Origin of the sequence: Amycolatopsis sp. TNS106 (genome assembly GCF_019330265.1) — a bacterium.
In the GTDB taxonomy this organism is placed as follows: Bacteria; Actinomycetota; Actinomycetes; order Mycobacteriales; family Pseudonocardiaceae; genus Amycolatopsis; species Amycolatopsis lurida.
Genome location: NZ_CP024972.1, coordinates 1424571 through 1479968, shown reverse-complemented (window position 1 = coordinate 1479968; position 55398 = coordinate 1424571). Strand labels below are relative to the sequence as shown.

Genomic DNA, 55398 nt, shown 5'->3' with positions numbered 1-55398 from the left:
CTGGCGGCCCGGTGAGCACGTCGTGTGGTGCGGCGTCGAGAACGACGGGATCTGGGTCTCGGTCGAGCTGCGGCAGGCTTCGGGCGGCGGCACGGAACTCGCCGCCCAGCTGATGCTTCCGGCACCGCACGCCACTCTGGTGTCCGCCGCGTCCTTCAAACGCGCCGTCCGCGCGACGGCCCGCCGGATCGAGCTGCACCTTTCGGGCCGGGCGGCCTCACCCCAGGAGGAACCGGCGCACACCAAGGCCACCACCCTGCACACGGCGAGCACGCTGATCAAGGCCGGGGTGCTCGCGGCCGCGCGCCCGGACAAGATCGCCCGGCAGCTCACCTCGTTGTCGCAATGGGGCGCCACCGTCGCCGGCGGTTATTCGGCCAACGCCGCCCGCGTACCCGATGACGTCGCGGTGCACGACGAACGCAACGTCCGGACGTTCAAGGAGACGTCCGATCGCAGCAACCAGCTCGCGAACGCGCTCGCCGCCCGCGGAGTCCGCGCCCGCGACCGGATCGCCTTGCTGTGCCGCAACCACGCCGCGATGGTCGAGTCACTGATCGCGTGCAGCAAACTCGGGGTGGACGCGATCCTGCTCAACACCGGGCTTTCCGCCGGCGCGGTCGCGGACGTGATCGGGCTGCACAAACCGGTCGCGGTGCTCGCCGACGACGAGTTCTCGCGGATCATCGCCGGCATCCCCGGCGATTTCCTGCGGCTGTCCACCTGGCCGGAGACCGAGAACGGCTACCCGACCATCGATCAGCTGATCGCCGGGGTGCCCGCGACGAAACTCAAACCGGCGGACCGGATCGGGAGGCTCGTCGTCCTCACGTCGGGCACCACGGGAACCCCCAAAGGCGCGCGCCGTCCCACCCCGAAAGGATTGTCGACGTCGGCCGCCATGCTCGACCGCATCCCGCTTCACTCCGGAGACCGGTTCGTGGTGGCCGCGCCGCTGTTCCACAGCTGGGGGCTCGCCGGCATGCAGATCGGGATGGCCGTGCGCGCGTCCTTGTCGCTGATCCGCCGGTTCGACGCCGAAGAGATACTGCGGACCATCGCCGAACACCGCTGCGGTGTGCTGTTCGCCGTGCCCATCATGTTGCAGCGCATCCTCGATCTGCCGGAACGGATCCGCGCCCGCTACGACCTGTCGTCGCTGCGGATCGTCGCCAGCAGCGGATCCGCGCTGCCGGGCACGATCGTCACCGAGTTCATGGACACCTTCGGCGACGTGCTCTACAACTTCTACGGCTCCACCGAGGTTTCGTGGGCCAGCATCGCCACGCCCGAGGACCTGCGCGCCGCGCCGACCACCGCCGGCCGCTGCCCGCCCGGCACCAGCGTCGCCATCCTCGACGACGACCACAACCGTGTGCCGCCGGGCTGGGAGGGGCAGATCTTCGTCGGCAACGACATGCTTTTCGAGGGCTACACCGACGGCGCCAGCGTGCCCCGCGCGGAGAACATGATGGCGACCGGCGACGTCGGCTACCAGGACGCCGCCGGACGGCTCTTCGTCACCGGACGGGCGGACGAGATGATCGTGTCCGGTGGGGAGAACGTGTCCCCTCGCCCGGTCGAGGAAGCCATCGTCGCCCTGCCCGGCGTCCACGAAGCCGCGGTGATCGGCGTGCCGGATCGCGAGTTCGGGCAACGGTTCGCCGCGTACATCGTGCCGAAACGCGGGGCCCGCATGAGCGCGGACGACGTCCGCGCCTACATCCACCACCGGCTGGCCCGCTTCGCGGTCCCGCGGGACGTGTACTTCGTCGAGGAGCTGCCCCGGAACGCGACCGGCAAGGTGCTCAAGCGGTTGCTGCGGGACGAGACCTGGCCGATCGATCAGTAGCATGCCGTTCCCGCAGGAGGAACCGCTGGATCTTCCCGCTGGGAGTCTTGGGCAGTTCCGGCACGAAGTGCACCTCGCGCGGGTAGGCGTGCGCGGCGAACCGGGTCTTCACCAGCTGCTGCAACTCCGCCACCAGCTCGGTGTCGGCGGTGACGCCGTCCCGCGCCACCACATACGCCACGACCACCTCGCCGCGCAACGCGTCCGGAACACCGACGACGGCGCATTCGGCCACGGCGGAATGCCGCTGCAGAACGCTTTCCACGTCGAACGGGCCGATACGGTAGCCCGCCATCAGGATGACGTCGTCGTCCCTCGAAGCGAAGGTCAAGTAACCGTCGTCGTCCTTGGCGGCCACGTCGCCGGTGTAGTACCAGCGGCCGTCGGGGCTGAAGCGCGCGGCGGTGCGCTCGGGCGCGTCGCGGTAGCCCCGGAACCACACCAGCGGGCTCGCCGGAAGATCCACGGCGACGCGTCCGCGTTCTCCCGGCTCGGCCACCACGTCGGCGTCCTCGCGCAGGACCTCGACCGCGAAGCCCGGCAGGACCCGTCCCATCGAGCCGGGCTTGACCTCCGAGCGGAGGTCCGGATGCCACGCGTTGCCCACCACCATGCCGAGTTCCGTCTGTCCATAGTGGTCGTAAACGCCGACGCCGAGCTTCGACGACGCCCACTCCAGGACATCCGGGGTCAACGGTTCCCCCGCCGAAGAGCAGTGCCGCAGGCGGAGGCCGTCCGGCACCGGGGCCGCCGAGTTCCGGAGCGCGCGATACACCGTCGGAGCGGCGGCGAAGTTGGTGACGCCGAACTGCTCCAGTACCGCCCACGTCAGTTCGGCGGAGAAACCCGCGTGCAGCAACAGACTCCGCCTGCCGGTCGCCATCGGTGTCATGATCGCGTAGTACAGACCGTAGGCCCAGCCCGGATCGGCGGCGTTCCAGAAGACGTCGTCGGCACGGACGTCGAGCGCGAAGTCTTGGTACGCCTGGAAACCCGCGAGCGCGCGGAGAGGAATCGGGACGGCCTTGGGCGTTCCCGTGGTCCCGGAGGTGAACAGCTCCACCAGGACGCCGGACCCGCCGGTCACCGCGGCTCCCGGCAACGGCGCGGCGTCGGCCAGCATCTCCCGGAACGACAGATCGCCCGCCTCGCCGTCCCCGACGACCACGATCCGCCGCGCCGGGGCGTCCGGAAGATCGGCGGACGGCGTCAGCTTCGAACGCTGACCGGCGTCGGCGATGACGACCTTCGTGTCGTTGCCGGTGACGCGCAGCGCGATGGCGGGCGGCGCGAACGCCGTGAACAGCGGGACGTGCACCGCGCCCAGCCGCCAGATCGCCAGCAGCGCCACGACCAGCTCCGCCGACTTGCCCATCAGCGTCGCGACCCGGTCCCCCGGCCCGACGCCGAGGCCGAGCAGCGCCCCCGCGAAGCGTTCCGACTGCTCGCGCAGCTCGCCGTAGGTGAGATCGTGGCTGGTCAGGTCCGCTTCGACCACGGTGAACGCGACCGCCTCCGCCGGATGCCGGTCGCACAACAGCGTCGCCGCACAGGCCCCCTCGTCGTCGTAGACCTCGAGCAACCGCCGGACGTGAGCTTCGGTCATCGTTTCTCCCGGGACGTTGGCGAAGGCGTACAGTTCCGGGAATCGTGCGGGCGGGCCCGATCCGTCCACCACCCCCGATCGAGGGGGATCACCGAGGAGGGTGAGCCGATGCCGGTCGACGACGCCCAGCTCCTCGGCGCGGTCTCGGACCTGCGCCGGGACACCGGCCTGCCGGTCGGCTTCGCCGGGGTCGCCGGCGCCTCACCGCGGATGCGGCTGACCGCGTTCCTCGGCAACCGCGGCACGGCGCTGAACGGCCTGTCCGTCCGCGCGGGCCGCGGCCTCGGCGGCAAGGCGCTCGCGCTGACCCGGCCGGTGGTCGCCAACGACTATCACAGCGCCACCACGATCAGTCACGACTACGACGAGCCGGTCCGCGACGAGGGCATCCACTCGGTGGTCGCGATCCCCGTCGTCGTGCGCCGCCGTGTCCGCGCCGTCCTCTACGGCGGCCTCCGCGACGAGGCCACCCTCGCCGACCGGACGATCACCGCCGCCCTGCACGCCGCGCGCGATCTCGAACAGACGTTGGCCGTCGAGGACGAGATCGAGAAGCGGCTGGCGGAGAGCCGGCCCCTGGCGGAGCATCGCGAGGAGGCCGCACCGCGAGAACGGCTGCGAGAGGTCTACGGCGAGCTCCGGGCGCTCTCCGGCCAGATCACCGACAGCGTTCTCCGTGACCGCCTCGACGCGGTGTGCGACAGCCTCACCGGCACCGCTTCCCCGGTGGTGCGCCTGGCGCCCAGGGAACTGGACACCGTCGCGCTCGTCGCGCTCGGCCTGACGAACGCCGAGATCGCGCACCGGCTCGGGCTGACCGCGGAGACGGTCAAGAGTTACCTGCGGGACGCGATGCGCAGGCTCGACGCGACCTCCCGGTTGCAGGCGGTCACGCACGCGCGGCGGATCGGCCTGCTTCCCTGATTCAGCCCGCGGGCACGGGCGAGATCGACGAGATGCAGTACTTGTCGCCTGCCTCTCGCCGCACCTCCATCGTCCCGGTGAAGCTCTCGCTGGCGTCCAGAGTGCCGGTCATCGTCACCACGATCAGATCCGGACCCGCCGCGCGCGGTTCTTGTGCGGTGAGCGACGCGTTGCGGGCGCCGTATTCCTTCACCGCCTTGCGGACCTTGTCCTTGGCGTCCGCGCAGGCCGACTCGGCGGCCTTCTCGGGCTCGTCACCGAACACCGCGAGGATGAACTTGCCCGCCAGCACCGAGCCCCAATTGAGGTGCAGCGGAGCCTCCGACGCGCTCGCGGAGTTCGAGGACTTGCTGTCGCTCAGCAGGAATCCGGGCGCGACGAACGCGAGGATCACGAAGACGACCACCACGAGCGCGCCACCGCCGGCGATCAGCCCGACCAGCAGGCCGTTGCCCTTCTTCGGCGGCTGAGGCCCCGGGTACTGCGGCCCGCCGTAACCCGGCGGAGGGTAGCCCTGCTGCGAGTACTGCTGCTGGGGATACTGCTGCTGCGGGTATTGCTGCTGGGGCTGGCCCTGCTGCCACTGCGGTCCCTGTGGATACGACATCGACGCTTCCTTCCCCCGAGCAACCTGTGCGCGAGGAATCTACCGTCCCCTTCGGACAGTCGAAAACCGACTCCGCCGCAGGTCGGGCTCGTGAGTGGTTAGGACGGTTAGAACCGTCCTAACCACTCACGAGTCTCTAGACTCGGCCCATGAGACGGCTGGCCGTAGTGGTCTTCAACGGGGCATCGCTCGGTGCGATGTCCTTCGCGTTCGGCGTGTTCGAGATGGCTTCGGCCTTCGGGGAGCTGCCCGACCTCGATCTCAGGGTCGTCGGCGGCGAACCGGGGACCGCGCTGCGGGGCGGCGGGCTGACCGTGCCGGTCCCCGAAGACCTCGGCGCGGTCCGGGACGCGGATCTGGTGCTGGTCCCGAATTGGCGGTCGCCCATGGAGGATCCGCCGGAAACCGCGCTGGAGGCACTCCGCGCGGCCCACGACCGGGGAGCCCGGGTGGCCGGACTGTGCAGCGGCGCCTTCGTCCTGGCCGCGGCCGGGCTGCTCGACGGACGCCCCGCGACCACGCACTGGGCGATGGCGCCGCTGCTCGCGGCCCGGTTCCCGGCCGTACGTCTCGACGAATCGGTGCTCTACATCGACGACGGCGACATCCTGACCGCGGGTGGCGGTGCGGCGGGCATGGACCTCGGCCTGCATCTGATCCGCTCGTGGTGCGGCGCGGAGGTGGCGAACCGGCTGGCGAAGGGCATGGTCGTCCCGCCGCACCGGCCCGGCGGGCAGGCTCAGTACATCGAGTCGCCGATGCCGGAACTCGACGACGGCGATCCGGTGTCGGAGACGATGGCCTGGGCGCTGACCCGGCTGGACACGGCGCTCCCGGTCGACGAACTCGCCAGGAGGGCGCATATGAGCAGGCGCAACTACGATCGCCGGTTCCGCGAGATCACCGGTGCCGCGCCCGGCACCTGGCTGACCCACCAGCGCGTCATCCGCGCGCAGCAGCTGCTCGAATCCACCGATCTCCCGGTCGACGAGATCGCCAGATACTGCGGGTTTTCCTCGTCCGCCGCGCTCCGCCCGCATTTCCGGCGGCAGGTCGGGGTCACGCCGGTGTCCTACCGGGAGACGTTCGGGACCAGGCTGGGCGTGCCCGAACCCATCCTGTCCTGAAACGAACCTCGTTTGGCGAAAACACCGCTCACGGCCGGCACCTCGGTCCGGCCACGATCAGGACATGACCGAAGACAGCCGTTCCTTCCTCAACCGCCGGTCCATGCTCACCCTCGGCGCGGGGGCCGCGGCCGCGCTGGTGGCCTCGGGTGGCATCGCCGAGGCCGGCCAGTCCGGAGCTCCCGACGACGCGGCACTCGCCCGGTCCCTCTCCGGCGGTTTCCGCAGCGAATACGCCCACGTCAACGGGACCCGGCTGCACTACGTCGCCGGTGGCCGGGGCGAGCCGCTGATCCTGCTGCCGGGCTGGCCGGAGACGTGGTGGCAGTACCGCAAGGTCATGCCGGAGCTGGCGAAGCGGTACCGCGTCATCGCCGTCGACCTGCGGGGCATGGGCGGCTCGGGCAAACCGCAAGGCGGATACGACAAGAAGACGATGGCCCGGGACATCTTCGAACTCCTGCGCACGCTGGGCCACCGTCAGGCGCATATCGCCGGGCACGACATCGGCGCCATGGTCGCGTTCGCCTTCGCCGCCAACCACCCCGAAGCCACCAAGACCGTCACGCTCATGGACGTCTCGCATCCCGACGAAAGCCTGTACCAGCTCCCCATGCTGGCTCCGCCCGGGCAACCGGTGAACGTCTGGTGGTTCGCCTTCAACCAGGTCGCGGCCCTGCCCGAACAGCTGCTGACCGGCCGGTCGCGCTTTCTCGTCGACTGGATGTTCGACCATCTCGCGGCCGATCCGGCCTCGATCGGGGCCAGGGACAGGGCGATCTACGCCGCCGCGTACGACCGCCCGGACGCGATCCGCGCGGGGAACGGCTGGTACCAGGCGTTCGGCACGGACATCGAGGATCAGAAGGCCTACGCGAAGATCACCGCCCCGATGCTGGGGCTGGGTTCGGAGTTCAACTACGACTATCTCGCCGCGGTCCTGCCCTCGAAGGCGGTCGACGTCCGGGTGCGGAAGATCTCCGGCTCCGGGCACTTCGTCGCGGAAGAGCAGCCGCGGGCGGTCATCGACGAACTACGGACCTTCCTCGGGTGAGGCGTATACCCCGAACGGGTCAACGCCGCCCGCCGAACGGACCGATTCACTCGGTCAGGTGAAAGACGCGGCCGCGCGTCATTCTCGCGCCGGGGTCCCCTCTTCTCTGGTGTGTCGGTACCGGCCGGGCAGCCCCCCGAACGGCCGGTACCGACACGGAAGTTCAGCTCAACCGATCCACCAGCGGGCCTTGTAGATCCACGCGCCGTGCAGCGCCAGCTCGGCGCGTGGAAAGGCCAGCCGGACGGTGTCCGTGCACCACGTGCACAGGTGACCTTCCTGCACCGAGGCGGTCAGGATCTGCCCGGTCCGCGGGTTCGTCGACACACTCTTCACATGCGGCCGGTCGATCTCCCGCGCGCCCGCGTAGCGCCGGCTGAACCCGCCACTCGTCTTCGAGAACTGGTACACCCCCGCTTCCGTGGTCACCCACAGCAGATCCGGGCGGCCGGGGACCGGCTGAAGGTCGTGCCCGCCCTTGCTCGGTACCGCCACGGACCGCTGCTCGGTGAGCACCGGCGCGGCGGGCGAGCCGCCGACGTCCAACGCGACGAGCGCGTCGGTGCCCAGCGCCCACAACACGTTCCGCCCGGCGTCCCACACCACGCCGTGCGCCCCCACCAGCCGGTACTCCGTGTACGTCGTCGAACGCTGCCCTTGCGAAGCGGTGTAGACCCGCACCCAGCCACCGGTGCTGGCCGCCACCGCGACGTTCCCGTCCGGCAGCAGTTCGATGCTGTGCGGGTTGGCGGGCCCGCCCACGTTCGCGGCCCAGTACGCCCGGTCGCCCGCCGGATAGGGCACGACGGCGGCGAAACCGCCCGACGCCGACGTCAGCAGGTACTTCTCGCCACCTCGCTCGGCGAGCTTCGCGTCGCTCGGGTTGCTCCACGAACCCACCAGGTCCGCCAGCCCGTTGCCGGCGTTCGGCGCCCACGCCCAGCTCAGCTTCCGGTTCTGCCAGGAGGCCCGGTCGGCGGGCAGGACCAGGATCCGCTTGGACGCCTGCTCGGTGATGACGATCGACCCGCGATCGCGTGCGCCCGCGTCCGCCACCGCCGGCGCGGACGCCGCGACCGAAAGGCCCACGACGGCCAGCGCCGCCAAGGATTTCCGCATGATCTTCATGGGGAGAACCGAACCCGTCCAGGGTGACGGACAGGTGGCGGCGGCCCGAAACGTGGATGTCGACGAGATGATCCCAGGTCAGAGGCTGGCCTCTGACCGCCGGAGCAGCACTTCGCCGACCTGGCGGCGGGCCGTCATCGGCACCGGGCGGCCGTACCCGAAACGCACCACCGTGTGCGGCCTGCCGAGATCGGCGAAGATCCGGTCCATCGCGGCCCGGGTCTCCGGGGTTTCGAACGGCCTGCCGACGAACGACGTCGCGAGGCCGGCGGCCGTCGCCGTCAGCAGGACCCGCTGCAGCACCATGCCCGCCCGAAGATCCGCGGCGGGCCCGCCGTCCGCGGTCAGCACCGCGCCGAGCACCGGCTCACCGCCCTCAGACTTGGACTCGGCGGTGACGAAGGACTCCTGCGCGGGAATACGGTGCGCAGGCGGTGGCCCGGTCGGCGCCTGCACTCCGTCCGGCGCGTTCGCCGTCCGCCTGGTCCACAACGCGACCTCCGCCTGGAACGCGCCGTTGCGCGCCTGCGCGGCCTCGGCCCGGTGCAGCACGCGCGCGACCGCGTTCGCCCGGTCACCACGCCCGAACAGCTCCAGCAGCCCGCCCTCCACGAGCGCGGCCGCCCGCAACGTCGTCCGCGCCCACACGGGCACCGGCCGGTCCAGGAACGGACGGCGGTTCGTGTGCCGCCGGAAGACGACTTCGGCCAGCCTCCGCTCCTCCGGCGAGGAGAACCGGTCGCCATCGATCTCGAGTTCGGCGAGCAGATCGGGTTCGTCCGGCTTCGGCAGCACCCGCAGCGCAAGTGTCTTGCCGTTGGACCGCAACGAAATCATCAGGTTGAACATCGCCGCGCCGCACGACAGCCGCGCCTCGCGGGCGTCCGGGTCGGCGATCCGGAGCACCCTGCCGCGGTCGAGCCACACCTCGATCCGGTCCCGGTCGACGACGAACCGCCACGGCTGGGTGTTGAGCGGGGACGGCGCGCGGACGGCGGCCGCCACCGCCTGATCGACGTGAGTCGGCAACGGGATTCTCATCGTGGTCTCTCTCCGAAGACGAGGGTTGGTCCACCTTCGGCCGGGGTACCCGGCGACCGCAACGGCCGCCGGTCACGAATTCCGAGGACTTTCGCCCCCGATTCCGGGAGCGAGGACCAAGGACCCTGTACCACGAACGGCGGTGATGGGAGTCTCGATGACCGGAACGGAGCCGACGATGACGGACAAGTGGACGATCGACGTTTCCCTGCAGCACGAGCCGTACCGGGTGCGCGCTGAAGCGTTGCTCCGGCTCGAAGACGGCGGCGAGTTCGTCGGTGTCGGAATCGCGGAGGCCGGGCTGAGAAACGGATCGGCCTCCCAGATCGGCTCCTATCTCGCGGTGACCCGTGCGCTTTCCGACCTCACCGCCGAACTGCTGGAGACCGTCGCCTCCGACGTCGCCCGCTCGGTCGAGGTGGACGGGATCCTCACCGCCCAGTCGACGAACTGACCGCGGTCAGCGCAGGGGGGCGGACCACTCGGCCTTGGTTCCGCCCCCTTCCTTCGTCTCCGCCCGGAACGTCCCACCCGATCTTTCCGCGCGATCGCGCAGATTCCGCAACCCGCCGGGCCCCGGCTCACCGGAGATCCCGGTGCCGTCGTCGGTGACGACGATCCGCAGGACGTCGTCCTTCACCGCGACGCTCACCGAAACCGCGCTCGCCCGCGCGTGCCGGACCACGTTGCCGACCGTTTCCCGCACCACCGCTTCGGCGTGTTCGGCGAAGGCGAGCGGAATGGAGTCGAGCGGCCCGGACAGGCTGACCGTCGGATGGGTGGGGGTGTCGTCGGTGAGTTCGGCGATCGAGTCGTAGAGCCGATGCCGCAGCCGCACTCCCCGCTGGCCCGCCTCGCCGCCGTGGAGATCGAAGATCGCCGTGCGGATCTCGTGCACGATCTCGTGCATCTGGTCGATGCTTTCGCCGATCCGCCGCCGCAGTTCCGGCGAGTCCGCGCGGCGGTGGGTGCTCTGCATCGCGAGACCGACCGCGAACAACCGCTGGATCACGTGGTCGTGCAGATCCCTGGCGATCCGGTCGCGGTCGGCGAGTACGTCGAGTTCCCTGGCCGTGCGCTGCCGCGCCGCCAGTTGCAGCGCGAGCGCGGCCTGGTCGGCGAAGGAGGCCACCACCGGCAACTGGGCGAGCTCGAACGGGACGGCGCCCGGGTTCCGCACCGCCATCAGCACGCCGGACGTCCGCTCCCGCGCCCGGAGCGGTACGACGAGCGTCGGGCCGAGGCACAACTCCCCCTCGTCGCCGAGCACGAGTTCGGGCACACTGCGCGGGGTCCGGTCACGGTAGACCGCCCCCGGCAACGAAGTGGCGACGGTGATCCGCACGCCGGTCAGGTCGGCCGCCCGTGCGCCCGCGCAGACGGCGATGGTGAGTTCGTCGGCCTCGTCCTCCCCGTCCGGGCTGACGTCGAGCCGTCCGGGACCGGGCAACGCCAGCAGGGTGAGATCCGAACCGGTCAGTTCGAGTGCCCGGCCCGCGATCAGGTTGAGCGCGTCGACGGGATCGGTTCCGCCCAGCAGTTCCGTCGTGACCTCACTGGTCGCGGCCTGCCACCGCTGGCGGATCCGCGTCTGCTCGTAGAGGTGGGCGTTCTCGATCGCGATCCCGGCCGCGGCGGCGAGCGCCTGGACGACCACTTCGTCGTCGTCGGTGAAACTTTCCCCGCGTTTCTCGGTGAGGTAGAGATTTCCGAACACTTCGTCGCGCACCCGGATCGGCACCCCGAGGAACGACCGCATCGGCGGATGACAAGGCGGGAACCCGACCGACGCGGGATGCCGCGAAATGTCGGCCAGCCGCACCGGTTTCGCCTCGTCGATGACGAAACCCAGCAGCCCGTGCCCCTTCGGGAGATGCCCGATCTGCTCCTTCGTCTCGCCGTCGATGCCGAGATAGACGAATTCGGCGAGCGATCCGTCGTCCGCGATCACCCCGAGCGCGCCGTAAGTGGCTTCGCCGAGTTCGATCGCCGCCTGCACTATCCGGCGCAGCGTCGCGTCCAGTTCCAGCCCCGACGCGACCGCGAGGACCGCTTCGAGCAGGCCGTCCATCTTGTCGCGGGTGCCGATGAGCCGTTCGATGCGGTCCTGGAGGTCTCGCAGTACCTCACGAACCCGCAGTTGGGAAAGGGCACCGGTGATCCGGTCGTCGTTTCCGCTCAGCCGGTCATGAGCCGACATCCTGCTGCGCCTCCGAAGATCGGGACGAGTCGCGGCCGTGGTGACTTTCTCCTCTTTCGGCCCCGCACCGCGGGCGGGGACCGTCTCACGAGACAACCTTATTGCCCGTGGCGCGGCGGCGGGGGAAACCATGACCATACAAGTCACCAGGGTCGGACGCTTGAACTCCGAACAGGTGAATTCCGTGCTCCGGTCGGCGACGCTGGCCCCGTCGACGCACAACACCCAGCCCTGGCTCTTCCGATGTACCGGCACCGGGATCGAAGTTCACGCCGATCCGCGCCGGATCCTGCCCGCCACGGATCCGGACGGCCGGGAAATCGTTCTCTCGTGCGGTGCCGCCCTCTTCACGCTCCGGACGGCGATTCACGCACTGGGCTTCCATCCGGCGACGACCCTGATGCCGAGCCGCACCGATCCCGATCTGCTGGCGGTCGTCCGGCCGCTGGCCGAGCGCACCCCGGATCCGAAGGTCGTCGGGCTGGCCCGCGCGATCTCTCGCCGTCGTACCAATCGGCGGCCGTTCGTGTCCAACGTCGTCCCGAAGACCACCCTCACCGCGCTCCGTCACGCGACCGAACTCGAGCACGCGTGGATGTCGAGCCTCGACGCCGAACAGGGCCGGCTGCTGCGGGACCTCACCGCCCGTGCCCGCCGCGAGCAACTCGCCGATCCCGCGTTCATCGCCGAACTCGGCCGCTGGACCGGTCTGGACGCGAGCACTCGCGACGGGGTGCCGTCCTACGCGTTGGAGGGCTCCCCCGCCGACGAAAGCTGGCTCCTCGACGAATTCGGCGAAGCTCACGGCGGCACGCCGTCCCCGCTCGTGGTGGTGATCGGATCGCTGACCGACGAACGGCTCGACCGGCTGCAGGCCGGCCAGGCACTGCAACGGGTCCTGCTCACCGCGACCTGCGCGGGTCTGGACGCGTCGTTCATCTCGCCGCCGATCATGGTGCGCGAGGCTCGTGCCGAACTCCGGCGGCTCCTCGGCTGCGGGGTGTGGCCGCAGGTGCTGCTACGGGTCGGCTACGGGTCGCCGCTGCCGTGGACGCCCCGGCGCCCGCTGGAGGAGATGCTGCTCGACACGCTCATTTCCGCTTGAGCCGGGCCGGATCTTTCACTGCCGCCGCAGTTCCGTCGCCAGCACGGCCGCCTGCGTACGCCGCTGCATCCCGAGTTTCGTCAGCAGCCGGGACACGTAGTTCTTCACGGTCTTCTCCGCGAGGAACATCCGCTCGGCGATCTGCCGGTTGGTCAGTCCCTCGCCGATCAGTTCCAGCAGAGTGCGTTCCTGGTCGGAAAGCCCGGCGAGCGGCCCTTTCTTGGCGGCGTCGTCGCGGAACTTCGCCATCAGCGTCGCGGCGGCCCGCGTGTCCAGCAAGGACCGGCCGAGGCCGACGTCCTTGACCGCCGTCACCAGGTCCATCCCCCGGATGTCCTTGATGACGAATCCGCTGGCGCCCGCCATGATCGCGTCCAGCATCGCCTGCTCGTCGGTGTAGGACGTGAGCATCAGGCATTTCAGTTCGGGCATCTTGGAGCGCAGTTCCCTGGCGAGTTCGACGCCGTTGCCGTCCGGCAGCCGCACGTCGAGTACGGCGACATCCGGCCGCAGAGCCGGAATCCTCGCCAGCGCTTGGGAAAACGTGGCTGCCTGCCCGACGACGCACAGGTCGGCGTCCTCCTCGAGCATGTCCGCGACCCCTCGACGGACCACCTCGTGATCGTCGACCAGAAACACCCGGAGCATTCCGACCTCCACGGTTTCCCTCCTCGGATGTGAGCGTACGGCGCACGGCCGGTCACGGCGACGGGCCAAAGGGCCCTGTTCCGCGCCCGTTCGAGTGGCTGCCGCCGACCGGACCAGGTTCATTTGCATCATTCGAGTCAGGACGTTCTGTTCTTCCGGAGCAGCCCGGCCGCTGCGACGATCACCCCATGTCCGAGACCACGCTTTCGCCGGCCCCCTCGGCCGGATCTTCCGACCCGGCCGACGACCTCGTGGCCATGCGCGACCGCATCCGCTTCTACCGGGCCCGCGCCGAGCAACTCCAGTACGCGCTCGACCACCGGCTGCCCATCGAACAGGCGAAGGGTATTCTCGCCGAGCGTTACCAGATCGACATCGACGCGGCGTTCGACCTGCTGCGTTCGTTCTGCCGCAACAACAACATGAAGATCCACGACGTCGCCAGGACGCTCATCGAGCAGCCCAGCGAAGGCGACCGCCGGATCTCTTGCTGAGTCACGCCAAGTTCGGCGGGGGGCCCGCGACCACCACCGGAGCCGCAGACCGCGCGGGCTCGGACCGGGTGATGAACCGAACGCCGCCCCCCAGACTCCGGGTGCTCGTCGCGGACGACAACCCGGTCATCGGCGACGCCCTGCGCGCCCTCCTGGAATCCGAACCGGATATCGAGGTGGTCGCCGTCGCGCTCGACGCCGGTGAAGCGGTCGCGCTCGCGGAGCTGCTGGCCCCGGAGGTCGCCCTGCTGGACGTGCGGATCCCCGGCGGAGGCGGTGCGTGGATGGCCCGGGAGATCCGGCGCCGGGTGCCTCATACGCGGCTGATGGCGTTCTCCGCGCACAGCGACACGCGGTCCATCGCCCAGATGGCGTCCGCGGGCGTCACCGAATACCTCGTGAAGGGCAGTCCCAACACGGAGATCGTCGCGGCCATCCGCCGCGTCTGCGCGAACAGCGCCAACGGGACCGAGTAGCCCGCCGCTCAATCCGCGAGCCAGCGTTCCATGCACGCCAGCAGTTCCTCCGCGTTCACGGGTTTGGTGACGTAATCGCTGGCCCCGGCGGCGAGGCTCTTCTCCCGGTCCCCTTCCATCGCTTTCGCGGTCACCGTGATGATCGGCAGGCCGGCGAACTTCGGCATCTCGCGGATCGCGGCGGTCGTCGCGTGGCCGTCCATCTCCGGCATCATCACGTCCATCAGGATCAGGTCGATGCCGTCGTCGGCCAGCAGTTCCTCGATACCCTTGCGGCCGTTGGGCGCGTGCACGACCGACAGTCCGTGCAGTTCGAGCATCCCCGAGATCGCGTACACGTTGCGGGGGTCGTCGTCGACGAGCAAGACCTTGCGCCCTTGCAGGCGCGGCGGGCCGGCGGGCGGCCCGGACGGCTGGTCGTCCGGCGACGGCACCGTCTCCTCCGGCTGCTGCATCAGTGGCAGGATGCCTTCGAGTTCGCTGGCCGAGATGTGCAGCATGATGCGTTCCCGCAGCATGTCCAGCGACGGCAGCAGTTCGACCGGATGCACCTTCGCGTGCCCGTGCAGCAACCGGTCCTGCGCGGCGCTGAGCTTGCGCGTCGCGTACGCCAGCACCGGGACCTCGACGGGCTCCGGCCCTTCGGTGAGCCGCTTGAGGAAGCTCAACGCGCTGGTCCCGGGGATGCTGGTGTCGAGGACGACGCAGCGGTAGCTCTCCCGCTTCACCTCCTCGAACGCTTCCGCCGGATCGGCCACCGCACGGACCTGGACCGAGCCGTGGCTGTCCGCGACGTCGGCCGCGACACCGCGGGCGAGCAAGGTCAGCAGGCTGTTCCGCTCGCCCTCCACGACCAGGACCCGCCGCTCCGCGCCCGGCTTGTCCACAGTGGACTCGTCCAGGCTCGCGGGCCCGGCGAACCTGGCCACCGGCAGATAGAGCGTGAAGGTGCTGCCCGTCCCCAGCACACTGTCCGCCCGGATCTCACCGCCGAGCAGGTACGCGACCTCCCGGCTGATCGACAGGCCGAGGCCGGTGCCGCCGTACTTGCGGCTGGTGGTGCCGTCGGCCTGCTGGAAGGCCCCGAAGATCGATTCGAGATTCTCCTCGGCGATTCCGATCCCGGTGTCGATGACGCTGAAGGCCACCAGTGATTCGTGCGGGAGCGCCCCCGACGGCGAAACGACGGTGTCGACCAGTTTGACCCGCAGTTCGACACTGCCGTCTTCGGTGAACTTGACGGCGTTCGACAGCAGGTTCCGCAGCACCTGCCGGAGCCGCTGCTCGTCGGTGAAGAGCAGTTCCGGCACGTTCGGCTCGACGGTGACCTGGAAGTCGAGCCCCTTCTCCGCGGTCAGCGGACGGAAGGTCGTGCCGACGTAGTCGAGCAGCTGGCGCAGCGGGAACGGCTCGTGGTGGATGTCCATCTTGCCCGCCTCGACCTTCGACAGGTCGAGGATGTCGTTGATCAGTTGCAGCAGGTCGGTGCCCGCGGACTGGATCACCTTGGCGAACTCGACCTGTTTGGGCGTCAGGTTCTGGGTCGAGTTCTGCGACAGGACCCCGGCGAGGATCAGCAGGCTGGTCAACGGGGTACGGAGTTCGTGCGACATGTTCGCCAGGAACTCCGACTTGTACTTCGAAGCCAGCGCGAGCTGTTGCGCGCGTTCCTCGATCTCCTGGCGCGCCTGCTCGATTTCGAAGTTCTTCACCTCGATGTCCCGGTTCTGCCGCGCGAGGAGTTCGGCCTTCTCCTCCAGTTCCGCGTTCGACACCTGGAGTTTCGCCTGCTGCGCTTGGAGTTCCTCCGAGCGGGCCTGGAGCTCCTCGGCGAGCCGCTGGGACTCCTCCAGCAGCGAGTCGGTCCGCGCGTTGGCGATGATCGTGTTGACGTTGACCCCGATGGTCTCCATCAGCTGTTCGAGGAAATCCTTGCGGACGGCGGTGAATTCACCGAACGACGCCAGTTCGATGACCCCGAGCACCTGGTCCTCGAACACGATCGGCAACACGATCAGGGTGACCGGCGGGGCGGAGCCGAGGCTCGACGAGATCTTCACGAAACCCGGCGGCGTCCGGTCGACCACGATCGGTTTCTTGGTCTGCGCGGCCTGGCCGATCAGCGACTGCCCCATGGCGAAATCCGCGGGTGTGTCCGGGTCCTCGCTGTGCCCGTAGCTGGTGATCAGCCGCAGCCGGGTGCCCTGATCACCGGATTCGGTGAGGAACAGCGTCCCGTGCTGGGCGCCGACCAGCGGGGTCAGCTCGTTCATGATCAGCGTGGCCACCACCCGCAGGTCCCGGTGTCCCTGCATCAGGCCGGAGATCCGCGCCAGGTTGCTGTTGAGCCAGTCCTGTTCCTCGTTCGCCCGCGTGGTCTCGCGCAGCGACTGGACCATCGCGTTGATGTTGTCCTTCAGCTCCGCGACCTCGCCCTGTGCCTCGACGGAGATCGACCGGGTGAGGTCGCCGGTGGCCACCGCGCTGGTGACCTCGGCGATCGCCCGGACCTGGCGGGTGAGGTTCCCGGCCAGCTCGTTGACGTTCTCCGTCAACCGCTTCCAGGTGCCCGAAACGCCTTCGACCTCGGCCTGGCCGCCGAGCCGCCCCTCACTGCCGACCTCGCGCGCCACGCGCGTGACCTCCGCGGCGAACGCGGAAAGCTGGTCGACCATCGTGTTGATGGTGGTCTTGAGCTCCAGGATCTCGCCGCGGGCGTCGACGTCGATCTTGCGGGACAGGTCGCCCTGCGCGACCGCGGTGGTCACCTGGGCAATGTTGCGGACCTGGCCGGTGAGGTTGTTCGCCATCGAGTTGACGTTGTCGGTGAGGTCCTTCCAGGTCCCGGCGACGTTCGGCACCCTGGCCTGCCCACCGAGGATGCCCTCGGTACCGACCTCGCGCGCCACGCGGGTGACCTCGTCCGCGAACGCCGACAGCGTGTCGACCATCGTGTTGATCGTCTGCGCGAGCGCGGCGACCTCGCCCTTGGCCTCGACGGTGATCTTCTGCGACAGGTCACCCCTGGCGACCGCGGTCGCGACCTGGGCGATGGAACGCACCTGATCGGTCAGGTTGTCGGCCATGACATTGACCGACTCGGTCAGGCCCTTCCAGGTACCCGACACACCCTTGACGTCCGCCTGACCACCCAACCGCCCCTCGGTGCCGACCTCCCGCGCCACCCGCGTGACCTCATCGGCGAACGACGACAACTGGCCGACCATCGTGTTGATGGTGTCCTTGAGCTCCAGGATCTCGCCACGGGCGTCGACGCGGATCTTCTGTGACAGATCGCCTTTCGCCACCGCCGTGGTGACCTCGGCGATCGACCGCACCTGATCGGTCAGGTTGTCGGCCATGACATTGACCGACTCGGTCAGGCCCTTCCAGGTACCCGACACGCCCTTGACGTCCGCCTGACCACCCAACCGCCCCTCGGTGCCGACCTCCCGCGCCACCCGCGTCACCTCATCGGCGAACGACGACAACTGATCCACCATCGTGTTGATCGTGTTCTTCAGCTCCAGGATCTCGCCCCGCGCATCCACGGTGATCTTCTGCGACAGATCACCCTTCGCCACCGCCGTGGCCACCTGGGCGATGGAGCGGACCTGCGCGGTGAGGTTGCCCGCCATGAAGTTCACCGACGTCGTCAGATCCCGCCAGGTGCCGGCCACCCCGGGCACCTGAGCCTGCCCGCCGAGGGCTCCTTCGGTGCCGACCTCCCGCGCGACCCGCGTCACCTCGTCCGCGAACGACGACAACTGATCCACCATCGTGTTGATCGTGTTCTTCAACTCCAGGATCTCACCACGCGCGTCCACGGTGATCTTCTGGGAAAGGTCGCCCTTCGCCACCGCCGTGGTGACCTCGGCGATCGACCGCACCTGATCGGTCAGGTTGCCCGCCATGAAGTTCACCGACGTCGTCAGATCCCGCCACGTCCCCGCCACTCCGGGGACTTCCGCCTGCCCGCCCAACCGTCCTTCGCTGCCGACCTCGCGGGCCACCCGCGTCACCTCGTCCGCGAACGACGACAACTGATCCACCATCGTGTTGATCGTGTTCTTCAACTCGAGCATCTCGCCCTTGACGTCGACGGTGATCTTCTGGGAAAGATCGCCCTTCGCCACCGCCGTCGCGACCTCGGCGATGTCGCGGACCTGACCGGTGAGGTTGCCCGCCATCGCGTTCACCGAATCGGTGAGGTCCTTCCAGGTCCCCGAAACCGAGGGCACCGCCGCCTGGCCGCCGAGCTTCCCGTCGGTCCCCACCTCGCGCGCCACCCGGGTGACCTCGGAGGTGAACAACGCCAGCTGATCGACCATCCCGTTGAAGACGAGCGCCATCTCGTCCATCAGGACGTCGTCGACCTGGGGCAGCCGGGTGCTGAAATCCCCGTCGCGAACGGCTTTCAGGCCCTCCAGCAGCCGCTGCAGGCCTTGGTCGTCGATCGCCCCGCTCACCCGGACCGGCTCTCTCGATCCACGCTTGCTTCCCGGTTCCGGCATCGAGATGCCTCCTTGTCCTGACTACCCGTGGGGAGGGCCCAGCGGGATCCAGAAGGTCACCGACGTACCTTCACCGGGTCTGCTGGAGATCCGGAACCAGCCTTGCGCCGCTTCAGCACGTTCACGCATCGACGCCATGCCGATGTGCTCGCCCGACAACGCTTCGTGCGCGCTCTCGCCGTCCGCCTTCATCCCGTCGCCGTCGTCGGCGACCGTCACCAGCAGCCCGCCGTTCTGGCCGGTCAGCGAGACCTCGACAGAGGTGGCGTTCGCGTGTTTGCGCACGTTCACCAACGCCTCCTGCAGGATCCGGAAGGCGGTGACGACGAGGTCGGGCGGCGGCTTGACACCGAGATCGTGCCGCAGTGCGCAGTCGAGTCCCCAGCCCGCGACCACCTCGTCGAGGTAGTCGCGGACGGAAGCGATCAGGTCTTCGTCGTTCAGCGCGGGCGGCCGCAATTGGGCGACGAGGATCCGCAATCGCCGGATCGCCCCTTGGATCGCTTCGTCGAGTTGCAGCAAAGCGGGATCCCGCCGCTGCGCGGCGAGCATCTGCAACCGCATGCTCACCGCTATCATCGACTGAATGGAATCGTCGTGAACATCCCACGCGATACGGCGGCGTTCGGTTTCCTGTGCCCGAACCAAATGCGCGAAGGCCAGCCGGCGCTCGGTCCTTTCCTCCAGGGTTTTCCGGCGTTCGGTGAGATCACGGGTGACTTTGCCGAAACCGACGAGGTGGCCTTGTTCGTCCCGCAACGCGGTGATCACGGTGTTGGCCCAGAACCGTGCGCCGCCGCGCCGGACACGCCAGCCCTCGTCCTCGTGACTCCCCATCTCGGCGGCGACCAGCAGCTCCGAGGTGGGCTTGCCGTCGGCGACGTCTTTCTCGGTGTAGAAAACGGAGAAATGACGGCCGAGGATCTCGTCCTCGGAATAGCCCTTGATCCGCTCCGCCCCCGGATTCCAGCTGATCACGCGACCATCGACGTCCAGCAGGTAAATGGCGTAGTCGACGACGCTGTGCATGAACAACTCGAAGAGCACAGCGCTGCGGCGATCAGGCGACTGTTCCGATGGCAGCATGGCCATAGTGCAGCTTGGCACTCGGGTACGTCTCCCCGCTACGGCCGTTCGAGGAGGCCATTCTTGCGTGCGTGCGCCACGGCTTCGAGTTTCGAATGGGTGCCGGTCTTCACCAGGATCCGCTGCACGTGATTCCGCACGGTATTCCGCGCCAGCCGCAACTCTTCGGCGATCCGGTCGGTTCCCGCGCCTTCGGCGATCAGCCCGAGCACCTGTCGTTCTCTCAGGGTGAGCACCGGCCCGAGCCTGCCCGGGCTGCCGGCCAGCATGGCCAGCGCGCCGCTGAGCAGTTCGGGGTCGATCACCACATCGCCCGCCGCGATGGTCCGGATCGCCGTGACCAGTTCGTCGAGGAGACCGGATTTCAGCAGCAGCCCGGCCCCGCCGACCTCCAGGATCCTGGCGGCGATGGCACTGTTCGCGTCGCCGGTCAGCACCAGCACCCTGCTCGACGGCGAGATCGCGCGGAACCCGGCGATGGCTTCGATCCCGTCGCCGTCCGGCAGCCGCCGATCGAGCAGCACGATGTCGGGCAGGTGCTCTTCCGCCGCGATCAGCCCGTGCGCCAAGGACTCCACCGACGCCACCAGGTCGATCTCCGGGAATTCCTCGAAGGCCGCGCCCAGCGCTTCGGCCACCATCTTGTGGTCCTCGACGAGCAGCACCCGGATCGGGGCCGCGGCCGGGGGCACGGGCTGCGGGGAGGTCGGGTTCGGCATGCACCTTCTCCGTCGATCGTGGTCTCGCGTCGACCATTGTCCTGCAGATTCCCGCGAATCGATCCCGCCGACGACCGCATTCACCCTCGTGCGAATCCACGGGCCGGTACTCCCGGCGAACTCGCGTGCCTGGGGACGCAACACGCGTGCTTGAAGTCGTAACTCGCGTGCTTGAAGGCGCAACACGCCCGCGGCCGGATCGCACGCGAGTTACGACTTCAAGCACGCATGATCCGGCCTGACGCACGCGAGTTACGGCTTCGAGCACGCGTGATACGGCCGGAGGCCGGCGCATTCTCCCATCGTCCCCGCCCCGCCCGTCGTTTCGAGGCCAACCCGTGACCCGCCGTACGCATCCGGCGACCGAGTGGGGTCTTTGTGCCCTCGATGGCACAACCTTCGGCGGTGACCGGAACGGCCCCCGGTGGCTCATCGTCGTACGTGACGACTGCCGGACCGAGAACACGGGAAGGGTGACCGGGACGTGACCACGAGGATCTGCGAGACCCGCCGCCGTCCCGGCTCGCCTGCCGTCGCCCGCCGGGCACGGGCCGCGGCCGCACTCGAGCGGCTGCCGGAGCGCGTGGCGAAGCCCGAAACGCACGCTTCGCTGCTCGACGACGTCCTGACCGCGATCCGGCATCTCGACGGCGCGGCTTTGGCCACGCGGTCGAGGCACCGTTTCCCGGGATGGAACCCGCGGGACCGCCGCGTCCAGCGGCTGCGCGGCTGGCTCAGCGGCGCGCCCGGTTGACCGGGCGGGTGCCCGTCACACCGGGCGCCACCGGCCGATGTCGGACTCCATCGGCACGATCCGGGTCAGCGACGAGCGGATCTTCAGTTCCATCGCCCTGTCCCGGCCCCTGGTCCCGCGAGGCGCGTACGGGTAGAAGGTGCCGCGCTCCCGGCGATAGACCATGGTCAGCTTGGGATGGCGCATGTCGCGCAACTCGGCGAAGTCGACCGTCGTGTGCAGCAACCAGGACGCGAACCCGGCCTGGGCCAGCCTCTCGTTGACGTCGGCGAGGTCGTCGAGCAAGCAGCCGAGGTCGCCGTTCTCCCGCCAGCAGCGCACGATCGTCCGCCCGAGCCCATCGTGGTTGACCACGTTACGACGGGCGGAATCCCCGGCGAGCCCGGCGACGAACTCCGCCTCCGTCCCCTCGCCCGGACGCCCTTCCGCGACGAAGCAGACCGTCCCCGACCCGGTGGGCGCCAGCCCATACCCGGACCGCAGGGTCAATGCCGCGGACCTCAACTCCAGCAACGGAAGCAGGCTCGGCCGCACCGACCGGCTCCGCACCCGCAGACTTCCCAACAATGCCATGACTTCACCGCACCCTTCAGCTGCGTGAAGCCTGGCCGATTCCGCCCTCGCGTCCTAGGGCCGCACGGTCGCGCATCGTCCGGGAGAAGTCCCCTCTTCCGGTGACGAACGGCCCTACCCGTCCTTGTCCGCCTTTTCCGGCGGTCGTGACCGGTGCCGCTGCCGGAGTTCCCTGGCGTCCAGTGTGCCTTCGACGACGCCGCGCGCGACCTCCGACAGCTTCCTGTTGGTACTGCGGGCGAAGGAACGCAAGCGCTGGAAGGCGGCGCCGACATCGACACCGACGCGTTCGGCGAGCATGCCTTTCGCCTGTTCGATGATGATCCGGCTGTCGAGCGCGGTCTGCAGCTGCTCGGAAAGCCTCCGATAGTGGCGTAACTCCCGCTGCTGCAGGAGACACAACGTCGCGACGTCGGCGAGCGCCCGGCCAAGGCGGCGGTCTTCGGCACTCAAGACCACGGTTCCGGCACTGAGGAAGGCGATCGCACCGACGGTTTCGTCCATCGTGCGCAACGGGAGCGCGGAAACCGCGGCAAAACCCTTCTCCGCCATTTTGGCGACATAACCCGGCCAGCGCGAAACCTCCGCGGAAAGGTCGTGGACGGCGATGTCGTTCCCGGTTTCGTACGACTCGCGCGCGGGGCCTTCGTCGACCACCGCGGGATGGCGTTCGAGTTCGAGGCCCGGCAGGAAGACCTCGGTGGAATCGATCGGCAGCAGCCGTGCGCATTCTTTGGACAAGGTGTCCACGACCCGATCCGGCTCGAGATCTTCCGTGACACTCGCGGTCAAGCTCGCGAAGGCGGCACAGACCGCGGGCTCCCGGTCTGCTCGCCAGCTGTTCACCCGAGCGATTCTGGCCCCCACCGCGACCAGCGGCAACGACCAGATGGAGGATCCTGTATCGACGGCGTCACAGACGGCGACGACCGTTGATCTCGACCGGGTAACGGTCGCCGGGGTTCTCAGTGCCGCCGCAGGGAAAACGGTGGGACCGTGTTGGCCCGCAACGCGTCTTCGTCCATTGTGGACTCGCCGATGCCCGCCTTGCCGATCTTCTCCGCGACGAGCGCGCCGGGATCTTCGAGCGCGTCGGCCCTGCCGCTCAGGAACGCCCACTCGTGCTCGTCCGAACCGTAGTAGAGAACGGTCCCGAACGACTCGGTGAACCGGCGCCACGACGTGCTCAAGGTCTGATTGCGCCACAGCGTCGGGCAGCCGGCCTGACACCCGACCACTCCGCCGTCGGTGAGCAATTCCGCGCACCGGGCCAGGAAATCGGTACCGTACAACCGGTTGTGCTGCGCCTCCGGATCGTCGTTCTCGTCCGGCAGGTCGATCACGACCACGTCGTAGGACTCCCCGCGCTCCCTTGCTTCGGCGAGGAACTCCCAGCCGTCGCGGTAGTGGATCCGGATCTTCCCCTCTCCGCGCTCGGCACGGGCCAGATCGTCGAGCGTGTAGCCGTAGGGAAGATGCTCGGCGCAGGCCCGCACCGCCTCGGCGTCGATGTCGACATGATCGACCACCTCGGCACCCGCGGCGACCGCGAGCTCGGAGGCGACCCCTTCGCTGGAGCCGATGATCAGCACCCGTTCGACGCGCTCGGCGAGCAGCAGCGAAGGAACCATCAGCGCCTCGTGGTAGACGAGCTGACTCAGTTCGGTGCTCTGCCGTTCGTCGTCGCAGAACAGGGAGATCCCCTGCGCGGTCCGTCCGATGAGGACGTTCTGGAACGCGGTGCGGCCCTCGAACAGGACCTCCTCGACGTCCCAGTTCCGGGTGAGCCCCGCGCCCATCGGCTCGACGATCACTCGCTGCGCCATCAGTTCTCTCCTCGGTCCACGGTGGACATCCGGACGGTCCCGGCGCCCAGCATCTTCGCCAGCAGGGTGACCGCGCGTTCGGGATCCGCCCGGTCGCCGCAGGTGAACACGTCCACGAACACCGAGCCGATCTCCGGATAGGTGTGCACCGACGCGTGTGATTCCGCCAGCAGCGCGAGCACGGTGACCCCCTGCGGGGCGAACGAATGGGACACGACTTCGCAGACCGTCGCGCCTGCTTCGGTCACCGCCTCGGCGAGGGTCTTCTTGAGGAGCACGGCGTCGTCGAGCAACGACGGCTCGATCCCCTCGAACTCCGCGAGTACGTGGCGGCCGGCGAACCGGCCGACGAGTGGCATTTCACCCGGCATCGGCGAACCTCCCCACACAATGAGTACGCAACGGCTCGATTCCGTTGAAGGCGACGGACGAATAGCTGGCGGTGTACGCCCCGGTGCCCGGGATGTCCAGCCGGTCGCCCGCCTTCAACGACATCGGCAGCGCGCACGGCGTCCGCTGGTACAGCACGTCGTCACCATCGCAGGTCGGCCCGGCGAGGACCACCGGTCCTTGCGGTCCCTTGACGCCGACGGCCTCCAGCCGATACGCGACGGCCTCGTTCTCGCACTCCGCCATCCCGTTGTACCTGCCGACGTCGAGGTAGACCCAGCGGCGTTCGTCGGCCGCGGCGCGGGTCGTCACCAGGACGACCTCGGTCCTGATGAGCCCGGCGTCGCCGACGATCACGCGGCCGGGTTCCAGCAGCAGCTCCGGCTCAGGCAGATGTTCCCGGCGGGCGGCGTGGATCACCTCCGCGTAGTCCGTCAGCGACGGCACGGGTTCCCGGTGCTCGGTGGCGAAACCGCCGCCGATGTTGAGCCGCTCCGGTACGACGCCCGCGTCGGCGGCGACCTTGGCCGCGGTCGCGATCCCGATCTCCCAGGCGGCCGGATCCGGCTGCTGCGAGCCGACGTGGAACGCGATTCCCGGCCGCAGTCCCGCTTCCACGGCTTTGCGGAGCAGGGTTGCGGCCACCGCGGGCTCGCAGCCGAACTTGTGGCCGAACGGCGTGACCGAGTCCGGGCCGCCGGTCAGCAGGCGGACCGAGACGAGCGAACCGGGCGCGTGCTCGGCGAGGTTCGCCAGATCGCCGGCGGAATCCGTGGTGAATTCACGGACCCCGCGCTCGTGGGCGAAGGCGATGTCCGCCGGTTTCTTGATCGTGTTGCCGTAGGCCAGGTCCGCCGCCCGCGCGCCCCGGGACAGGCACAGCTCGATCTCGCCCGTACCCGCCACGTCGAATCCCGCGCCGGTCGACGCCACGGCGTCGAGTACCTCGGGAGCCGGATTGGCCTTGACCGCGTAACGGATCAGCGCGTCCGGGAAGGCCGCCGAGACCGCGGCCGCACGCTCCGCGACCAGGTCGGTGTCGACGACCAGGCACGGTGTCGGCGGCTCGCGGTCCGCCAGGAAGGCGCGGATCCGGTTCAGGCTTGCGGTCACCTGCCCCAGGGTGTCAAAGCCCGATCACCGGCCCGGGACCCGGGTCATGCCCGGACGTCGTCCGAAGACTGTTCCGGCAGTTCCACGCCGTGCTCGGCGGCCAGTCGCTCCAGGTTGGCCAGATCGGCGCCGACGGCCGAAGCCCTGTCCTCGTCCGAGGCCTGCTTGGCGATCTGGACGTCTTCCCTCGCCTGCCGTACCCGGTCCCGCAGATTCACCGCGAACTCGCTCATCTTGCACCCCCGATCTCCCGCACCTTGTCTGCTTTCACCCTAGGACCCTCCGAATCGGTCACCCACGTGATCTGCGTCATCACGGGTTCGTTCGTGTCGGAGTGAAGCAGTATGACGGCAGGTCCCGGGTTTCGCAGATCAGCGGAGCCCGGCCTTTTCGACGGGTTCCGGCACGGCCGTGCGGCGGCCGATCACCGCGAGCGGGACGAGCGCGCACAGTCCGCCCGCGACGGCGACCAGAACGTATCCGCCCAGGCCGAACAGCTGCCCGGCGAGCAGGCTGGCCGCGGCCGAGGTCCCCCAGACGAAGGCGTCGACGGTGCCCTGCGCCCTGGTCCGCTGTGCGGGCGGGAGATCGCGGCTGAGCATGCTGCTGCCGCCGACGAACACCAGGTTCCAGCCGTAGCCGAGCAGGAACATCGCGACCGGGATTCCCACGTGATGCGAATCCGGGGCGCCGATCGCGGTGACCGCCGCGACGGTGAGTGTGCCGATCCCGCCGAAGATGGCCGCGCGGCCGCCCCAGCGGTCGGCGATCCAGCCGGACAGCGGTGCCAGCGCGAACATGCCGACCAGATGGGCGCTCAGCACCCAGCCGACGACGTCCAGTCCCTGACCGTGCTGGTGCAACTGGACCGGCGTCATCGTCATCACCGCCACCATGGCCAGCTGCGCGCCGACCATCGCCACTAGCGGCCCGAGGATCACCGGGTTCCGCACGGACATCCGCTCCCGCCGCGGCACCCCCTCCGCCGGGGCGGTGAGGCCGCGCGGCAGGGTGGCGACGGCGATCACGGCGATGGCCACGACGAGCGCGCCCGCCGCGATCGGGCCGGACAGGGCGGGCAGGTCGGCGGCTTCCGCCCTCGCCGCGGCCGGTGCGATCAGGGCGGGCCCGGCGACCGCGCCGACGGTCCCCGCCCAGACCATTGTGGACAGTGCGAATCCCTTGCGGTGCTCGGGTGACAGGTCGGCGGCCGTGTACCTGGACAGCTGCGCGCCGCTGTTGCCGAAGCCGATCAACGGCATCCCCGCCACCAGCGCGAGCACGGATCCGCCGAGCACGCCGGCGAACGAGATCAGCGCGCCCGCCACCGCGGCGCCGTACATCAGCACCAGGACGAGCCGCCTGCCGTAGCGGGCGGCCAATGCCCCCGACCACAGCGAACCCGCCGCGGAACCGAGGACCAGCACGGCGTTCGGCAGTCCGCTCCACGCGGCGCCGGCGTGCTCGACCACGATCAGCGCCGCCGTGGTGGACAGGCCGACGACCGCGGTACTGAGACAGGCGACGCCCATGAAGAGCGCGAACATCGGTTTCATGATTCAAATCTAAGGATTCCGGGCGCCGCGGCGAATAGGCTGACGAAGGCCTCGCCGGGGTGCGAGGCGCATCATGGAAGGAATCCGGGCGCGATGACCTTACGATCGGAAAGGGCGCTGGACGACCTCGACTGGCGGCTCCTCGAAACGCTCCAGAACGACGGGCGCCTCTCGTTCAAGGAACTCGGCCGCCGCGTGAACCTCTCCGCCCCGGCAGTCGCCGACCGAGTCCGCCGGCTGGAGGAGGCGGGCGTCATCACCGGGTACCGCGCCCAGGTGGACGCCCGTCGGGCCGGGTACGGCCTGCAGGCGTTCGTCGAGATGCGCTGCTCGCTCGGCAGCTGCATGCTGCGCACCAGCAAGTCGGAGGACTACCCCGAGGTGGTGGAACTGCACCGGCTCAGCGGCGATCGCTGCACCATGCTGAAGGTGCGGGTCGTGTCCCTCGAACACCTCGAAGGCCTCTTCGAACGGCTGGGCAAACACGGCGAGATCCGGTCGTCGGTGGTGCTGTCGACCCAGTACGAGGGCAGGCCGGTCGGCCCGCCGGTCGAGGACTACCTGAAGGCGACGAAAAGCGAGGGCTGGAGCGTCTGAACTTCACCGGTCAGGAATCGAGAAGCGGGCGGCCCCCGCACTCACCTAGCGTGACCATCGACGAGGACGAACGGCTCGAACCTGGTTAGATCGAGCCCGGCGAGGCTGACGGACAGTGCACGCGGCCCCCCATGAGGATGGAGAGAAGATGCGCAAGACCACCAGGCCGCAGCCGCCCGAGCAGCACCCGGCCGACAGCCACGACCTGATCCGGGTGCTGGGTGCGAACGAGAACAACCTCAAGAACGTCGCCGTCGAGCTGCCGAAGCGACGGCTGACGGTGTTCACCGGGGTTTCCGGTTCGGGCAAGAGCTCCCTGGTCTTCGACACGATCGCCGCCGAGTCGCAGCGGCTGATCAACGAGACGTACAGCACCTTCGTGCAGGGCTTCATGCCGACGCTGGCCCGGCCCGAGGTCGACGTGCTCGACGGCCTGACCACGGCGATCATCGTCGACCAGCAGCGGATGGGCTCCGACCCGCGTTCCACGGTCGGCACCGCCACCGACGCCCACGCCATGCTGCGCATCCTCTTCAGCCGGCTCGGGAAGCCGCATATCGGCTCACCGCAGGCGTTCTCCTTCAACGTCGCGTCGATCTCCGGCGCGGGCGCGGTGACCGTCGAGAAGAGCGGGCGGACCACGAAGGAACGCCGGGAGTTCAGTATCACCGGCGGTATGTGCGCCCGCTGCGAAGGCCGCGGGCAGGTCAACGACATCGACCTCACCGCGCTGTACGACGACAGCAAGTCCCTCAACGAGGGCGCGCTGACGATCCCCGGCTTCTCCATGGACGGCTGGTACGGCCGCATCCTGCGCGGCTGCGGCTTCTTCGACCCCGACAAGCCGATCAAGAAGTACACCAAGCGGCAGATGAACGACCTGCTCTACAAGGAGCCGGTCAAGCTCAAGATCGAGGGCATCAACCTGACCTACTCGGGTCTGATCCCCACGATCCAGAAGTCGTTCCTGTCCAAGGACCGCGAGGCGATGCAGCCGCATATCCGCGCCTTCGTCGACCGCGCGGTCACCTTCGCCACCTGCCCCGAATGCGACGGCAGCAGGCTCAGTGAGCTCGCGCGATCGTCGAAGATCAAGCGGATCAACATCGCCGACGCCTGCAAGATGCAGATCAGCGACCTCGCCGACTGGGTCCGCGGGCTCAAGGAGCCGTCGGTCGCGCCGCTGCTGGAGAAGCTTCAGCACACTCTCGACTCCTTCGTCGACATCGGGCTCGGCTACCTCTCCCTCGACCGGCCGTCCGGCACGCTTTCGGGCGGCGAGGCGCAGCGCACGAAGATGATCCGCCACCTGGGCTCCTCGCTCACCGACGTCACGTACGTCTTCGACGAGCCCACCATCGGGCTGCACCCGCACGACATCCAGCGGATGAACAACCTGCTCCAGCAGTTGCGCGACAAGGGCAACACGGTGCTGGTCGTCGAGCACAAGCCGGAGACCATCGCCATCGCCGACCACGTCGTCGACCTCGGGCCCGGCGCGGGTACCGCGGGCGGGACGATTTGCTTCGAGGGCACCGTCGAAGGCCTGCGTGCCAGCGACACCATCACCGGCAGGCACCTCGACGACCGGGCGTCGCTCAAGGACAGCGTCCGCAAGCCGACCGGCAAGCTGGAGATCCGCGGCGCGGACCGCCACAACCTCCGGAACGTGGACGTCGACGTCCCGCTCGGCGTCCTCTGCGTGGTCACCGGCGTCGCGGGTTCCGGCAAGAGTTCGCTGATCCACGGCTCGATCCCCGCCGCCGAAGGCGTGGTTTCGGTCGACCAGACCCCCATCCGCGGCTCGCGCCGAAGCAACCCGGCCACCTACACCGGCCTGCTCGAACCGATCCGCAAGGCGTTCGCCAAGGCCAACGGCGTGAAGCCCGCGCTGTTCAGCGCCAACTCCGAGGGTGCCTGCCCGAACTGCAACGGCGCGGGCGTCATCTACACCGACCTCGGCATCATGGCGGGCACCGCGACCACGTGCGAGGAATGCGACGGCAAGCGGTTCCAGGCGTCGGTGCTGGAGTACACCTTCGGTGGCAAGAACATCAGCGAAGCGCTCGAAATGCCGGTGTCCGAGGCCGTGAAGTTCTTCGGTGAGGGCGACGGGCGCATCCCGGCCGCACACGCCATCCTCAGCAGGCTCGACGACGTCGGGCTCGGCTACCTCAGCCTCGGCCAGCCGCTCACCACGCTTTCCGGTGGTGAACGGCAGCGGCTGAAGCTCGCGACGCACATGGGCGACAAGGGCGGCGTCTACGTGCTCGACGAGCCGACCACCGGTCTGCACCTCGCGGACGTCGAGAATCTGCTCGGCCTGCTGGACCGGCTCGTCGACGCGGGCAAGTCCGTGATCGTGATCGAGCACCACCAGGCGGTCATGGCGCACGCCGACTGGATCATCGACCTGGGCCCGGGCGCCGGCCACGACGGCGGCAAGATCGTCTTCGAAGGCACCCCGTCCGACCTCGTCGCGAGCGCTTCGACGCTCACCGGCGAACACCTGGCCGCCTACGTCGGCAAGTGACTCCCGGCCCCTGCCGCAATCAGTCATCTAAATGCGGTAGGGGCGCGGGTTCGCACGCGCGTCGCGAAAGCCACTTTCGGGACACCAGATGTCTTGAAAGTGGCTTTCGCGACACCCGAGGGCGGCGCCGAGGTAAGGGTGCGGGCGTCGCGGGGAGGCGGCGGCAGGGCACGTTGCGAAAGCCACTTTCGCAACCCCTCCCCCGGCCCAGCCCGACCCGCATTTAGTCGGCTAAATGCGGGGAGGTCACTCGCCGTCGGCGTCGAGGCCTTCGCGGTCCGCCCACTCCAGCAGGGTGTCGAGCGAGTACGCCGTGTCGTCGATGCCCGCGTGCAGGTCGCCGAGTTCGGCGAAGCGCGCGGGCACGGTGGCGATGGTGAACTCACGCGGTTCGACGTCGTCGATCTCGTCCCACCGGATCGGGGTCGAGACGACGGCTTCGGGCACACCGCGAACCGAGTACGCGCTCGCGATGGTGTGGTCGCGCGCGTTCTGGTTGTAGTCCACGAACAGCTTCGAAGGGTCGCGGTCCTTGCGCCACCAGGTGGTGGTGACCTCGCCGGGCATCCGGCGCTCGACCTCGTGCGCGAAGGCGAGCGCGGCCCGGCGGACCTCCTGGAAACCCCAGCGCGGCTCGATCCGGACGTAGACGTGCAGGCCGTGCCCGCCGGAGGTCTTCGGCCAGCCGGTGATCCCGAGTTCGTCCAGGATCTCGCGGACCGTGTGGGCGACCTTCCGCACGGTGGAGAACGGGCAGTCGGGCATCGGGTCGAGGTCGATCCGCCATTCGTCGGGGCGTTCGGTGTCGGCGCGGCGGGAGTTCCACGGGTGGAACTCGACGGTCGACATCTGCACCGCCCAGATCACGTCCGCGGGATGGGTGACGCACAGTTCGTAGGCGTGCCTGCCGGACGGGAAGTCGACGCGGACGGTCTGCAACCAGTCGGGAGCGCCGTTCGGCACCCGTTTCTGATGGACCTTCTCCCCCGAAACCCCGGAGGGGAACCGGTGCAGCATGCACGGCCGTTCCCGCAGCGCCCGCACGATCCCGTCGCCGACGGCGAGGTAGTACCGGACCAGGTCGAGTTTGGTCTCGCCCCGTGCCGGGAAGTAGACGCGATCCGGGCTCGAGACGCGCACCGTCCGGTCGCCGACCTCGATCTCCACCGCCGAGCTTTTCGCCATACAGGGAAACTAACCCGAAAGCCGCCGGTCCGCGTCCGCTCGATGGTCATCCTCGCTCTGCCAGGATGACCGGCATGGCACCACGGGCACGCGCGGAGGCACTGTCGCGCGAGCGCATCGTCGAGGCCGCCGTCGAACTGCTCGACGCGGACGGCGAGCGCGGGCTGACCTTCAAGACGCTGACCGAACGCCTCGCCACCGGCCCCGGCGCGATCTACTGGCATGTGCCGAACAAGGGCGCGCTGCTCGACGCCGCGACCGCGTCCGTCATCGCGGCCGCGCTGAGCGTGGAGGCCGGCGGCTCACCGGAGGACGAGATTCAGGCCATCGGACTCGGTCTGTTCGAAGCGATCGAGCGGCATCCGTGGCTTTCCCCGCAGCTCGCTCTCCAGCTTTCCCGCAGCCCTCGGGGTTCGGTGACGCCGCGCATCTTCGAAGCCATCGGGCAGCGGGTCAGCGCGCTGGGGGTCCCCGAAACCACCTGGTTCACGGCGACCTCGGCGCTGGTGCACTACATCTTCGGCGCCGCGGGCCAGAACGCGGCGAACTCTCGGGTGCTCGGGCCCGGAGTGGACCGCGCCGAATTCCTCCACGCGGCGGCGAACGACTGGGAGGACCTCGATCCCGGCGAGTTCCCCTTCCTCCGGACCGTCGCCGCCGAAGCCCGCGATCACGACGACCGGGCGCAGTTCCTCACCGGGATCGAGCTGATCCTCGCCGGGACAGCCGGCGCCGGTGGATCGCGGCGACCGTGACCGCGAACACCGCGCCGAGGAAGGTCAAGTCCACGGCTGGGACCCAGCGCACCTCACCGCCTTTGAGGACGTACGCGCCGACGGGCCGCGCGGCGAGGATGAAACCGCCACCCTCGCCTTCCTTGTCCTGCTCGGCGCCGTGCCCGCCACCTCCGCCGCCGATCACGCTCGCCGCCGGGATGACCACGACGCCGTCCTTCTCGACGGGCTCGCCGTAGACGCGCCGGACGGTGAGGTTGTCCCGCATGACGGCGACGACCTTTTCGAGTCCCATCAGGCCCCCAGCCTGTCCAGTTCCAGCGCGATCGCGCCCCGCAGGAGCTCCCGCGCCCTCTCCAGCTCCATCGAACCAGAAAGCCACCGCTCGCTGAGTCCTTCGACGAGGCTGGTGAGCCGTTCCGCGGCGTTTTCGGCCACGACCCCGGCACCGTCGACGCGCCGGATGACCTCGGCGACCTCGCTCACCCAGATCCGCGTCGAGTCCGCCAGCGGTTCGCGTAACTCCGGGGTGAAGACCGCGCTGGCCCGTAGTTCGCCCCAGGCGGTGCTGTTCTCCCGCACGGCCTGGGTGTCCTGAAGTTCCCCGAACAGCAGGAGTTCCAGCTCCGCACGGGGATCCGCCGCCTCGGCCGCGGCTTCCTCGGTGTACGCCGCGGCGCGATTACTGACGAACTCCAGCGTCTTCCGGAGCAGTCCGGCGCGATTGGTGAAGTGGTAGTAGATCAGCGAAGTCGAGATCCCGGCCTCGGCCGCGATCTTCTCCACCCGCAGGCCACGCACGCCGCTGTGCGCGATCACCCGCACGGCCGCTTCCAAGATCTTCTGCTGACGTTCGAACACGGGTGGTCACCCTAGCGGTCTCATCCTGACTGAATTTTCAGTCAGGATGTTATCGTGTCTTCACCCGCCCGACCAAGGAGTGCACAGTGTTCGATTCCGCACCCGCCGCCGCAGCGGCTCGCAGGCTGGGCGCCGAATGGGAAAGTCACGCCCGCACCTACCTGTCCTGGCCCGCGTCGAAGTCGATCTGGGCGGAAGACCTTCCAGCCGTCCGCGAGGAGATCGCAGGTCTGGCCAAGGCGATCGCCGACTTCGAACCGGTGGTGCTCCTCGCCCGGCCCGAGCAAGCCGACGCCGCCCAGCAGGCTTGCGGGGACACCGTCGAGGTCGTCCCGATCCCGGTCGACGACCTCTGGGCGCGCGACACCGTTCCCATGTTCGTCGAAGAGGCGGGCAAGGTCGCGGGCGTCGACTTCAACTTCAGTGGCTGGGGCGGCAAACAGTATCCGCACGACAAGGACAACGCCGTCGCGAAGTCGGTACTGGGCAAGTACGGCCTGGCCCGCATCGAAACGTGGATCACCGCCGAGGGCGGCTCGTTCGAGACCGACGGTGCCGGCACCTTGATGGCCACCGAAAGCTCACTCGTCAACGACAACCGCAACAAGGGCAGGAGCCGCCAGGAGATCGAAGACGAATTGAAGAAGGTGCTCGGCGTCCGGAAGGTCATCTGGTTCGCGGGCGTCCGCGGGGAGGACATCACCGACGCCCACGTCGACTGCCTGGCCAGGTTCACCGCACCCGGCGTCGTACTCCTGGACAAGGCCACGCCCGGGACCCCGCCCGATTCCTGGTCTCGTGCGGCCGATCAGGCGAGGTCGGTGCTCGCGAGCTCCACCGGCGCCGACGGCAAACCCTTCGAGGTGATCGACCTCGTCCAGCCGGACCCGGACAAGGTCGAAGGCTACGGCGAGGACAGCGTGATCTCGTACGCCAACTTCTCCGTCGCGAACAAGTCGGTCTTCGTGCCGAAGTTCGGTGACGCCAGGGCGGACGAACGCGCCCAGCGGATCCTGAGAGAACAGTTCCCCGGCCGCGAGATCGTGCCGGTGAAGATCTCGGCCATCGCCGCGGGCGGCGGCGGGATCCACTGCTCCACGCGCGACCAGCCGGGTCAGCCTTCCTGAGGCAGCACCGACATCACCTCGGACACCGGGCGCAAATGATCCTCCAGCAACCGCGACGCCTCTTTCGCGTCGTGGTCGTTCAGGGCCGCGACCAGCGCCCGGTGTTCCGCGTTGATCACGGTCAGCCGTTCCGGGCGTGCCTCCAGCGCGCGGACCGTGACCCGCTGCTGCCGTGACCGGAGCGTGTCGTACAGCTCGGTCAGGACGGTGTTGCCCGCGGCGTTCACGATGGCGCGGTGGAACCGGCGGTCGAACCCCGAAACGGCGAACCAGTCGCGTTCGGCACCGGCACTCGCCATCGCTTCGATGAGTTCCGGCAGTTCGGCGGGAGCGCCCGCCCGGTTCGCGCAGAGCGCGGCGATGGCGTGCCCTTCGATCAGCCGCCTGCTCTGGTAGACCTCTTCCAGTTCCCGGGCGGTGACCGTGCGCACCTGGGCGCCCTTGCGGGGCAAGAGGCTGATGAACCGCTCGGCGGCCAGGCGGTGGAACGCCTCGCGCACCGGGGTCCTCGAGACGCCGACGACGCCGGAAACCCACATTTCGTCGAGGAAGCGGCCGCCTTCCAGCTCGCCCGAGATGATTCCGTCGCGCAGCCACGTGTAGACCCGCTCGCGCGCCGGGCCGCCCCCTTCGGCGGTCACAGTCATCTCGTTCCCCCTCTATTCCGTCACTTTCCGCGACAGAGCCTACACCTGGACCCGCCAAGTATCCATCATGTATACAAGAGTTCCACTGATTGGAAGGGGTCCCATGGTGCACGTCGCGGTGGCGCAGTTCGCGCCCGGCAACGACAAAGAGGCCAACCTCGCCCGAGTCGCCTCCCTCGTCGGCGAAGCGGCCGACCGCGGTGCGCGGGTGGTCGCCCTGCCCGAGTACTCGCTGTTCACCGTACCGACGATGAGCCGGGAATTCGTGACCTCGGCCGAAGAACTCGACGGGCCGTTCGTCACCGAACTGCGCGGCCTCGCGAAGGACCGTCAGATCACCGTCGTCGCGGGCATCAACGAAGCGCTCCCCGGCGGCGAGCGGATCTCGAACACGCTGGTCGCGGCCGGCCCCGACGGCGCGATCGCCGCGCTCTACCGCAAGCTGCACCTGTACGACGCCTTCGGTTTCCGCGAATCGGAACTGGTCCGGCCCGGCGACATCGAAGCCCCGGAGACGTTCGAGGTCGACGGGATCACCTTCGGTCTCCAGACCTGCTACGACCTGAGGTTCCCGGAGGTCACCCGCCGTCTGGTCGACGCGGGCGCGGACGCGGTGCTGCTGCCCGCGGAGTGGATGCCCGGTCCGCTCAAGGAGGACCACTGGACCACCCTGGTCCGGGCCAGGGCGATCGAGAACACGATCTACCTCGTCGCGGCCGGGCAGGCCGCTCCGGCGGGTTCGGGGCACAGCATGATCGTCGACCCGATGGGCGTCGTCGTCGCCTCGCTCGGCGAGCGCACCGGCACCGCGACCGGCGAGGTCTCCGCCGAGCGGATCTCCGAGGTGCGCGCCAAGAACCCGGCACTGGAACTGCGCCGGTTCGCCGTCACCCCGAAGTCCTGAGTATCTTCTGACCCGGAGGTCCGTTCGTGAAGACACGCCCTCGGGCGTGGTGACGCGGCTTCCGTTCGCCTGGGTGCCGGGTGGCCGTCCGGCACCCAGGCTCATTTCACGGCACCAGCAGTCCCCAATGGACGGCCCACGGGACGAACAGCACGGTCCCGGCCAGCAGCAGGCCGACCCGTACTCCCCCGCGTTCCTTCTTCCGCCACCACGAAACCGCGGTCACCGCCCCGGCGACGACGACCCCCACCGCGATCAGCTGCAACGCGAGCCACGGCAACGTCCGTCCGAAAAGGACCGGACCCGGCGCCATCGCCGCCCCCGTCGTCAGCACGACGTAGTAGACGAGGAATCCCACCGTGCCGAGCAGGCCTGCCGACGCCAGCCAGCGCGCGGGTCTGGCGAGCGGAACCTCCTTGCGACGGCGGAACAGCGCGGTCACCGGGTAGGCCGCGAACGCCAGCAACGCCAGCGCCCAGACCCCGATCTGCGCCCACGGCGCCTCGTACCAGGCGAGGGGTGCCAGTGCGGCACTTTGGCTCGCCTGGACCGGAGGCGGATCGGCGGACGGCCCGTCCTTCGCCCCGTTCACCCAGTTCGCGACGAGGTCGAGGTAGCCGGGAGCGAAACCGTCGAGCTTGTCGAAACCGTCGGTCGTCCGCCGGAGCCCGTGCTGGGCCTGCGGGAACACCTTCAGCGTGTACTGCCGGTTTCCGGCTCGGTCCAGCGTCTCCCGGAAGATCCGGACGGCCTCGCCGGGCGGGGTGAGCCGATCCAGTTCACCCCACAGCCCCAGCACCGGTTGCCGCACCTTCTCCAGCACCGGGACCGGGTCGTATCCGGCCTCGGGGAACACTCCCGCACCGGCGAGGGTGCGCATGTTCGTCGACGACACCATGTCCACCATCGAACCGGTGACCCCGCCGCGGCGCAGGTAGGTCTCGAAGGCCCACGACTGCTGACGGTCGGGCGAGACGCCGTTGGCACCGACGGTGACCACGAAGGCGACGTCCTTCGATTTCGACGCGGCCAGCGGCGCGACCCAGCCTCCTTCGCTCAGGCCCCACACCCCGACGCGAGCCGGATCCACTCCCGGCTGCGAGCGCAGCGCCTGGACGGCGGCGAGAGCGTCGTCGGCCAGGACCGAGTAGTCCCGTTCGAACAGCGAATAGCCCTCGGTCCGCTTGTCGTAGATCAGGGTCGCGATCCCCGCCTTCGCGAAGGATTCCGCCTCGGCACGGTAGTCGTCCCGGTCGTGTTCGCCGGATCCGTGCACCATGACGATGCCCGGCGCCGGGCCGCCGCCCTCCGGCGCGACCACCGTCCCCCGCAAGGTGACTCCGTGGCTGGTGAACGAGACTTCGCCGTCCGGAGCCGCGGCGGGCAGTGGTGACGAGACCGCCACGACGGCCGCGAGCAAGGCGGCGATCATCGCCTGCTCACCCGGACGACCTCCAGCGACGGCGACGCGAGGATGTCCTTCTCGCAGTACCGTTCGGTGACCCATCGCTTGCGCGAGTACAACTCCGTCTGGTCGCTGTGGTGTGCCGACTCCGGGTTCGCGGACTGTGAGTAGGTCAGCAACGTCGTCGTGTCCGGGCAGCCGGTCCCGTCGAACGCCACGACGTGCAGGTACGTCCCGCCGTGCGTGAACTCGGTGTACCCACGGGCCGGATCCCATGGCCCGCCCAAGGAGTCGTAGACACCGCGGCCCGCGGTTCCCCCGCCCAGCGGGATCTTCCGGCCGTCACGGACGACGTAGTGGTTGTCGCCGTACGGTGCGTCGAACGGGATCTTCGCCGCTCGCAACTCCGCGACGGCGTCGGAAAACGCCTTGCGGATCACCGCGTTACCCGTGTCGAGGGTGTTCGGCGTGTGGACCGGATCCTTGGCGTCGAACGGAACCTTCCAGATCGACGATCCCCTGCGGTCCACGGCCGACCAGAACCGGTCGAACAGCAGCGCGCCCCGGCTGTCCGCGTCCGAACGGCCGTCCCAGGCCGCCAGCGCGGCGCACGCGGCCTCGAGCCCCGGCATCGTGCGGCACATCGCGACGACGTCGGCACGGACGAGTTCGGCGGCGTGGTCCCGGTGCGAGAACATCAGGTCCCGCATCGCTTGCCCGGTGAAGCCGCCCTTCTTCAGCTGATCGGCGATCTCGACGAAGCCGCCCCGTGTCCGCAGGTTCTGTTCGTAGCGGACCGGTCCCACGATCCGGGGGAAACCGGTTTTCGGCGCCGCGGGGTTGGGCAGCCAGTAGCTGTCGTTCGAGTTGGCCACGTAATCGGACCGGCTCAGGCTCGGCAGGCTGGACGGGCCGAAGACGCCGGGCCGCAGCGCGTCGCGATCCCGGCCCCACGCGCAGGCCGTCTTCGCGCCATCGAGCACCGCGACGCCGTCGGCTTCGAACATTTCCTTCCCCAGCGGCGTGTTGCAACGCGCCGCCTTCTCGTCGGTGACATGCGGGACCCCGTGGATCTGGCTGAACTCCACCCGGCCGCGATCGTCGGTGGCGAGGATGTTCATCCACGGCAGCCCCTGGGTTTCGCGGACCGCGCCGATCATCTCCCCCGCCGTCCGGCCGCGCGCGATCGCGAACATCGAGTTCGTCATCCCGAGGTTCGTGGCGTTGGCGTCCGCGATGGCGTACGCGGTCGCTGCCGTCCACGGCAGTTCCCGCTGCCCCAGGCGAGTCGTCACCGGACCGTACCGTGTCGTCCACTGTGGACGTACGACTCGCTCCAGGGTCCCGTCTGCCTTGCGCGACAGGACACTCACGTCGTGGCGGCGCATCCGCTCGGGCTTCCCGTCGACCAGGTACGTCGTCGGCGAGCCGGGCACGAGCTTCAGCTCGAACAGCGTGTACGTGCGCGTCGTGTCGGTGGCGGTTCCGCTCCAGGCGGCGGTTTCGTTGTGTCCCAGCCACATGAGCGGGATGCCGGGGATACCGGCGCCACTGACGTCGAGCTTGCCGGGCAGCGTCAGCTGTGACTGCCACAGCCTGGTCCCGCTCAGTTGCCAGGGCAGATGCGGGTTGGCCAGCGAGACGCCACGTCCGTTCGCCGACGCGGCCGAACCGACCGCGATCGCGTTGCTGCCGACCCCGGTCCCGCCGAGCATCTCTTCGGTGCCATCACCCGCCGGCGGGGCGCCCGGCAGTGACGCGGTGATCGAGTCCGCGACACCGCCCTGGCCGAAGATCATGCCGACCGCGTGACTGTGCCGGTAGACGTCGAGTTCGGTGATCGGCTTCAGCCAACCGGCGTCCCGGCAGGCGGGATCGGTGATCTCGCCGGTGCGGAGGTACTTGTTGACTCCCTCGACGTAGCCGCGGATCAGTTCGCGGACCTCTCGGTACGGCCCGCGCGGCGCCGGTTCCGACAGCAGCCGCTCGATCACGCCGCTTTCGTTCAGACCTTGGAAGTACAGGTCGCTCGCGAGGTTCGTGCTCGCCTGGCTCACCCCGCTCGTCGGCGGCGCGTCCGGCCCGAGCAAGCGGGAACGCTCGGCCCGCGTCGTGACCGCGACGTCCGCGATCGCGCAGATGTTGTCCTTGGCCGCGGCGAACCCCTGTCCGAAGCCCAGGTTCACCCAGTCGTTCGCGACGATGTGCGGGATACCGAATTCGGTGTAGCGGATGGTGGCGTCCGGCCGGGATGCCCCATCCGGCGGTTGCGCGGCCGCCGCGGTCCCCGCCGCGAGCAGGCTCGCCGCGGCGCAGACGGCCGCGATTCTCTTCCAGAGCAGCATGCTGCTCCCCCTTGTCTGTGGAGTCGTTCGTGAAGACACGCCGTCCGGCGTGGTGACGCGATACCGGTGGTCGAGTGGCCGCTCTCCCGCCGGCTTTTCACTTCCCTTCCCTCACCTCCCCGTCGGCGTCCGGGAACGCCGTCCAGCGCACGAGCACCTTCCGCGCGCCCGGGCCGGGTTCCGGCCGCCAATAGCGGCGCAGCAGATCCAGGTACTCGTCGAAGAACTCCTTGAGCTCTTCGAGGTTCAGCTGGACCGAGCCGCGTGAGAACACCAGCGCGTCACCCCATTCGCCCAGCTCACCGCGCCGCTCGAGGAAACGCGCCAGCTGTTGGAGGTCCTCGGTGAACGCGGCGCGCTGGGCCTCGTCGAACACGGCGCGCATCTCGTCGTTCTGCTCGCTGTGCCGGGGCCAGCGGATGTCGCGCGGCCGGGCCCGCCACCAGCGCTCCTTGCCGTGGGCGAGTTCCGGCGCCTCGTCGACGAAGTCGTATTTCGCCAGTTCCCGCAGGTGGTAGCTGGTCGCGCCCGAACTCTCCCTCAGTTCCTTGGCCAGCTTCGTCGCCGTCGCGGGTCCGCGCCCCAGCGCCTCCATGATCCGGCGGCGCAGCGGATGCATCACCGCCTTCAGCACGGCGGCGTCGGCGATCTCTTCGGGTGGCGGCGGACCGGTCATGACACCAACGTAGCCGTGCAAAGAAGATTGTGCAAAGGTATCTTTGCACGCGGTTCAGACCACCGCCGCGGAGCGAGCGAGGATTCTGCTGACGTTTCGGTGAACTCAGCGTGAAATTGACAACTTCACTACGAAGGTCTTGTGCCGGGCGGACGAAAACTCGACAGGTTCGCGGGTTTTTCGTTGCGTCGTCCCCGAAATTCGGTTGTATCGGATAGTTTTGCCCGGAGTCGACCTAGCGGGAGAGAACATGCCGAAGCACCGCCCTCGACAGACGGACAAGTTGTCCGCCCGGCACCGGACGGCCTTCGCGCTCGCCGGTGGCGCGCTCGCCGTCCTGCCCGCGGTCACCGCGTCGTCGGGCCCGGACGCCCCGGTCGCCGCGCCGAAACCGGTCGCGCCGCAGAACCAGGCCGCGGCCTGGCAACCGCCGGCGGGCACGGTCCCGGAGATCGCCGTCGACGGCAGCCTCCCCCAGCCGCCGACGCCGGACCCGCTGACCGTCCCCGGTCACAGCGGCAACGTCGGCGGCGCGTTCGCGCCGTCAGGCGCGCTCGGCATCCCCGCCAGCATGATGAAGGCCTACAAGAACGCGGCCGACATCCTCGCGAAGGAACTGCCCGGCTGCCACATCGACTGGGCTTTGATCGCGAGTATCGGCCGCATCGAGTCCAATCACGCGCGCGGCGGTTACGTCGACGCGAAGGGCAACACCCTCGAACCGATCCTCGGCCCGCAGCTCAACGGCGCCGGGCCGTTCGCCGCCATCTCCGACACCGACGGCGGCAAGTACGACGGCGACACGGTGTGGGACCGCGCCGTCGGCCCGACGCAGTTCATCCCGTCGACGTGGAAAGGCTACGCCTCCGACGGCAACGGCGACGGCGAGTCGAACCCGAACAACATCTACGACGCGACGCTGGCCTCGGGCCGGTACCTCTGCTCCGGCGGTGTCGACCTGACGTCGGAGCAGACCCAGCGCGTGGCCGTGTACCGCTACAACCACTCACTGTCCTATGTGGACACCGTGATCCGGTGGGCGGTCGCCTACCGCGGCGGCGTCGCGACCACGCCGGACAGCCAGGTGCCCGTCGGCGCTCCCGACTCCCAGGACGTCGCCGCCGGTACGCCCGGCGGTGAGGTCCCGGTGCCGACCCTGCCCGGCACTCCCCCGCCCGGCACGACCACGCCGCCGCCGACCTCGCAGCCCGGTACGTCGCTCCCGCCGAGCAGCACCACACCGCCGAGCAGCAGTTCGCCCTCGAAGCCGACCAGCACCCCGCCTTCGTCGACACCTCCCTCGTCGACACCGCCTTCGAGCACGCCTCCGTCCTCGACGACACCCCCTCCGTCCAGCACGTCCTCCGCCCCGCCGTCCTCGACGCCTGCCGGGGACACCGGCGAGACGACCCCGACCAGCACCACCACTTCCCCGACCCCGTGACGCTCGTGAGTGGTAAGGACGGTTAGAACCGTACTTACCACTCACGAGTCCGAGCGTCCGGAATGTCCCGAAGACCGGCCGCGTTACCGCTTCTCGTAGCTCACCAACCGAGAGAAGCGAGACACGGATGTCGTCATTCGTCATGACCGCCGAAGAACGGGAAGCCTTCCTGAGCGAGGTCCACATCGGGGTCTTGGCCGTGGAACGGGAAGGCCGCGCCCCACTGGCCGTGCCGGTCTGGTACGACTACGAGCCCGGCGGGGAGCTCCTGATCTGGATGGACGGCGGCTCGGTCAAGGACAAGGCGATCAAGAAGGCGGGCAGGCTCAGCCTGGTCGCGCAGACGGAGACGTTCCCCTACAAGTACGTGACGGCCGAGGGTCCGGTCATCGCCAACGACGCGCCGCCGACCAGGGAGCAGGCGCTGAAGATCGCGCAGCGCTACCTGCCCGGCGAAGAGGGCACGAAGTACGTCGACGGCGCGCTCAGCGACAACTCCGTGCTGGTCCGCGTCCGGCCGGAGAAGTGGCTGAGCAACGACCAGAGCAAGGCCTGACCGCATGACGGTGTCCCGGCGGGCGGGCCGCCGGGACACCGTCATCAGCCCGCGATCGGTTCGAACTCGACGACGCTGTCGAGCGCCTTGCCCATCGCGGCGTTCGCTTCGCGTTCGATCATGATCTCCACCAGCACCGGCCGCGAAGTCCGCTCGGCCTCCTTGCGCGCCCACTCCAGCGAAGACCGGATCTCGCCCGGCTCGGTGACGCGGGTGCCGGAGCAGCCGTAGGCCTCCATGACCTTCACGTTGTCCGTGCCGATCTTGTCGTAGTGGATGTCGACCTCGAAGTTCATCTCGTAGCCGGTCTCGGCCTGCCGGATGAGCCCGAGGTACTCGTTGTTCAGCATGATCAGCACGAACCCGACGTCGTACTGCGCGGCGACCGCCAGCTCCTCCACCAGGAACTGGAACGAGTAGTCCCCGACGACGCCGACGACCTCGGCCTCCGGTTTCGCCTTCTTGACGCCGATCGCCGCCGGGATCTCCCAGCCGAGCGGACCCGCCTGGCCGCACACCTGGTAGTGCCGTGGCTTGTGCGCGCGCTGGAACTGCCCGGACCAGATCTGATAGAGCCCGATCGCGGTGACGAAGTAGGCGTCCTCGCCGTAGAACTCGTTGATCTCCTTGAACACCCGGGGTGCCTTGATCGGCGTGTCCTCGAAGTCCTCGCGGCGCGGCAGGCTCTCCTTGAGCTCGCCGATCCGCCGCGGCCACGCGCGATCCCGCGTCGGCGAACGCTTCGACGCCGCCTCGATCAGCGCGTCCAGGAAGGCGCCCGTGTCCGACACGATGCCGAGGTCCGGCCCGAACACCTTGCCCAGTTGCGTCGGCTCGATGTCGACGTGGATGAACTTCCGGTTCCCCCGGTAGACGTCGAGGTCACCGGTGTGCCGGTCGCCGAACCGCGCGCCCAGCGCCAGCACCAGATCCGCTTCGAGGAAGGCCGCGTTCGCCCACCGCTGCGAGGTCTGGATACCCGCCATGCCGGCGAACAGTTCGTGGTCCTCGGGGAAGGTCCCCTTGCCCATCAACGTCACGCCGACCGGAACACCGAGCAGTTCGGCCGCGGTCCGCAGCCGGTCGCTCGCGTCGCCGAGCACCACGCCGCCGCCGGCGAGGATCAGCGGCCGTTCGGCGGCCAGCAGCAGGTCCAGCGCTCGCTCGACCCTGGCCGGTGACGGCATCGCCCTGGTGACCGGCAGCGGCGAGTCGATACTGGAGTCCCACTCGATCTCCTGCCGCTGGACGTCGATCGGCAGGTCGATCAGCACCGGTCCCGGACGGCCGGACCGCGCGATCCGGAACGCCTCCCGGAACACCCACGGCAGCTGGGCCGCCTCCTTGACCTGCACGGCCCATTTCGTCACCGGCTTGGCGATCTCGACGATGTCGACGGCCTGGAACGCCTCGGTGTGCAGCTTCCGCGAGTCGGCCTGCCCGGTGATGCACAGGATCGGGATCGAGTCGGCCTGCGCGGTGTAGAGGCCGGTGATCATGTTCGTCCCGGCGGGCCCGGAGGTGCCGATCGCGACGCCGACGTTGCCGGTGGTCCTCGCCCAGCCGTCGGCCATATGGGTCGCGCCCTCTTCGTGGCGCACGATCAGATGCTCGATGCCGCTGCCCTGCATCGCGTGGTACAGCGGGAGGATCGCGGCGCCGGGGCAGCCGAACGCGGTGTCGACGCCCTCACTGACCAGGACGTCGACGACGGCCTGCATGGCGGGGATTCTGGGCATGCGTCACTCCTTGTTTTCCGCGCCGGACAGCGTTTCTACGACCTTCAGCAGCGCCGAGTGATCGAGCGAGCCGTGGCCCATCGCCCGTCCGGCGGCGACGAGCTGGGCGACCAGCCCGGTGAGCGGCAGCGCGACCTCGGCCTGCCTGGCGGCGGCGAGCGCGATGCCCATGTCCTTGTGGTGCAGGTCGATCCGGAAGCCCGGCGCGAATTCCCGCGCCACCATGGACTTCCGCTTGAGTTCGAGGATCCGGCTGCCCGCCAGGCCGCCCGCGAGGACGTCCAGCCCGACACCGGCGTCCACACCGGAGGCTTCGAGCAGCACGATGGCCTCGGCGATCAGCCCGTAGGTCCCGCCGACCACCAGCTGGTTCGCGGCCTTGACGACCTGGCCGGCGCCGTGCGGCCCGACGTGCACGATCGTCTTGCCGACCGACTCCAGGATCGGGAGCGCCGCGGCGAAGTCTTCGGCATCGCCACCGGCCATAATGGACAGTGCTGCCTGCTCGGCCCCGGCCTGGCCACCGGAAACGGGCGCGTCCAGCACCCGGATCTCGTGTTCGGCCGCCCGCTCGGCCACCTCGATGGAGGTCTCCGGCCGGATGGTGCTCATGTCGATCAGCAGGGTGCCCGGTTTCGCCGACTCCAGCACCCCGCCCGCCGCGAGCACGACGGCCTCGACCTGCGGGTGGTTCGGCAGCATGGTGATGACGACCTCCGCGCCCGCCACGGCGTCCGTCACCCCGTTCGCGGCCCGGCCACCCACGGCCTCCAGCCTCGCGAGCGCGTCGGTGTTCGTGTCGAATCCGCTCACCTCGTGACCGGCGGCGACGAGATGTCCCGCCATCGGCCCGCCCATGATCCCCAGGCCGATGAATCCCAGCTTGGTCATGCCAGTCCCCTTCGTTCGAAAGGCAGCCACGACAGCGAATCCGCGCTCGGCCCGTCGGGCTTGTACTCCACGCCGACCTGCCCGCGGTAGCCCGCAGTCTGTAGCTTTTCCAGGTATCCCTCGATGTCCAGCGTTCCGGTCCCCGGCTGGTGCCGCCCTGGGGCATCGGCGATCTGCACATGGCCGATCCGTCCGGTGTGGACGGTCGTGACCGTGTCGAGGTCGTCACCGTTGACCGCCAGGTGGTACAGGTCGGCCAGCAGCTTCACGTTGTCCCGCCCGAGTTCGTCGAGCACCTTCAGTACGTCGTCCGCGGTCTTGAGCGGGTACTTCTCCGCCCCCGACAGCGGCTCAAGGACGATCTCCGCGCCTACCCGTGCGGCCGCGTCCGACGCGAGCGCCAGGTTCGAGAGGCCGAGCTTGTCCTGCCCGGCCGGGTCCGCGCCGTCGATCCGGTTGCCGTACAACGCGTTGAACCGGCGGCAGCCGAGCCGCTCGCCAAGGTCGATCGCCGAGGCGATACCGCGGGCGAACTCGTCCTCACGGCCGGGCCAGGTGACCAGGCCTCGGTCGCCGCCCGCCATGTCTCCGGGGAAGAAGTTCAGCCCGGTCACCGCGACGCCAGCCCGCTCGACCGACGCCACGAAGGCGTCGACCTCGGCGTCGTCCGGCACCGGCGTCTCGAAGGGCCACCAATACTCCACCGCGGTGAAGCCCGCCGCGCGCGCCGCCTCCGCACGGTCGAGCAGCGGCAGCTCGGTGAAGACCAGCGACAGGTTCAGCACGTACGGCAGCGCATGACGCGAACCGGCAAGATCAGCCATCAAAACCTCTGCAATTTCGCTATGCGGAAACTTTCTTTCGTATATCGAGAATAGCCCGCTGACCTGTCCTCGGTCAACGGACAGCACACCGCCGGACCGAGGAAATGTCGGACCCCCTCGTTAACGTCAGCCGGCATGGACAGCACGCCGTTCCAAGCCCGGATCCCGGAGGCCGATCTCGAAGACCTCCGGGATCGGATCCGCCGTGCCCGCTGGCCCGAAGACGAGACCGTCGACGACTGGTCGCAGGGCGTACCCGCCGCCTACCTGCGCGAACTGTGCTCGTACTGGGCCGGGCGTCATGACTGGCGGACCGCGGAATCCCGGCTCAACGCGTTCCCCCAGTTCCGGACCGAAATAGACGGACTCGGCATCCACTACCTGCACGTCCGCTCCCCGCATCCGGACGCGCTGCCGCTGGTGCTCACGCACGGCTGGCCGGGTTCGGTCTTCGAATTCCTCGACGTGCTCGGCCCGCTCACCGATCCGGTTGCCCACGGCGGCCACGCGGCCGACGCGTTCCACGTCGTCGTCCCATCCCTGCCCGGGTACGGCTTCAGCGACAAACCCGCACGGGCCGGCTGGACGATCCAGCGCATCGCCGACGCGTGGATCCGCCTCATGGACGGCCTGGGCTACGAGCGCTACGGCGCCCAGGGCGGCGATTGGGGCACCAGCGTCACCACGCTCATGGGCCGGACGGCGCCCGAGCGGCTGGCCGGGATCCACCTCAACCCCCCGCTGGCGGCACCGGACCCGGCGACGTTCGACGACCTGACCGAATCCGAACGGAAGTCGCTCGCCGACCTCGAAAGCGCCAAGGCCGACGGTTCGGGTTACGCGATCCAGCAGGCGACGAGGCCGCAGACCATCGGCTACGCGCTGGCCGACTCGCCGGTCGCCCTGTGCGCGTGGATCGTCGAGAAGTTCCAGGCGTGGACCGATTGCGGCGGCCATCCGGAGAACGCGCTGAGCCGCGACGCGATGCTCGACGACATCACGCTCTACTGGCTGACCGGCACCGGCGCCTCGTCCGCCCGGTTGTACTGGGAGAGTTTCGGCGAGGTGTCGAGCTGGTTCGCCGAATCCACTGTGGACACGATCACCGTGCCGACCGGCTGTTCGATCTTCCCGCGCGAGACCCCGCGCCCGTCCCGCCGCTGGGCGGAGCGCCGGTTCACCGACATCCGGTACTGGAACGAACTGGACCGGGGCGGCCACTTCGCGGCCCTCGAACAGCCCGTTGTGTTCACCGAGGAGGTGCGGTCGTTCTTCCGGCTCGTGCGATGAGCGCTTGACTGTGACACCGTGTCAGGCTGTGCGCTGGGAGTCGTCATGTTCAGTATCGGAGATTTCGCCAAGCACGGCCGGGTGTCGGTCCGCATGCTGCGTCACTACGACGCCATCGGGCTGCTGCGCCCTGCCCACGTCGACCCGTTCAGCGGTTACCGGTCCTACACCGGCGAGCAGCTGGCCCGGCTCAACCGGGTGATCGCGCTCAAGGATCTCGGTTTCACCCTCACCCAGGTGCAGGAGATCCTCGACGCGGAGATCGGCGCGGACGAGCTGCGCGGAATGCTGCGGCTGCGCCGCGCCGAACTCGAAGCGGCCATCGCGGCCGACGAGGCGCGGCTCAAGGCTGTCGAAGCGAGGCTCCGGTCGATCGAAAGCGAGGGAACCATGCCTTCTGAAGACGTCGTCGTCAAAAGCCTGCCCGCGGTGCGCGTCGCCGAGCTGACCGGGACGGCGGGCGGTTACGTGAACGACGAGATCGGGCCCGTCGTGCAAGGGCTCTACAAGGAGTTGTTCGGCGCGCTCGGCCCGATCACGCCGTCCGGCCCGCTCATCGCCTACTACGAAGACGACGCCGACGGCGAGCGAGTGCGGATCCACGCCGCGGTCCCGATCGCGGCCGAAACCGATGGCACGGAAGGATTCTCGACGGTCCGCCTCGCCGAAGTCGCGACCGCGGCGACGATCCTGCACCGAGGTTCGATGGCGACCGTGCTCTCCAGCTACCAGGCACTGGCGAAGTGGGTCGACGCCCACGGGTACCGCGCGAGCGGCCCGGCACGGGAGTTCTACCTCGAATGCCCGGAGGACGGGGACAAGTGGGTCACCGAGCTGCAGCAGCCGATCACCAAGGCCTGACCCTCACGTGGGTCGTGAGTGGCGTTTCGGGTTCTAACCCGAAACGCCACTCACGACCCACCGCGGTCGCTCAGGAAGCCGGTCACCGCGGCCCGGAACTCGTCCGGCGCCTCCAGCCACGGCACGTGCCCGACCTTCTCGAACCGCACCCGCCTCACCGACGGCAGGGCCCGCTCCAAGGAGTCGACGGCCCACCGGGGCCGGTTGTCGGCCATGCCGTCCACGATCAGTGTCGGCACCCGCAGCGACTCGCAGGCCGAGACGAGCTCCGACTCCGGCACGGTCCGCATCTCCTCGCTGAGCGCCGTGTTCGCTTCGTAGTTGACCGGGAACCAGGGTGTCGCCATCGCTTCGGCGTGGCGCGCGCCGTCGGTCACGAAATCGGCCGTCCACTGCCATATCGCGCGTTCGCGGCCCTCGCCGCGAGGCTTCGCGCCCACCACTCGCTCGAAGTTCCGCTTGAATTCCGCGTGCCATTCATGGCCGAGGCCGACACCCGACACGTAAACGAGCGCGCTCACCCGTTCCGGTCGCGCCAGCGCGTAAAGGAGGCCGAGATGCGCACCCCACGAATGCCCGAGAACCGGGACGCGGTCGAGGCCGTGCCACTCGCGGACGGCGTCGACGTCGGCGACCATCCGTTCGAGGGTGTACGGGCCCCGCGCTTCCGAACGCCCGGCACCGCGCTGATCCCACCGGATCAGCCGGAACCGCGGACCGAGATCGAGGGTGCCGAACATGTCCCACAGACCGGGACCGCCGTGGCAGCACAGGATCGGTTCGCCCCGGCCGGTCGCCGAGGTCCACAACTCGCGGCCGTCGTCGGTGATCATCACGTGATTATCCGATAGGCCGGGCCGCGGCCGTTGACTATCTTCCGCGCCATGACGACGTACACACCGCCGCAGCGGACGGCCACCCTCGCCGACGCGCCCGCGATCGCGGCGCTGATGCGAGCCTCGGTGCTCGAGTTGTTCCCCCGGTTCTACGACGAACGGCAGACCGCGAGCGCGGCGGACCACATCGCGCGTCTCGACCTGCGGTTGATCGAAGACGGCACCTACTTCGTGCACGAGGCGGACGGCGAGATCGTCGCCTGCGGGGGCTGGAGCAGGCGCAACAAGACCCACGCGGGTGCCGGCGACGCGTCGGACGACGACCGTCCGCTCGATCCGGCCACCGAGCCCGCGCGCGTGCGCGCCATGTTCGTCCGCGGCGACTGGACACGCCGTGGGCTCGGACGCGCGATACTCGAGTCCTGTCGTCTCGCGGCGAAGGCCGAGGGCTTCACGTCGCTGACACTGACCGCGACCCTGCCCGGTGTCCCGCTGTACCTGTCGTTCGGCTTCACCGAAGTCGAACGGGTGACCGTCACGACGCCCGACGGCGTCGACGTACCGGGCGCCGTCATGGCCAGGGACATCGACGAGCCGGATAGCATCGAAAGATGATCTCCGGGACCACCGCATTTTCGTTCGTCTTGATCTGCCTGCTCGGCGCGATGGCACCGGGCCCGGATTTCCTGGTCGTGACGCGCAGCGCGATCCTCGGTGGGCGCAAGGCCGGGATCGCCGCCGGGCTCGGTATCGCACTCGGCGTCTTCGTCTGGGTGGTCGCGATCGCGCTCGGGGTCGCGGCGATCCTCACCGCGTCGGCGATCGCCTTCACCGTGGTGAAGCTGATCGGCGCCGGATACCTGATCTTCCTCGGGGTCAAGGCGTGGCTGGCGGTGCGCCGCGGCGACTACAGCGAGCTCAAGGACAGGGTGGCGCCCGTCGTCGCGCCCAAGGAGGCGTTCCGGCAGGGGCTGCTCACGAACCTGTTCAACCCGAAGGTCGCGATGTTCTTTCTCGCGCTGATCCCGCAGTTCCTCCCGCATTCGGCCTCGACCGCGCAAACCCTGCAGCTGGCCGTGCTGGCCACCACGGTGGCCGTCGTCTGGACCTTCGTCCTGGCGACGCTGGTGGGTTCGCTGCGGAGGTTCTTCAGCTCCGGCAGGGTGCGGCGCACGATGGACGCGGTGATGGGCACCTTCCTGGTCGGACTCGGCATCCGGGTCGCGGTGCAGAACTGACCCGAAGGCGCCCATCAATCGACGTCAGAGGGTTTCGGCGGCGAGGCGCGTACCTTCGACACGGGCGGCGATCTTGGCGAACGCGATCTCCCGCGACGTCGAGGTGTCGTCGGCGAACGGCGAGAAACCGCAGTCGTCACAGGTGCCCAGCCGGTCCGGCGGAATGTACCGCGCCGCCTGGAGAACCCGGTCCCGGACTTGTTCGGCGGTTTCGACGCGCGGGTCGATCGGGTCGGTCACGCCGACGAAGACCCGCTGCTCCGGACGAGCATGCTCGGCGATCACCCGCAATGCCCGCTCGGGATCCGGCTCACTGGCCAGCTGGACGTAGACATTGCCCACCTTCAACCGGAACAACGTCGGCAGCAGCTCGGCGTAGTCGACATCCAGGCTGTGCACGGAGTCCTGGTCCCCACCCGGGCAGGTGTGCACGCCGATCTTCGCCCGCTCCTCCTCGGAGAAGCGGTCCAGTACGGTGTTGTTCAGATCCACAAAGGACCGCAGCAGCCCGCCGGACGGATCGAGCTTCAACGACAACCGGCCTTCGGTGAAGTCGATCTGGACACTGTCCGCGCCCGCGTCGAGACTGCGGCGGATATCTGCCTCGGCCTCGTTCACCAGGTCGGCGATGAACTGATCCTTGTCATATCCGGCCAATTCCTCACCGGGATAGACGAGACTGACCGCCGAAGCCGCGATCACCGCCTGCTTCACCGGCCGGGTCGCGTACTTCTTGGCTTCGCGCAGATAGGCGTCGGCGTAGGTTTGATAGCGGAACGGCCCGGAGGTCAGCCTCGGAAGCTGCCGGGTGTGCCCGTCGGCGAACGGGATGACGACGCCGTCGGGCGCCAGCGAAGTGAGGCCCGCCAAGGGATACGTGGCGAAACTCGGCTTGCCCTGCTCGCCGTCGGTGATGACCGGCGAGCCGGTCTCCTCCAGTCGCTTGATCGTCTCCACGAGAGCTTTTTCCCGCGACTCGCCGAGTCCGTCGGCGTCGAGCCGTCCGGCCGCGTGCTCACCGAGCGCTTCGATGAGGTAGCCGGGGCGGGGAATACTGCCGATCGGTTCAGTGGGGATGGTCATCGCTCGCGTCCTCCCAGAAGGCACAGCCCGCGGCCGCCCTGGCCACAAGCGGGAAACTACCGAGCGCCTTCCTCCTTGACGATCTTTCAGCGTGCCGAAACCCCCCAATGGCGCAATGGTTAGCTCCCCGAAGGATCTTTGCTCCCGAGCCGTATAGGTCGTTATACGAAGCGCGGGGAAATTCGATGCTTATCCGGCCCTGCTCCTGGGTATTCCGTGGATGTCGACGGCCTGGGCGCGCCGAAGGAGAAACCGATGCTGAGCCATCACGATCGGCAAGAGCTGGAGAAGATCGAGCGTTGGTTCGAGCTCACCGAGCCGGCCTTGGCCGCCCGGCTGCGGTCCGGCAGGCCCGCCCAGCCCCCGCTGCTCCGCCTGGCCCTCCTTCTCAGCCTCGACATCACCGCGGGGATGTTGATGCTGCTGGGCATCGTGGTGAACAGCCCGGCCCTGTTGCTGACCGGGATGATCACCGTGACCGCGGCGGTGATCGCGCACCTTTCCCGGTTCGGGCGTTCCTGATCGTCTTCCCGTCCGCCGGTAGAGTCCGGGCGATACGTCCGGTTCACTGGGAGGAAGACGCATGCGTTTCATGATCATCATCAAGGCGGACGAGGATTCCGAGGCCGGGAAGCTGCCGCCGATGGAGGCTTTGACCGCCATGGCGAAGTTCAACCAGGAGATGCTCGACGCCGGGGTGCTGGTCGGCGGCGAAGGCCTCCAGGAAAGTTCGAAGGGCGCACGGGTCACGCTCACCCCGGCCGGGGCCACCGTCACCGATGGCCCGTTCACCGAAGCCAAGGAACTCGTCGGCGGCTTCTGGATCGTCGACGTCCCTTCGCGCGCCGAAGCGATCGAGTGGGCCAAGCGGTGCCCCACTCCCCCGACCGGCGACACCGTGCTCGAGATCCGCAAGATCCTCGAAGCCGAGGACTTCGGCGAGAACTTCACCCCGGAACTGCAGGAGAACGAGCAGCGGATGCGCGACGAGATCGCCGAACGGTCCTAAGCTCGGTTCATGGCCGCCGGGGAGTGGATACTTCACGTCGACCTCGACCAGTTCATCGCGGCGGTCGAGGTCGCCCGGCGGCCTGAGCTGCGCGGTAAGCCCGTCATCGTCGGCGGCACGGGCGATCCCGCGGAGCGGGCCGTGGTGGCGACGGCCTCGTACGAAGCACGGGAGTTCGGCATCCGGTCCGGCATGCCCCTGCGAACCGCCGCGAAACGCTGCCCTGACGCGATCTTCCTCGCCACGGACGCCCCCGCGTACCAAGAGGTCTCCGACCGGGTGATGGCGACACTGCGGGAATTCCCCGTGGTCGTCGAAGTGCTCGGCTGGGACGAAGCATTCCTCGGCGTCACCACCGACGACCCCGAAACACTCGCCGCCGACATCCGGCTGGCGGTGGCCGAGGAAACCGGGCTCTCCTGCTCCGTCGGTATCGGGGACAACAAGCTGCGCGCCAAACTCGCCACCGGATTCGCCAAGCCGGCGGGGATCTTCCGGCTCGTGCGGGACAACTGGTGGGACGTCATGGCCGAGCGGCCGACGGACGCCCTGTGGGGCATCGGCACCAAGACCACGAAGAAGCTCGCCGAGGCCGGCTACCACACCGTGCTGGAGCTGGCGGGCGCCGATCCGGCGGACCTCGCGGCCCGGTTCGGCCCGAAGCTCGGCCCTTGGTACCGGATCCTCGCCGGCGGAATCGGCGACGCCGAGGTCACCGCGACGCCGTACGTCGCGCGATCCCGTAGCCGCGAGACGACCTTTCAGCAGAACATCACCGATCCCGGGGCCATGGCCGCGGAGGTCGTCGCACTGGCGAAACGCGTCTCACTGGACGTCGCCGAGGAGGGCAGGCCCGCCGCGCGGGTCGCGGTCAAGGTCCGGTTCGCTCCCTTCCAGACCCATACCCACAGCGTGACCCTGCCCGAACGGACCTCGGACCCGGCCAAAATCGAGAAGGCGGCGCTGGCCGTGCTCGGCATGTTCGACCTCGGCAGACCGGTCCGGCTGCTGGGCGTCCGTGCCGAATTCCTCTCCCCTGCGGAGCGATCCGTGTCGCCTTGACAGCGCTCGCGGCGCTTTGCCATCCTGGTTGCGGGTCGAGAGGCGCTGCGACGGAATTCTTCCGCCACGCTCGGCCCGCTGCGACAGACGTAAGGGCGCCTCCCACTGTGGAGGTGCCTTTGTTGCGTCTGAACCCTTTTCCGGCCTTCGAGGCCGAGCACTGAAACCCCCGCGGTGACCCCGTCCTTCCCGCCACCGGCGAAGAGGACCGCTTTGCCCTGCCTTCCTTGATGATTGGAGCACCCATGAGCCCGACCCTGTCCAAGGTCAACGGGATCGAATTCGCCGTCGCCGACCTTTCCCTCGCCGAGGCCGGCCGCAAGCAGCTGCGCCTCGCCGAGGTCGAGATGCCCGGTTTGATGGCGCTGCGCCGCGAATATGCCGACTCCCAGCCGCTGAAGGGCGCGCGGGTCGCGGGTTCGCTGCACATGACCGTGCAGACCGCCGTGCTGATCGAGACGCTCGTCGCGCTGGGCGCCGAGGTGCGCTGGGTGTCCTGCAACATCTTCTCCACGCAGGACGAGGCGGCCGCGGCCGTCGTCGTCGGCCCGAACGGCACCGTGGAGCAGCCGTCGGGTTCTCCGGTGTTCGCGTGGAAGGGCGAGACGCTCGCCGAGTACTGGTGGTGCACCGACCAGCTCTTCGACTTCGGCGACGGCCGCCTCCCGAACATGATCCTGGACGACGGCGGTGACGCGACCCTGCTGATCCACAAGGGAGTCGAGTTCGAGGCCGCCGGCGCCGTTCCGCAGGCGACCGAGGAAGACCCCGAGGAATACCACCTCGTGCTGGAAACCCTGCGCGAGAGCCTCGGCCGCGACACCAGCCGGTTCACCCGCATCGCCAAGGAGGTCCGCGGGGTCACCGAGGAGACCACCAACGGCGTCAAGCGGCTCTACAAGCTCGCCAAGGAGGGCGAGCTGCTCTTCCCGGCGATGAACGTGAACGACTCGGTGACGAAGTCGAAGTTCGACAACAAGTACGGCATCCGCCACTCGCTCATCGACGGTCTCAACCGCGGGACCGACGTGATGATCGCGGGCAAGGTCGCAGTGGTCTGCGGCTACGGCGACGTCGGCAAGGGCGCCGTGGAATCGCTGCGCGGCCAGGGTGCCCGCGTGGTCGTCACCGAGATCGACCCGATCTGCGCGCTCCAGGCGGCGATGGAGGGCCTCGACGTCGTGGAGCTCGACGACGTCGTCGGGCGCGGCGACATCTTCATCACCACCACCGGCAACTTCGACATCATCATGGCCGACCAGATGGCCAAGATGAAGCACAACGCGATCGTCGCCAACGTCGGGCACTTCGACAACGAGATCGACATGGCCGGCCTCGCGAAGATCCCGGGCATCCAGAAGATCGAGATCAAGCCGCAGGTGCACGAGTGGGTCTTCCCCGCCACGGCGGACCGCGAGGCGCACTCGATCATCGTGCTGTCCGAGGGCAGGCTGATGAACCTCGGGAACGCGACCGGCCACCCGAGCTTCGTGATGTCGAACTCCTTCACCAACCAGACGATCGCGCAGATCGAGCTGTTCACGAAGCAGGGCGAGTACACCACCGACGTCCACGTGCTGCCGAAGCACCTCGACGAGAAGGTGGCCCGCCTGCACCTCGACGCGCTGGGCGTCCGGCTGACGAAGCTGACCAAGCGCCAGGCCGAGTACATCGGCGTGGACGTCGAGGGTCCGTACAAGCTGGACCACTACCGGTACTGAGCCCGACAGCTTCGTGAGTGGTAAGGACGGTTCTAACCGTCCTTACCACTCACGAGCCAGGCGTACGTTAGGCCGAATGCGTGAAAACTTCGGCCGGATGGCCCTGTTTCCCTCCGGTGAGGGCGGGAATCCCTCAAGTAGCCACACCCCGGCAGCACGTGAGCCGGGCGACTACGAAGGAGAAGGTGTTCCCGTGATCATTCTCGGCGTCATCCTGATTGTCGTCGGTGTCATCGCCAGCATCCCCGTCTTGTACTCGATCGGGATCGCGCTGGCGGTCATCGGCATCATCCTGGCCGTTCTCGGGAACACCGGGAAGGCCATCGGCGGTCGCGCCCACTGGTACTGAGCACCGGACCGAACCGGTACCAAGCCCCCGGTACCGGCGCTGAAAAACGGCCCGGGCACCCGGCGTTCCCCTCACGCCGGGTGCCCGGGCCGTTTTCGTTCTCCGCCTGCCGGGTATCCGCCCCGGACAAGGCGAAGGAGGGAGAGCCGATGGCTGGGACGGACCCTCGCCCGTACTTGACCGAGGCGAAGTACCCGTGTGGACGAGACGAACTCCTGCGGGCCGCGGCGGCGGCCGGAGCGGGCGACGACATCCTGGGCCCCTTGGGCACGCTGCCCGCCCGTGACTACGCGGACGGGGACGGCGTGTGGGAGGCCGTACGCTCCTGCAACGGGGCGCCGATCCACGACACCGCCAAAGAAGCACCGTGACATGAAGGGGTCCCCCGGCTCCGAGGGGGAGGGAGAGCCGGAGGACCCCGTCATAGTTAACACATTCCCGGCCGCGATGTACACGAACGCATACACCTTCGAGTGGGAATCGGGCACGATCGCCCGAATCAGGCCGGACTGATGTATTGGCCGCCGGTCAAGAAGCCCGTAGCAGCAGCTGGGCCGACACCTCCGCGCACGAGCAGCCTCCATCGACGTCGAAACAGTCGATCGTCAGCGTGTGCCGGGAGAAGTCGAGATCGACGCAGCCGTCTTCGCTGCATTCACTGAAACCACCGTCGACGTGGACCACCAGG

Annotated in this window: 55 protein-coding genes (2 of these 55 running past the window's edge); 26 read left to right on the top strand and 29 right to left on the bottom strand. The window is 68.9% G+C overall.

What is annotated here, in order from left to right; all coding sequences use genetic code 11:
• A protein-coding gene (locus CVV72_RS06600) for an AMP-binding protein (protein WP_219151521.1) crosses the window boundary here: on the top strand, positions 1–1852 show its 3' portion. It extends 218 nt beyond the left edge of the window; the window shows 1852 of its 2070 coding nt (coding positions 219–2070); its start codon lies beyond the left edge, outside the window; it ends in the stop codon at positions 1850–1852.
• On the opposite strand, the gene CVV72_RS06595 is transcribed toward CVV72_RS06600, so the two are convergent.
• Positions 1809–3458 carry an AMP-binding protein gene (locus CVV72_RS06595; RefSeq protein WP_219151520.1) on the bottom strand — a complete coding sequence of 550 codons (1650 nt, stop codon included), beginning with the start codon at positions 3456–3458 and terminating at the stop codon, positions 1809–1811. The genes CVV72_RS06600 and CVV72_RS06595 overlap by 44 nt on opposite strands.
• Positions 3459–3566: 108 nt before the next feature.
• Here CVV72_RS06595 and CVV72_RS06590 point away from each other — a divergent pair, with 108 nt between their 5' ends.
• Positions 3567–4382 (top strand): helix-turn-helix transcriptional regulator, encoded by an 816-nt coding sequence (locus CVV72_RS06590; RefSeq protein WP_219151519.1) that lies wholly within the window; start codon positions 3567–3569, stop codon positions 4380–4382.
• Between the two features lies 1 nt (position 4383).
• On the opposite strand, the gene CVV72_RS06585 is transcribed toward CVV72_RS06590, so the two are convergent.
• Positions 4384–4989 (bottom strand): hypothetical protein, encoded by a 606-nt coding sequence (locus tag CVV72_RS06585; protein ID WP_219151518.1) that lies wholly within the window; start codon positions 4987–4989, stop codon positions 4384–4386.
• Positions 4990–5138: 149 nt separating this feature from the next.
• On the opposite strand from CVV72_RS06585, the gene CVV72_RS06580 reads away from it, so the two are divergent.
• Complete coding sequence (locus CVV72_RS06580) at positions 5139–6116, top strand: GlxA family transcriptional regulator (RefSeq protein ID WP_219151517.1); 978 nt, start codon at positions 5139–5141, stop codon at positions 6114–6116.
• A 64-nt stretch (positions 6117–6180) separates the two neighbouring features.
• Positions 6181–7170 (top strand): alpha/beta fold hydrolase, encoded by a 990-nt coding sequence (locus CVV72_RS06575; protein ID WP_219151516.1) that lies wholly within the window; start codon positions 6181–6183, stop codon positions 7168–7170.
• Between the two features lie 168 nt (positions 7171–7338).
• Here the strand turns inward: CVV72_RS06575 and CVV72_RS06570 are convergent, their stop codons facing one another.
• Both CVV72_RS06570 and CVV72_RS06565 read right to left on the bottom strand, forming a co-directional pair.
• The gene (locus tag CVV72_RS06570; RefSeq protein WP_219151515.1) at positions 7339–8298 is read right to left on the bottom strand and encodes a DUF6528 family protein; all 960 of its coding nucleotides are present in this window, start codon (positions 8296–8298) and stop codon (positions 7339–7341) included.
• Positions 8299–8376: 78 nt separating this feature from the next.
• Complete coding sequence (locus CVV72_RS06565; protein WP_219151514.1) at positions 8377–9339, bottom strand: hypothetical protein; 963 nt, start codon at positions 9337–9339, stop codon at positions 8377–8379.
• A gap of 157 nt (positions 9340–9496) precedes the next feature.
• On the opposite strand from CVV72_RS06565, the gene CVV72_RS06560 reads away from it, so the two are divergent.
• A complete protein-coding gene (locus CVV72_RS06560) occupies positions 9497–9793 on the top strand; it encodes a dsRBD fold-containing protein (protein WP_034308013.1) in 297 nt (98 codons plus the stop codon).
• A gap of 6 nt (positions 9794–9799) precedes the next feature.
• Here CVV72_RS06560 and CVV72_RS06555 read toward each other — a convergent pair whose 3' ends face one another.
• Positions 9800–11539 carry a GAF domain-containing sensor histidine kinase gene (locus CVV72_RS06555; RefSeq protein ID WP_219151513.1) on the bottom strand — a complete coding sequence of 580 codons (1740 nt, stop codon included), beginning with the start codon at positions 11537–11539 and terminating at the stop codon, positions 9800–9802.
• A 130-nt stretch (positions 11540–11669) separates the two neighbouring features.
• On the opposite strand from CVV72_RS06555, the gene CVV72_RS06550 reads away from it, so the two are divergent.
• Complete coding sequence (locus CVV72_RS06550; protein WP_219151512.1) at positions 11670–12644, top strand: nitroreductase family protein; 975 nt, start codon at positions 11670–11672, stop codon at positions 12642–12644.
• A 15-nt stretch (positions 12645–12659) separates the two neighbouring features.
• On the opposite strand, the gene CVV72_RS06545 is transcribed toward CVV72_RS06550, so the two are convergent.
• Positions 12660–13292, bottom strand: coding sequence for a response regulator transcription factor (locus tag CVV72_RS06545; protein WP_219151511.1), 633 nt, complete (start codon positions 13290–13292; stop codon positions 12660–12662).
• 188 nt (positions 13293–13480) lie between these two features.
• On the opposite strand from CVV72_RS06545, the gene CVV72_RS06540 reads away from it, so the two are divergent.
• Positions 13481–13786: an ANTAR domain-containing protein gene (locus CVV72_RS06540; RefSeq protein ID WP_219151510.1), complete on the top strand. Its 306-nt coding sequence runs from the start codon at positions 13481–13483 to the stop codon at positions 13784–13786.
• A gap of 71 nt (positions 13787–13857) precedes the next feature.
• Positions 13858–14262, top strand: coding sequence for a response regulator transcription factor (locus CVV72_RS06535; protein WP_241783371.1), 405 nt, complete (start codon positions 13858–13860; stop codon positions 14260–14262).
• A gap of 8 nt (positions 14263–14270) precedes the next feature.
• On the opposite strand, the gene CVV72_RS06530 is transcribed toward CVV72_RS06535, so the two are convergent.
• The 3 genes from CVV72_RS06530 to CVV72_RS06520 are packed head-to-tail and all read right to left on the bottom strand — an operon-like array spanning position 14271 to position 20581.
• Complete coding sequence (locus tag CVV72_RS06530) at positions 14271–18776, bottom strand: HAMP domain-containing protein (protein ID WP_255632558.1); 4506 nt, start codon at positions 18774–18776, stop codon at positions 14271–14273.
• 21 nt (positions 18777–18797) lie between these two features.
• Positions 18798–19868, bottom strand: a complete 1071-nt coding sequence (locus CVV72_RS06525; RefSeq protein WP_370641863.1) for a PAS domain S-box protein — start codon at positions 19866–19868, stop codon at positions 18798–18800.
• Positions 19869–19900: 32 nt separating this feature from the next.
• Positions 19901–20581, bottom strand: a complete 681-nt coding sequence (locus CVV72_RS06520) for a response regulator transcription factor (protein WP_219151509.1) — start codon at positions 20579–20581, stop codon at positions 19901–19903.
• Between the two features lie 484 nt (positions 20582–21065).
• On the opposite strand from CVV72_RS06520, the gene CVV72_RS06515 reads away from it, so the two are divergent.
• Positions 21066–21335 (top strand): hypothetical protein, encoded by a 270-nt coding sequence (locus CVV72_RS06515; protein ID WP_219151508.1) that lies wholly within the window; start codon positions 21066–21068, stop codon positions 21333–21335.
• A 15-nt stretch (positions 21336–21350) separates the two neighbouring features.
• Here the strand turns inward: CVV72_RS06515 and CVV72_RS06510 are convergent, their stop codons facing one another.
• The 7 genes from CVV72_RS06510 to CVV72_RS06480 all read right to left on the bottom strand — a co-directional run bounded on the left by CVV72_RS06510 (position 21351) and on the right by CVV72_RS06480 (position 26793).
• Positions 21351–21908 carry a hypothetical protein gene (locus CVV72_RS06510; protein WP_255632556.1) on the bottom strand — a complete coding sequence of 186 codons (558 nt, stop codon included), beginning with the start codon at positions 21906–21908 and terminating at the stop codon, positions 21351–21353.
• Positions 21909–22022: 114 nt separating this feature from the next.
• On the bottom strand, positions 22023–22754 hold the full coding sequence (locus CVV72_RS06505) for a GAF and ANTAR domain-containing protein (RefSeq protein WP_255632555.1): 732 nt from the start codon (positions 22752–22754) through the stop codon (positions 22023–22025).
• A gap of 119 nt (positions 22755–22873) precedes the next feature.
• The gene (locus CVV72_RS06500; protein ID WP_219151507.1) at positions 22874–23734 is read right to left on the bottom strand and encodes a spermidine synthase; all 861 of its coding nucleotides are present in this window, start codon (positions 23732–23734) and stop codon (positions 22874–22876) included.
• Positions 23734–24105, bottom strand: coding sequence for an adenosylmethionine decarboxylase (gene speD / locus CVV72_RS06495; protein ID WP_219151506.1), 372 nt, complete (start codon positions 24103–24105; stop codon positions 23734–23736). Before speD ends, CVV72_RS06500 begins: the two co-directional genes overlap by 1 nt.
• Positions 24095–25237: a type III PLP-dependent enzyme gene (locus tag CVV72_RS06490; protein WP_219151505.1), complete on the bottom strand. Its 1143-nt coding sequence runs from the start codon at positions 25235–25237 to the stop codon at positions 24095–24097. The genes speD and CVV72_RS06490 overlap by 11 nt, the downstream gene beginning before the upstream one ends.
• Before the next feature lie 44 nt (positions 25238–25281).
• Positions 25282–25470: a hypothetical protein gene (locus CVV72_RS06485; RefSeq protein WP_034307657.1), complete on the bottom strand. Its 189-nt coding sequence runs from the start codon at positions 25468–25470 to the stop codon at positions 25282–25284.
• A gap of 138 nt (positions 25471–25608) precedes the next feature.
• Positions 25609–26793, bottom strand: a complete 1185-nt coding sequence (locus tag CVV72_RS06480) for an MFS transporter (protein WP_219151504.1) — start codon at positions 26791–26793, stop codon at positions 25609–25611.
• Between the two features lie 93 nt (positions 26794–26886).
• Here CVV72_RS06480 and CVV72_RS06475 point away from each other — a divergent pair, with 93 nt between their 5' ends.
• Both CVV72_RS06475 and CVV72_RS06470 read left to right on the top strand, forming a co-directional pair.
• Positions 26887–27390 (top strand): Lrp/AsnC family transcriptional regulator, encoded by a 504-nt coding sequence (locus CVV72_RS06475; protein WP_219151503.1) that lies wholly within the window; start codon positions 26887–26889, stop codon positions 27388–27390.
• 148 nt (positions 27391–27538) lie between these two features.
• Positions 27539–29923: an excinuclease ABC subunit UvrA gene (locus CVV72_RS06470; RefSeq protein WP_219151502.1), complete on the top strand. Its 2385-nt coding sequence runs from the start codon at positions 27539–27541 to the stop codon at positions 29921–29923.
• Between the two features lie 246 nt (positions 29924–30169).
• Here the strand turns inward: CVV72_RS06470 and ligD are convergent, their stop codons facing one another.
• Entirely contained in the window at positions 30170–31108 is a 939-nt protein-coding gene (gene ligD, locus CVV72_RS06465; protein WP_219151501.1) for a non-homologous end-joining DNA ligase, read from the bottom strand.
• A gap of 74 nt (positions 31109–31182) precedes the next feature.
• On the opposite strand from ligD, the gene CVV72_RS06460 reads away from it, so the two are divergent.
• Positions 31183–31863, top strand: coding sequence for a TetR/AcrR family transcriptional regulator (locus CVV72_RS06460; RefSeq protein WP_219151500.1), 681 nt, complete (start codon positions 31183–31185; stop codon positions 31861–31863).
• Here CVV72_RS06460 and CVV72_RS06455 read toward each other — a convergent pair.
• Positions 31802–32137 carry a sporulation protein gene (locus CVV72_RS06455; RefSeq protein ID WP_219151499.1) on the bottom strand — a complete coding sequence of 112 codons (336 nt, stop codon included), beginning with the start codon at positions 32135–32137 and terminating at the stop codon, positions 31802–31804. The two genes, CVV72_RS06460 and CVV72_RS06455, sit on opposite strands and share 62 nt — an antisense overlap.
• Complete coding sequence (locus CVV72_RS06450; RefSeq protein ID WP_219151498.1) at positions 32137–32703, bottom strand: TetR/AcrR family transcriptional regulator; 567 nt, start codon at positions 32701–32703, stop codon at positions 32137–32139. The genes CVV72_RS06455 and CVV72_RS06450 overlap by 1 nt, the downstream gene beginning before the upstream one ends.
• Before the next feature lie 86 nt (positions 32704–32789).
• Here CVV72_RS06450 and CVV72_RS06445 point away from each other — a divergent pair, with 86 nt between their 5' ends.
• Positions 32790–33830 (top strand): agmatine/peptidylarginine deiminase, encoded by a 1041-nt coding sequence (locus CVV72_RS06445; RefSeq protein ID WP_255632554.1) that lies wholly within the window; start codon positions 32790–32792, stop codon positions 33828–33830.
• On the opposite strand, the gene CVV72_RS06440 is transcribed toward CVV72_RS06445, so the two are convergent.
• A complete protein-coding gene (locus CVV72_RS06440) occupies positions 33818–34477 on the bottom strand; it encodes a GntR family transcriptional regulator (protein WP_219151497.1) in 660 nt (219 codons plus the stop codon). The genes CVV72_RS06445 and CVV72_RS06440 overlap by 13 nt on opposite strands.
• A gap of 103 nt (positions 34478–34580) precedes the next feature.
• Between CVV72_RS06440 and CVV72_RS06435 the strand changes: the two genes are divergently transcribed.
• Positions 34581–35381: a carbon-nitrogen hydrolase family protein gene (locus CVV72_RS06435; RefSeq protein ID WP_219151496.1), complete on the top strand. Its 801-nt coding sequence runs from the start codon at positions 34581–34583 to the stop codon at positions 35379–35381.
• Positions 35382–35487: 106 nt separating this feature from the next.
• Here CVV72_RS06435 and CVV72_RS06430 read toward each other — a convergent pair whose 3' ends face one another.
• From CVV72_RS06430 to CVV72_RS06420, 3 genes are all read right to left on the bottom strand, one after another.
• A complete protein-coding gene (locus CVV72_RS06430; RefSeq protein ID WP_219151495.1) occupies positions 35488–36813 on the bottom strand; it encodes a S9 family peptidase in 1326 nt (441 codons plus the stop codon).
• Complete coding sequence (locus tag CVV72_RS06425) at positions 36810–39131, bottom strand: penicillin acylase family protein (protein WP_219151494.1); 2322 nt, start codon at positions 39129–39131, stop codon at positions 36810–36812. The genes CVV72_RS06430 and CVV72_RS06425 overlap by 4 nt, the downstream gene beginning before the upstream one ends.
• 97 nt (positions 39132–39228) lie before the next feature.
• The gene (locus tag CVV72_RS06420) at positions 39229–39807 is read right to left on the bottom strand and encodes a helix-turn-helix transcriptional regulator (protein WP_219151493.1); all 579 of its coding nucleotides are present in this window, start codon (positions 39805–39807) and stop codon (positions 39229–39231) included.
• A 250-nt stretch (positions 39808–40057) separates the two neighbouring features.
• Between CVV72_RS06420 and CVV72_RS06415 the strand changes: the two genes are divergently transcribed.
• Both CVV72_RS06415 and CVV72_RS06410 read left to right on the top strand, forming a co-directional pair.
• Complete coding sequence (locus tag CVV72_RS06415; protein ID WP_219151492.1) at positions 40058–41251, top strand: lytic transglycosylase domain-containing protein; 1194 nt, start codon at positions 40058–40060, stop codon at positions 41249–41251.
• A gap of 127 nt (positions 41252–41378) precedes the next feature.
• Positions 41379–41807 (top strand): pyridoxamine 5'-phosphate oxidase, encoded by a 429-nt coding sequence (locus tag CVV72_RS06410; RefSeq protein ID WP_219151491.1) that lies wholly within the window; start codon positions 41379–41381, stop codon positions 41805–41807.
• A 44-nt stretch (positions 41808–41851) separates the two neighbouring features.
• On the opposite strand, the gene gcl is transcribed toward CVV72_RS06410, so the two are convergent.
• The 3 genes from gcl to CVV72_RS06395 are packed head-to-tail and all read right to left on the bottom strand — an operon-like array spanning position 41852 to position 45261.
• Positions 41852–43546, bottom strand: a complete 1695-nt coding sequence (gene gcl / locus CVV72_RS06405) for a glyoxylate carboligase (protein ID WP_219151490.1) — start codon at positions 43544–43546, stop codon at positions 41852–41854.
• A 3-nt stretch (positions 43547–43549) separates the two neighbouring features.
• Complete coding sequence (locus CVV72_RS06400) at positions 43550–44437, bottom strand: NAD(P)-dependent oxidoreductase (protein WP_219151489.1); 888 nt, start codon at positions 44435–44437, stop codon at positions 43550–43552.
• Positions 44434–45261 carry a hydroxypyruvate isomerase family protein gene (locus tag CVV72_RS06395; protein WP_219151488.1) on the bottom strand — a complete coding sequence of 276 codons (828 nt, stop codon included), beginning with the start codon at positions 45259–45261 and terminating at the stop codon, positions 44434–44436. Before CVV72_RS06395 ends, CVV72_RS06400 begins: the two co-directional genes overlap by 4 nt.
• A 135-nt stretch (positions 45262–45396) precedes the next feature.
• On the opposite strand from CVV72_RS06395, the gene CVV72_RS06390 reads away from it, so the two are divergent.
• Both CVV72_RS06390 and CVV72_RS06385 read left to right on the top strand, forming a co-directional pair.
• Complete coding sequence (locus tag CVV72_RS06390) at positions 45397–46551, top strand: epoxide hydrolase family protein (RefSeq protein ID WP_219151487.1); 1155 nt, start codon at positions 45397–45399, stop codon at positions 46549–46551.
• A 45-nt stretch (positions 46552–46596) separates the two neighbouring features.
• Positions 46597–47412: a MerR family transcriptional regulator gene (locus CVV72_RS06385; RefSeq protein WP_219151486.1), complete on the top strand. Its 816-nt coding sequence runs from the start codon at positions 46597–46599 to the stop codon at positions 47410–47412.
• A gap of 50 nt (positions 47413–47462) precedes the next feature.
• Here CVV72_RS06385 and CVV72_RS06380 read toward each other — a convergent pair whose 3' ends face one another.
• A complete protein-coding gene (locus CVV72_RS06380) occupies positions 47463–48245 on the bottom strand; it encodes an alpha/beta fold hydrolase (protein WP_219151485.1) in 783 nt (260 codons plus the stop codon).
• Between the two features lie 51 nt (positions 48246–48296).
• Between CVV72_RS06380 and CVV72_RS06375 the strand changes: the two genes are divergently transcribed.
• Both CVV72_RS06375 and CVV72_RS06370 read left to right on the top strand, forming a co-directional pair.
• Positions 48297–48863 (top strand): GNAT family N-acetyltransferase, encoded by a 567-nt coding sequence (locus CVV72_RS06375; protein WP_219151484.1) that lies wholly within the window; start codon positions 48297–48299, stop codon positions 48861–48863.
• Positions 48860–49486: a LysE family translocator gene (locus tag CVV72_RS06370; RefSeq protein WP_219151483.1), complete on the top strand. Its 627-nt coding sequence runs from the start codon at positions 48860–48862 to the stop codon at positions 49484–49486. The genes CVV72_RS06375 and CVV72_RS06370 overlap by 4 nt, the downstream gene beginning before the upstream one ends.
• A 24-nt stretch (positions 49487–49510) precedes the next feature.
• Here the strand turns inward: CVV72_RS06370 and CVV72_RS06365 are convergent, their stop codons facing one another.
• Positions 49511–50569 carry a cobalamin-independent methionine synthase II family protein gene (locus tag CVV72_RS06365; protein WP_219151482.1) on the bottom strand — a complete coding sequence of 353 codons (1059 nt, stop codon included), beginning with the start codon at positions 50567–50569 and terminating at the stop codon, positions 49511–49513.
• Positions 50570–50824: 255 nt separating this feature from the next.
• Between CVV72_RS06365 and CVV72_RS06360 the strand changes: the two genes are divergently transcribed.
• The 6 genes from CVV72_RS06360 (at position 50825) to CVV72_RS06335 (ending at position 55081) form a co-directional block, all read left to right on the top strand.
• Positions 50825–51091, top strand: coding sequence for a DUF3040 domain-containing protein (locus CVV72_RS06360; protein ID WP_219151481.1), 267 nt, complete (start codon positions 50825–50827; stop codon positions 51089–51091).
• A 61-nt stretch (positions 51092–51152) separates the two neighbouring features.
• Positions 51153–51578: a YciI family protein gene (locus CVV72_RS06355; RefSeq protein ID WP_219151480.1), complete on the top strand. Its 426-nt coding sequence runs from the start codon at positions 51153–51155 to the stop codon at positions 51576–51578.
• Positions 51579–51587: 9 nt separating this feature from the next.
• Positions 51588–52640, top strand: a complete 1053-nt coding sequence (locus tag CVV72_RS06350; protein ID WP_219151479.1) for a DNA polymerase IV — start codon at positions 51588–51590, stop codon at positions 52638–52640.
• A gap of 245 nt (positions 52641–52885) precedes the next feature.
• Positions 52886–54361: an adenosylhomocysteinase gene (gene ahcY, locus CVV72_RS06345; RefSeq protein WP_219151478.1), complete on the top strand. Its 1476-nt coding sequence runs from the start codon at positions 52886–52888 to the stop codon at positions 54359–54361.
• 76 nt (positions 54362–54437) lie between these two features.
• A complete protein-coding gene (locus tag CVV72_RS41920; protein WP_219154436.1) occupies positions 54438–54710 on the top strand; it encodes a DUF6131 family protein in 273 nt (90 codons plus the stop codon).
• Positions 54711–54859: 149 nt separating this feature from the next.
• The gene (locus CVV72_RS06335; RefSeq protein WP_219151477.1) at positions 54860–55081 is read left to right on the top strand and encodes a DUF2795 domain-containing protein; all 222 of its coding nucleotides are present in this window, start codon (positions 54860–54862) and stop codon (positions 55079–55081) included.
• A 157-nt stretch (positions 55082–55238) separates the two neighbouring features.
• Here CVV72_RS06335 and CVV72_RS06330 read toward each other — a convergent pair whose 3' ends face one another.
• A protein-coding gene (locus CVV72_RS06330; protein ID WP_219151476.1) for a hypothetical protein crosses the window boundary here: on the bottom strand, positions 55239–55398 show its 3' portion. 53 nt of this gene lie beyond the right edge of the window; 160 of the gene's 213 nt are visible here — the last part of the coding sequence; the start codon falls outside the window, past its right edge; it ends in the stop codon at positions 55239–55241.

Excerpts from the sequence above, each read along its gene's own strand:
- CVV72_RS06545 (WP_219151511.1), bottom strand. The coding sequence starts at position 13,292 with ATGCTCCGGGTGTTTCTGGTCGACGATCACGAGGTGGTCCGTCGAGGG.
- ahcY (WP_219151478.1), top strand. The coding sequence starts at position 52,886 with ATGAGCCCGACCCTGTCCAAGGTCAACGGGATCGAATTCGCCGTCGCC.
- ligD (WP_219151501.1), bottom strand. The coding sequence starts at position 31,108 with ATGGCGAAAAGCTCGGCGGTGGAGATCGAGGTCGGCGACCGGACGGTG.
- CVV72_RS06570 (WP_219151515.1), bottom strand. The coding sequence starts at position 8,298 with ATGAAGATCATGCGGAAATCCTTGGCGGCGCTGGCCGTCGTGGGCCTT.
- CVV72_RS06585 (WP_219151518.1), bottom strand. The coding sequence starts at position 4,989 with ATGTCGTATCCACAGGGACCGCAGTGGCAGCAGGGCCAGCCCCAGCAG.
- CVV72_RS06435 (WP_219151496.1), top strand. The coding sequence starts at position 34,581 with ATGGTGCACGTCGCGGTGGCGCAGTTCGCGCCCGGCAACGACAAAGAG.
- CVV72_RS06530 (WP_255632558.1), bottom strand. The coding sequence starts at position 18,776 with ATGCCGGAACCGGGAAGCAAGCGTGGATCGAGAGAGCCGGTCCGGGTG.
- CVV72_RS06460 (WP_219151500.1), top strand. The coding sequence starts at position 31,183 with ATGGCACCACGGGCACGCGCGGAGGCACTGTCGCGCGAGCGCATCGTC.
- CVV72_RS06475 (WP_219151503.1), top strand. The coding sequence starts at position 26,887 with ATGACCTTACGATCGGAAAGGGCGCTGGACGACCTCGACTGGCGGCTC.
- CVV72_RS06415 (WP_219151492.1), top strand. The coding sequence starts at position 40,058 with ATGCCGAAGCACCGCCCTCGACAGACGGACAAGTTGTCCGCCCGGCAC.
- CVV72_RS06590 (WP_219151519.1), top strand. The coding sequence starts at position 3,567 with ATGCCGGTCGACGACGCCCAGCTCCTCGGCGCGGTCTCGGACCTGCGC.
- CVV72_RS06370 (WP_219151483.1), top strand. The coding sequence starts at position 48,860 with ATGATCTCCGGGACCACCGCATTTTCGTTCGTCTTGATCTGCCTGCTC.
- CVV72_RS06550 (WP_219151512.1), top strand. The coding sequence starts at position 11,670 with ATGACCATACAAGTCACCAGGGTCGGACGCTTGAACTCCGAACAGGTG.
- CVV72_RS06575 (WP_219151516.1), top strand. The coding sequence starts at position 6,181 with ATGACCGAAGACAGCCGTTCCTTCCTCAACCGCCGGTCCATGCTCACC.
- CVV72_RS06420 (WP_219151493.1), bottom strand. The coding sequence starts at position 39,807 with ATGACCGGTCCGCCGCCACCCGAAGAGATCGCCGACGCCGCCGTGCTG.
- CVV72_RS06565 (WP_219151514.1), bottom strand. The coding sequence starts at position 9,339 with ATGAGAATCCCGTTGCCGACTCACGTCGATCAGGCGGTGGCGGCCGCC.
- CVV72_RS06350 (WP_219151479.1), top strand. The coding sequence starts at position 51,588 with ATGGCCGCCGGGGAGTGGATACTTCACGTCGACCTCGACCAGTTCATC.
- CVV72_RS06425 (WP_219151494.1), bottom strand. The coding sequence starts at position 39,131 with ATGCTGCTCTGGAAGAGAATCGCGGCCGTCTGCGCCGCGGCGAGCCTG.
- CVV72_RS06500 (WP_219151507.1), bottom strand. The coding sequence starts at position 23,734 with ATGGCGCAGCGAGTGATCGTCGAGCCGATGGGCGCGGGGCTCACCCGG.
- CVV72_RS06555 (WP_219151513.1), bottom strand. The coding sequence starts at position 11,539 with ATGTCGGCTCATGACCGGCTGAGCGGAAACGACGACCGGATCACCGGT.
- gcl (WP_219151490.1), bottom strand. The coding sequence starts at position 43,546 with ATGCCCAGAATCCCCGCCATGCAGGCCGTCGTCGACGTCCTGGTCAGT.
- CVV72_RS06535 (WP_241783371.1), top strand. The coding sequence starts at position 13,858 with ATGAACCGAACGCCGCCCCCCAGACTCCGGGTGCTCGTCGCGGACGAC.
- CVV72_RS06430 (WP_219151495.1), bottom strand. The coding sequence starts at position 36,813 with ATGATCGCCGCCTTGCTCGCGGCCGTCGTGGCGGTCTCGTCACCACTG.
- CVV72_RS06380 (WP_219151485.1), bottom strand. The coding sequence starts at position 48,245 with ATGATCACCGACGACGGCCGCGAGTTGTGGACCTCGGCGACCGGCCGG.
- CVV72_RS06395 (WP_219151488.1), bottom strand. The coding sequence starts at position 45,261 with ATGGCTGATCTTGCCGGTTCGCGTCATGCGCTGCCGTACGTGCTGAAC.
- CVV72_RS06480 (WP_219151504.1), bottom strand. The coding sequence starts at position 26,793 with ATGAAACCGATGTTCGCGCTCTTCATGGGCGTCGCCTGTCTCAGTACC.
- CVV72_RS06455 (WP_219151499.1), bottom strand. The coding sequence starts at position 32,137 with ATGGGACTCGAAAAGGTCGTCGCCGTCATGCGGGACAACCTCACCGTC.
- CVV72_RS06470 (WP_219151502.1), top strand. The coding sequence starts at position 27,539 with ATGCGCAAGACCACCAGGCCGCAGCCGCCCGAGCAGCACCCGGCCGAC.
- CVV72_RS06355 (WP_219151480.1), top strand. The coding sequence starts at position 51,153 with ATGCGTTTCATGATCATCATCAAGGCGGACGAGGATTCCGAGGCCGGG.
- CVV72_RS06390 (WP_219151487.1), top strand. The coding sequence starts at position 45,397 with ATGGACAGCACGCCGTTCCAAGCCCGGATCCCGGAGGCCGATCTCGAA.
- CVV72_RS06410 (WP_219151491.1), top strand. The coding sequence starts at position 41,379 with ATGTCGTCATTCGTCATGACCGCCGAAGAACGGGAAGCCTTCCTGAGC.
- CVV72_RS06400 (WP_219151489.1), bottom strand. The coding sequence starts at position 44,437 with ATGACCAAGCTGGGATTCATCGGCCTGGGGATCATGGGCGGGCCGATG.
- CVV72_RS06360 (WP_219151481.1), top strand. The coding sequence starts at position 50,825 with ATGCTGAGCCATCACGATCGGCAAGAGCTGGAGAAGATCGAGCGTTGG.
- CVV72_RS06525 (WP_370641863.1), bottom strand. The coding sequence starts at position 19,868 with ATGGCCATGCTGCCATCGGAACAGTCGCCTGATCGCCGCAGCGCTGTG.
- CVV72_RS06440 (WP_219151497.1), bottom strand. The coding sequence starts at position 34,477 with ATGACTGTGACCGCCGAAGGGGGCGGCCCGGCGCGCGAGCGGGTCTAC.
- CVV72_RS06485 (WP_034307657.1), bottom strand. The coding sequence starts at position 25,470 with ATGAGCGAGTTCGCGGTGAATCTGCGGGACCGGGTACGGCAGGCGAGG.
- CVV72_RS06560 (WP_034308013.1), top strand. The coding sequence starts at position 9,497 with ATGACCGGAACGGAGCCGACGATGACGGACAAGTGGACGATCGACGTT.
- CVV72_RS06375 (WP_219151484.1), top strand. The coding sequence starts at position 48,297 with ATGACGACGTACACACCGCCGCAGCGGACGGCCACCCTCGCCGACGCG.
- CVV72_RS06335 (WP_219151477.1), top strand. The coding sequence starts at position 54,860 with ATGGCTGGGACGGACCCTCGCCCGTACTTGACCGAGGCGAAGTACCCG.
- CVV72_RS06580 (WP_219151517.1), top strand. The coding sequence starts at position 5,139 with ATGAGACGGCTGGCCGTAGTGGTCTTCAACGGGGCATCGCTCGGTGCG.
- CVV72_RS06540 (WP_219151510.1), top strand. The coding sequence starts at position 13,481 with ATGTCCGAGACCACGCTTTCGCCGGCCCCCTCGGCCGGATCTTCCGAC.
- speD (WP_219151506.1), bottom strand. The coding sequence starts at position 24,105 with ATGCCGGGTGAAATGCCACTCGTCGGCCGGTTCGCCGGCCGCCACGTA.
- CVV72_RS41920 (WP_219154436.1), top strand. The coding sequence starts at position 54,438 with ATGCGTGAAAACTTCGGCCGGATGGCCCTGTTTCCCTCCGGTGAGGGC.
- CVV72_RS06385 (WP_219151486.1), top strand. The coding sequence starts at position 46,597 with ATGTTCAGTATCGGAGATTTCGCCAAGCACGGCCGGGTGTCGGTCCGC.
- CVV72_RS06520 (WP_219151509.1), bottom strand. The coding sequence starts at position 20,581 with ATGCCGAACCCGACCTCCCCGCAGCCCGTGCCCCCGGCCGCGGCCCCG.
- CVV72_RS06595 (WP_219151520.1), bottom strand. The coding sequence starts at position 3,458 with ATGACCGAAGCTCACGTCCGGCGGTTGCTCGAGGTCTACGACGACGAG.
- CVV72_RS06365 (WP_219151482.1), bottom strand. The coding sequence starts at position 50,569 with ATGACCATCCCCACTGAACCGATCGGCAGTATTCCCCGCCCCGGCTAC.
- CVV72_RS06510 (WP_255632556.1), bottom strand. The coding sequence starts at position 21,908 with ATGGCATTGTTGGGAAGTCTGCGGGTGCGGAGCCGGTCGGTGCGGCCG.